The following is a 57,671-nucleotide window of genomic DNA, read 5'->3' on the forward strand; positions in this document are numbered from 1 at the left end:
TTTTCTTAATATTGTCTTTAAATCATCCAATGATGGATTCTTTTCTAATTCTTGTAAAGCCTTTTTATCATAAACTAAAGCTGATAACGTTTCATGAAGTAACCCTAAGGCTTCTTTTGAATCTTTTTGAATAGACAATAAGAAAATATATTTTACATATTGTCTTTTCCATTTCACTGGTTTCTTTAAAATACCCACTGCCACAAAAGTTGAATCAGTTATAGGTTTCATTGGATGTGGCATGGCTATCGCATTACCAAACTCTGTTACTGAATATTTTTCTCTTTTCATGACTTCATCTTCAAATTGATTAGGCACATCTTTTACCATTGCTATTCTTGAACACATTTCATGAATCAATTGTTTACTATCTTTTCCTTTTAAATCTAAGAAAAATAAATTATCTGAAAAATATTGATCAATAAATGATAATGTTTCACTTTGTTGTTGAAAAGCATCACTCAACATTAAAACATCTTGATCATCTAAGAAATATTGAACATGAATACTTGGTATCTCTGTTTGAAATGGAATCGGTACAGTTGTTAAAATAAAATCATAAACAGATTGATCAATATTAGGTAATTCATATAATTCAGTAATATAAATACTTTGAATATAATCCTTAAACTTTTGTCTTATCTTATATAACAAAATCTGTGAACTTCCCATACCACTGGCACAAATAATAATAATATTCTTTTTAGGACCTTGTTTTTGATATCTTTCTATTGCAAGTTGAAAATGTAACGCAATATACCCCATTTCATTTTCATTCATTTCCACATGATAAATTTGATGAATAATATTCGCTGTTAAAATACTCATTTCAAAAGCTAAAGAATTTTCTATTTTAATTTGTTCCAATAATGGATTTTGAATAACCATCTGATATTTTAATCTATTCATCATGGGTAAAATATGTAATGTCAATGATGTTTTTAAATCCATATCCATTGTAAAATCCATATGATATTTATCAGCAATCTCCCTAAATATTCTTTCTAATAAATCTTCATATTCCTGATTGACAATTAAGTGATTGGTATTATATTGAACAGCTTTCTTTCCTGATAAATGTAAAGCAATATAATAGACTTCTATCTGTGGAAAACAAATATGAAATTCATCTTCTAATTTTTTACATAAAATTGTCGCAATATTGTATTCTCGACTTTCTATGATATATTCATCATATTCATAGGGTGTATTGGATTGAACTTCTTTTAATCGAATCAAAGCAATCATGATATGAATCACAAGATTCTCAAATCCCATATCTGTTAGCTTAAATTGTTGTTCAACCATTGTTTTATATAAAAGATTAGAAATAATTTCTTGTTGTTTAGATGCCTTCGCTTTTTGAAGATAACTTTCATCGCCACCATGAATATGGAAAAAATATTGTGAAATGCATGAACGTTTATGAAATTCACTACCTTTTATTTTTAAACCATAAGCTGGTTTGGTTTCTAAATCTAAATGAAAGTATTTTAATTTTTCTCTTACTTCTTTTAAATCATGACTTAATGTCGAACGACTAACAAATATCATATCACATATATCTTCTATCTTTATATAATCATCCGATGTTAAAAACATCTTAATCAAATAATCAATTCTTTCTTCAGGATAAATAGGTATTAACATTTGATTCTGTGATTCACTTTTCATTAGTTCTTCAATATATTGAAAATATTCTTCTTCATTATGTATTATTAAAGAATATCCCACTGCATGTTTAGATACAATTTCTAAACCATGATTCGATAGTTCATGACGATATTCTTTAATATCATTTCTAAGTGTTCTCACTGTCACACCTAGTTCTTCACATAATTCTTTTCCTTTAATAGGTTGTTGACTTTGACTTAATATTTTAATAATCTTAATTAATCTTTTTTTATCCATATTCTCACCAACATTATTATACTATAAATATAATCTATCCCTTCATTCCAATTTTTTCCTCTTAAAAGAGGAAATGAATAAAAAACATCAACTACCCTAAGATAGTTGATGCATTTTTTATTCTACATATGAAATTGTCGTAAATCTTTCTTTTCCTTCTCCTTGACTTTCTGTCTTTAAATGTTTATTAAAATCAGAAATTGTTTGATGTACAACTTTTCTTTCATCAGCAGGTAAAGGATCAAGTTTTACTGCAATCTTTGTTCTTAAAACTTGTTTACCAAGTCTTTTTGCCATAGCTGAAACTTTTTTATATCTATTTTCTTTATAACCATTAATATCTAAACTAATTTCAAATCTTTTCTTAAATTCATTTTGAACAGCTTGTCTTGCGATAAAATTAAAAGCTCTTAAAATAACTCCATTTTTACCAATTAAAATAGAATTGTTATCAGAATTAATATTGCAATAAATACGTCCATTTTGAATATAAGAAACTGTTTCTACTTGAAATTCCATATTTGTTAATGTTTTTCTAACAAAGTTTTCCAAGTATTCTTGAACCATACTTTCACAATAACATTCAATCACAACTTTTTTAGAAAACAAACCTTTTTTTCTTCAATAATTTCATATGTCAATTCATCAGGAGTGATTCCTAAATCTTGGCAAGCATGTTGAATCACATCATCTAAAGTTTTTCCTTCATATATTTTCATATATTTGCCCAGTCCTTATTTATCTTTTTTCTTTTCAATATGGTAAAGCTGAATATAAACTGTTCTTGCAATTGTAATTAAACTTGTTGTAATCCAATATAATGACATTGCTGTTGGCATAGATACTGCAAACCAAACAATCATCACAGTCATCACAATATTCATTGTTTTCATTGATTGTTGTTGTTTTGAAACCTTATAACGAGGATTTCTCTTTAACATAATATTGTTAATTTCAATAGCAAAATATTGTGTAATACCAACTAATGCAACAATAACAATATATGCCCATTCACCATTTGTAATAGCTGACATCGGTGTCACACCTAATCGTAATCCAAATAATGTTGATTTATATAAAATTTCAACTCTTTGAACAGCCTGCCATACTGCAAGCATGATTGGTAATGTTAAAAATGTTGTAAAACTACTAAACATGCTAATATTATGCTTTTTATATAAAGCTTGGATTTCAGCACTTTGTCTCATTTGAGAAGCCTGATCTTTTCTACCAGCATATTTTCTTTGAATTTTTTCCATTTCTGGTTGAAGCAACTGCATTTTTTGAGTTGATTCAGTTGATTTGATCATGATAGGTAAAATTAATAAGTTAATGAAGATTGTCATTCCAACAACTCCCCAAGCAACGTTACCTAACATATTACTAATAAATAAAATACCTCTAGCGATAGGATAAGTTAATATAAAATCAAAAAATCCTAAATCACTTAAACTCCAAGGTGTTGACTCATTAATAGCACGTGATGCAATAAGTTCTCCATTTTTATCAAGATTACTTGTACATCCCACTAATAGTACGACAACGGCTACTAAAGCAAATACCTTTAAAAACTTCTTTGTACGTTGATCTAAATACATTGTTACTTTTCCATCCTTCTACTTATTTTATTATATAGAGATATTAAACTCTTTAAATTATCCTGATATGAACAATTTAAATAATTATATCTCACTATAATAATAAAATCCATTTTCTGATCTTTATCAAAAACTTGTTGAACCATCATTCTGACTTGTCTTTTTATCTTATTACGAACAACAGCATGACCTAACTTTTTACTAACAGAGATTCCCACTCTTAAATGTTCTTGACTCGGTGCACAATACACAACAAATTGTCTATTAGCAACTGATTTTTTCTTTTTAATAATAGACTGGAAATCTTCATTCTTTTTAATTCGATACTCTTTTTTCATATTTTTTTAGAAAAAAAACCACATTGAAGTGGAATTTTTTGTTAGGCAGATAAAACTTTTCTTCCTCTCTTACGGCGACGAGCAAGTACTTTTCTTCCGCCTACTGTTGCCATTCTAGCTCTAAAACCATGAGTTTTTGATCTTTTTCTCTTATTTGGTTGATATGTTCTTTTCATTCTTTACACCTCCAAATTAGTAAATTTTTTTATACACAATAACATATGCCTCATTATTATATGAGTTTTGTTTTTATAAGTCAATGAAAATATCTAAAATTATTTGATAAATCAAGCATTTTCTTTTACTGGATTGTTATATTTTTAAATCTATTTGCATATACTAGAAAGAGGAAATCATACACTGTTCACAGTTTATGCACATATTCTAGAAAGTTATGCACAATTGTGCATAACTATTCAAAAATCCACATATATCGACAATTTTCATGTGCATTCTTTGTTACTTTTAGTGTGAATAAGAAAAACTGTGGAAAATTGTGCACAGTTGTGCACATGGCATAACTTTTTATGCACAATTCACATCTATGAAAATTTGTGTAAAATTAAAAAAAGCCCGTTATATCAATATATTTTGATGTGCATAACTATGTGAATAAGTTGTGTACAATTTTTTTTATCTTCTATTTATGCACTTTTTCCTTTATAATGTGTCTTGGAGATGGTGAAAATGAATAATTTAGATATGAACTGGCAAAAAACTTTAAGCTTGTTTCAGGGAAAACTTGATGATTATGGTTTAGATAAGATTGGTTTTGATTCTTTTTTCACTACCTTGGAAATTAAAGACATTGTTGGCAGTGTAGTCACAATTACCGTTGATACCAAATGGAGCTATGATGTTGTTGAACCTTACTTAACACATTTACAAGAAATCTATAACACAGTAACCAATGGTCATTATCAGCTACACTTAATGACTGAAGAAGATTTTAAACAAAGTCACGTGAATCATGAGCATCTCTTACAATTTGATGATCATTTAAATCCTGATTTGACTTTTGATAATTTCGTTATTGGTAATAGTAACCGTATTGCGCAAAATGCATCATTAGCGGTTGCGATGAAACCTGGTGTTTCCTACAGTCCTTTATTTATACATAGTAATTCTGGACTTGGAAAAACACATTTATTAAATGCTATTGGGAATTATGCTAAAAAACGTGATCCATCTATTCATGTCTTATTTACAACAAGTGAAAATTTCGTTAATGAATATATTCAATCATTAGCGAATCATTCTATGGATGAATTTAACTATAAATATCGTCAAATGGATATCTTATTAATAGATGATATTCAATTTATGGCAACCAAAGAATCATCAAGTGAAATCTTTTTTAACATTTTCAATACCTTAATTAGTAATAAAAAACAAATTGTCATTACATCAGATAAACCACCTCGAGATTTAAAAGGAATGGAAAGTCGTCTTGTCAGTCGTTTTTCATCTGGTTTAACTGTTAGTATTGATACACCGGAATTTGAAACCGCCAAAGCTATATTAAGAAAGAAGATAGAAATTGAAAATGTTGATTATCCTATTACGGAAGAAGTCTTAGATTTTATTGCGACACACTTTAATACAGATGTTAGAGAACTTGAAGGAAGTTTAAAAAGATTATTATTTTATAAGTTAATATGTGGTAAAAAATTAGATGTTATTGATTTAAATTTTGCTTTAGAAGCTTTTAGTGATTCCTATAATCAACCTGTTCAAAAGAAAGAACTCACAGTATCAAATATAAAAAAATGTGTAGCTGATTACTATAATTTAACAGTTGCTCAAATCAATTCTAAATCAAGAACATCAAGTATTATTGTCGCTAGACATATTGCCATGTATTTAGTTAGAGAATTAATTGAAGATATTTCGTTTATTCAAATTGGTCATGAATTTGGTGGACGTGATCATTCTACAGTGATGAAAGCTTGTCATAAAGTCCAACAAAAATTAGATAAAGATATGAATTATCGTCAAGCTATTCAAGAGATCAAAAAGAAACTTGTGTAAAAGTTATGCACAGTTATCCACAACTTATGCACATATAAAAAATAAAAAAACAATGAATAAAACGTTACTTTTTTTGACTTATTCATATTGTGCACAGTATTATTATTATGATATTATTTAAATAATATAAAATATAAAGGAGATCATTTATGAATTTTAAAATTAAAAGATTAGAATTATTAAATGCTCTAACAAAAGTTTCTAGAGCAGTTTCTATAAAAAGTCCACTTCCTGTTTTAACTGGAATTAAGTTTAACTTAAAAGATGATGAATTAATTTTAACGGGTAGTGATAGTGATATTACCATTCAAACAAGTATTCATGACAATATTGAAATCATGGAAACAGGTAGTGTTGTTTTATCTTCACGTTATATATTAGAAATTATTAAAAAGATTGATTCTGAAGATGTACATATTTTTATTGTTGATGGAACACTTACGAGAATTGAAGGAGCTAACTCTCGTTTTGATTTAAATGGAACATCTTATATTGATTATCCTCGTATTGATTTAAATAAAACTGGTGTTAATTTACAGATGAAATCAACTGATTTAAAAGAAGCCATTGAACAAACATCTTTTGCGACAAGTGAAAAAGAAACAAGACCAGTTTTAACAGGTGTTAACTTTAAGGCAAAAAATCATGTTCTAGAATGTATTGCGACAGATAGTTATCGTCTTGCTAAACGTATCTTAAATATTGATTCTGATATTTCATTTAATATTATTATTCCTAAAAAGAGTTTAATTGAAATTAGTCGTATTATTGAAAAAGATGAATTGATTGATTTATATGTTTCTGATCGTAAAGTTTTATTTGTTTTTGATCTTGTTTTAATTCAAACAAGATTAATTGATGGAACTTTCCCAGATACTGGTCGTTTAATTCCTGATAGCTTTGATTATTCAATGAGTATTGATAGTACAAGCTTATTAAATTCTATTGATAGAGCTTCATTATTAACAAATGAACAAACAAATATTGTTAAATTGACAATGAATCAAGATTCAGTAATTTTATCATCATTTTCTCAAGAAATTGGTTCTGTAGAAGAAAATCTATCAAGAGCTTTCTTTAAAGGTGAACCTTTAAAAATTTCATTTAGTGCAAGATATTTAACTGATGCCATTAAAAGTATTAATGGACAAAAAGTTCGTGTTTTATTTACTGGAGAAATGAAACCATTCATTATTAAAGATTTTGAAAGAGAAGATATTATTCAATTAGTTTTACCAGTAAGAACATATTAAGCGAGTCTATGATTGACTTGCTTTTTTGTTATAATGGAAATTGGTGATGGTATGGAAAAAATATTACTTGTTGAAGATGATTTACAGATTATTAAACATTTAAAATCTTACTTAGAAGAAAATGGTTATTATTTTATCAGTGTTGATGGACAAAAGAAAGCCATGCAAGTGCTTGAAAATCAAACCATTGATTTAATCTTATTAGATATTTCTTTAAAAGAAGGTAATGGTTTTTCTTTATATAATGAAATTAAAGCTTACTATGATATTCCTATTATCTTTTTAACTGCACAAAGTGATGAATTTAGTATTATTACAGGATTTAATTTAGGAGCTGATGATTATATCTCAAAGCCTTTTCAACCTCGTATTTTATTATCACGTATTCAAAATATATTAAGAAGATATAAAAAACAAGAACAAATCTTTCAATATCAAAATCTTCAAGTTCAAATCACACAAGCAAAAGTCTATAAAAATCATCAAGAAATCTTTCTTTCAGCATTAGAATATAAATTATTATTAATCTTTATCCAACATGCTCATCATTTATTGACAAGAGATTTCTTATTAGAAGAACTCTTTCAATTAACTGGAGAAGATATGAATGATAATACATTGACAGTTTATATTAAAAGACTACGTACAAAGATAGAAGATGATCCTCAAAACCCTCAAATCATTCAAACCAAAAGAGGATTGGGTTATCAGTTAGGTGATTGAGATGATTATTGTTATAGTGATATTATGTTTGATTATAGGTTTCTTATGTTTTTATATTTATAATCAAAGTCAAAAATTAAAACACATTTCTCAACAGATTAATCATATTTTATTTCATCAAAATGACTTTTATATTCAAAAGTATAAAGAGGGTATTTTGTCTATTTTAGAGACTGATATATGTAAATTGGTTAATAAAATTTATGAACAAAATCATTTATTAGAAACAGAAAAGAAGATTTTAAAAGATTATCTTGAAGATATATCTCATCAAATGAAAACACCGTTAACTTCTTTAAATTTAATTCATGAAAGATTAATGAAGGCAGAAGGTTTAGAAAAAAGACAGTTATTGAAAGATGAAAAGAAATTATTGGATAAAATAGAATGGTTAGTTATGAGTTTATTAAAGATGGCTCAATTAGATGCACAAACAGTTACTTTTCATCAAGAATCCATTCAACAACAAGATTTTTTAAATCAATTATTAAAACCTTTTGAAATACAATTAGATATGAAAAATATTAATGTTAAAACTAATATTCATGAATCACAATATTTAACTTGTGATGTGTTATGGAGTCTAGAGGCTATATCGAATATTTTAAAAAATTGTATCGAACATGTTGATCAAGATGGGATTATTTCAATAGAAATGAATCAAAATCCTTTATATGATGAAATTATAATTCAAGATAATGGTCCAGGTATTGAGCAGGAAGATATTGTTCATTTATTTGAAAGATTTTATAAAGGGAAAAATTCTAAAAGTGATAGTGTTGGTATTGGATTGGCTTTAAGTTTAATGATTGTTGAAAAACAAAATGGAACTATTCAAGTTGAAAATACTTATCCTGGCACACGTTTCATAATTCATTTTTATAAAGAAAATGTATAAATATATTAATTATGACAAATCTGTCACTTTATTGTCATGGGTTTGTCATTTTTATTTGTTAAAATGAGGATAAGGAGGGATGGTATATGACTATTCTTGAAGTGAAAGACTTATCTAAGATTTATGGAAGTGGTAAAAATAAAGTTGTTGCTTTAGACAATGTTTCCTTTTCTGTTGAAAAGGGTGAGTTCATTGCCATTGTTGGTTCTTCTGGCTCAGGTAAAAGTACATTGCTTCATTTGATTGGTGGTGTTGACAAGCCAACAAGTGGTGAAGTCATTGTCAATGGTCAAAATGTCTATCAAAAGGATGAAAATGAACTAGCCATCTTCAGACGTAGAGAAGTTGGATTGATTTATCAGTTCTATAATCTGATTCCAATATTGACAGTAAAGGAAAACATCACATTACCGGTACTATTGGATAATCAAAAGGTGAATCAGGATAGATTGGATGAACTACTCAATATACTTGATCTAAAATCAAGAGAGAATCATCTGCCAAGAGAACTGTCAGGAGGACAACAACAGCGTGTATCGATAGGGAGAGCATTAATGAATGCACCATCATTGGTTCTGGCAGATGAACCAACAGGAAACCTAGATTCAAAGAACAGTAAGGAAATCATAGACTTATTGAAATTAACCCAGAAAAGATATAAACAGACACTTATCATGATAACACATGATGAGCGTATCGCAATGCAGGCAGACAGAATCATCGTGATAGAAGATGGAAAAATCAAAAAAGATGAGGTTCTAAGAAAATGAAAATCATGAATACATTGACTTTAAGGTATTTGAAAGCGAACAAGAAAAGAAGTCTGCTGACGTTACTATGCATCATGGTATCAGTGATCATGATGAGCTGTGTAGGTATAGCTTTTTCATCAGGGAAAGATTATTATAAAAATTATTTAGAACAAACAGAGGGAGATTATCATTATGATATATATGGAGTAAATGATAATGTTATTAATATCATTAAAAATGATCCAGATATAGATGAATATTATATGTCTTCAATGTTAAATTATGATTATGATGATTTTTCTATATCTGTATTAGCAGGTGATTCTGTTTATTTTCAAAAATTGGGAATACAAGATTATATTCTTGAAGGAAGATTACCTGATGATTCTCATGAAATTATATTAAGTCAATCTTTTTTAGAAGAAAATCATATAAATAAAAAAATAGGTGATAATATTCAATTTAATGATGAAAAAACATATGAAATTGTTGGAATTATGTCTTTTTATCAAATTAAAAATCATTTCAAGGATACTTGTCAAGGAATCACTTATGTTGATATGAATGAAAGTCCTACTGTATATATCAGAGATAAGAATGTTTCTACACATATCTTTGAACATACTGAACAATTAAAAGATAAGCTAAAAGAAAAAGGATATGCTATAGGTATTGAATATCATACAGGTTATCTTGCAATTCAAGATATTTTTGAAAAAATTCATCATCATCTTTTTTAGATATTTATAAAATGATTGGTATTTTAATGTTGGTGATTGTCATTACATCCATTATGATTATCTATCAAGCATTTCATTTATCTACAACGGATCGTATTCAATATTTAGGCATGTTGTCAAGTGTTGGTGCAACTCCAAAACAAAAGAAACGCTCAGTTTATTTTGAAGGATTGATATTGTCAATAATAGCTATTCCTTTAGGAATTATGATAAGTTATATAGGTTTAACGATTACTTTTCAATTTGTTAATGAAATAGATATTATTAAACAAACAGGTATTATTATTTATCCTCAAATATCTATTGTTTATTTAATGATTGTTATGATATTAAGTTTTATAACTGTTATGATAGCTCTCTATATTCCAGCTAGAAAAATATCAAAAATTTCAGTTATGGATGCATTAAGAAAAAGTGATGAAATTAAAGTTAAAAAATCAAAACTTAAAGTTAATATCTTGATGCGAAAATATGGTTCTATTTCAGGACAAATGGCATTAAAAAATTATAAAAGACAAGGTAAACGTTCTAAAGTTATTGTGCTGTCGCTTGTTATATCTATGTGTTTGTTTATTACAGTTTTTAGTTTTAGTCAAATGTTTGTAGGAAAAATAAAGGAAGAGAGTCATTTGAGAAATTATGATGTTATTGCTTATGCATCATTAAATGATATTCAAGATTTGAATAAAACATTAAAAACAAAAGGTGTAGATGATTATTATATCGTTGCATATAATTATGTTAGTGTAGATATGAATACAGATTATCTTCAGTATGAAAATCCAGATTCAAATATAGGTTTATATGCTTTAGATGATTTACATTTTCGACAACTTTGTCAAGATAATGATATTCAACCAAGTGATAATCAGGCATTGATTTATGATAGATCAATCACGATTGTTACTGATGATGCTCAAGAAATAAAATATGATAAACCATATCTAAAAATGGATAAAGATTTTATAAAGAAAATTGAATATGAAATATATGATGGAAATAATAATACTTATAAATCTTTAGAGTTATTTGATTCTATTGAACTTATTCATACAAAAGATAAATATTATCTAACAAATCAACATACGATTTCTGTTATTGTTTCATTAGATTATATTCAAAGAAATCAAATAGAAAATGGTGGTATTGATTATTATATTCAAACAGATCAACATAGTGAAATATGTGAAACATTAGAATCAATGGGAATAAATACATTAGATGTCACAGCGAATACACAAATGACTATACAAATTACTCAAATCGCTCAATTCTTTGTTTATGGTTTTGTCACCATTATAGTATTATTGACTTTATTAAATATTTTAAATATGATGAGTGCAAGTATTGAAAAAAGAAAAAAGAGTTTGCAATGATGATGAGTGTTGGTATTAGTCAAAAAGATATGTCAAAAATATTATTTTATGAATCATTCGTTTATGGTATGAAAGTCTTAATATATAGTATACCTTTATGTTTAGGTATAGAGTATGTCTTATATTCTGTTTCAGAATTATCGAATGAATTCCATCCATCATGGCTTGCTTATATGATTTCATTTATTGTAATATGTATAGTTATGATGTTGACATTCCATTTAGGATTCCGTCATTTTAGAAAACAAAATATTATAGAAACGTTAAAAGATGATATTTAAAGGATATGTGAAAGCATATCTTTTTTTATTGATGAAATATGAGTCAAGCGATTAGATAAGGAAAGATTGCTATTTTTTGACAAACAAACTTTTTAAACAAAAAATAGATAACATATCTTTTTTAGCTTAAATTTAGCATTTAAGACGTTTTTATATAAAAATGAGTTTTAAGTCTTTTTTTATAAATAGCGAATATAACCCATAAAAACTACCATTTTTGATGTTTTTGTGGTATAATGGTTCAGGTTATGAAAGTATGGGTGATAAAAGTATGAAAGCAATCAAGATTTATAGTGACTATATTACTTTAGGTCAATTACTCAAATTAGCTGATGCTGGGAGTAGTGGTGCTGAGGCAAAAATAGTCATTGGAGATGGATTAGTGCTTGTCAATGGTGAAGTGGAAACAAGACGTGGCAAAAAGCTCTATCATCAAGATATTGTTTCTTTTAATGGAGAAGATTACCAAATCAACAATGAAGATTAATCGTATTGAATTAAAGAATTTTAGAAATTATGCTCATTGTTCTATTGAATTTGATCCTTTTATTAATATTTTTATCGGTCAAAATGCACAAGGAAAAACCAACTTACTAGAAGCTATTTATATTTTATCAATGTCTAAGAGTTTTAAAACAAAGATTATTGATGAAATGATTTATTTTGATCAGGATTTTGCGAAAATTTATGGACAGATTACAAATAATCATAAGATATTAGATTTAGAAATGATTTTATCAAAGTTAGGAAAAAAGCTTTGATAAATCATAATGAAATTAAAAAGACAAGTGATTATGTTGGCTATTTAAATGTTGTTTTATTTGTGCCAGAAGATTTAATGTTGATAAAGGGAAGTCCTAAATTAAGAAGAAAACTTATTGATATGGAGCTATCTAAAATATCACCTATCTATATGTATGATTTTAATAAATATCAAAGATTATTAAAAGAAAGAAATAAATATTTGAAATTATTAAATGAAAAACATTTAAAAGCTGATGATTATTTAGAAGTTCTTTCAGAACAAATGGCAGCTTTACAAGTTCGATTATTAAAGAAAAGAATAGAATTTGTAGAGTTATTAAATACAATTGCAACAAAAATGTATGATTATATATCTTTACATCAAGAAACTTTAACTATTCAATATAAAACTTATTATAAAGATATGAGTTATGAAAGTATTTTGAAAGATTATCAAAAGAATTATCAAAAAGATATTGTTTTCAAACAAACAACACATGGAATACATAAAGATGATTTAACAATGTGTTTAAATGATCAAGATGCTCTGACTTATGCTTCTCAGGGACAACAAAGATCAATTGTTTTATCTATTAAGATTGCTTTATTAGAATTAATAAAAAAAGAAATAGGGGAATATCCTGTTTTATTGTTAGATGATGTTTTAAGTGAATTAGATGATATAAGGAAAACAAAGTTATTGAATTTGATTGATGGAAAAGTTCAAACTTTTTTAACTTCTACCAATATTGATGGTATTCACCATCAAGTTATTGATAAAGCAAAGAAAATCACTATTGAAAAAGGAAATGTGAAAGGAGAAAGCTATGGAAGAAAATAAAGTTCAACACAGTTATAATGAATCAGATATTCAGGTTTTGGAAGGATTAGAAGCTGTTAGAAAAAGACCAGGTATGTATATTGGTTCAACTTCTTCTAGAGGTTTACATCATTTAGTATGGGAAATTGTTGACAACTCTATTGATGAGGCATTGGCAGGTTTTTGCAGTGAAATTAAAGTAGTATTAGAAGCAGGAGATATTGTCAAAGTTATTGATAATGGACGTGGTATGCCAACAGGTATTCATGCTAAAACAGGGAAAAGTACTGTCGAAACTATTTTTACAGTTTTACATGCTGGTGGTAAATTTGGTGGTGGAGGCTATAAAGTTTCCGGTGGTTTACATGGTGTTGGTGCCAGCGTTGTGAATGCTTTAAGTGAATGGCTGGAAGTCCATGTTCATAGAGATGGTCATATTTATTATCAACGTTTTGAAAAAGGTGGACAGCCTGCAGAAGAATTAAAGATTATTGGTGATTGTGATGATACAGGAACAACAGTCACTTTTAAAGCTGATCCTTTAATCTTTGAAGAAACAACTGTTTATGATTTTGAAACATTGAATCAAAGAATTCGTGAATTAGCTTTCTTAAATAAAGGATTAAAACTTATTTTAGAAGATAAGCGTCAAACACCAACAAAGAAAAATGAATATCATTATGAAGGTGGTATTAAAGAATATGTTGCTTATTTAAATCGTAATAAAACAGCAATTCATGATGAAATCATTTATGTTGAAGATGAAATTGATGATATTAAAGTAGAAGTGGGTATGCAATATAATGATGGATATCAACCCAATATCTATTCTTTCTGTAATAACATTAATACTCATGAAGGTGGAACACATGAAGAAGGTTTCCGTTTATCACTGACAAGAGTGATTAATAATTATGCAAAAAATAATAACTTCTTGAAAAAAGATGAAGAATCTTTAAGTGGTGATGATTGTCGTGAAGGTTTAACAGCGATTATTTCTGTTAAACATCCTGATCCTCAATATGAAGGACAAACCAAAACAAAATTAGGAAATGCCGAAGTGAGAAAAATCGCAAGTAATATTATTTCTAATGCCTTAGATAAATTCTTATTAGAAAATCCTAATACGGCTCAAATTATTATTAATAAAGCAATTGTTGCTAGTCGTGCCAGAATGGCAGCCAAACGTGCTAGAGAAATGACAAGAAGAAAAACAGCTTTAGATAGTATCGCATTACCAGGAAAATTAGCGGATTGTTCATCTAAGGATCCAAGTGAATGTGAAGTCTTTATTGTCGAAGGGGATTCTGCCGGTGGTAGTGCCAAAATGGGTAGAGATCGAAGAACTCAAGCTATTCTTCCATTACGTGGTAAGATTTTAAATGTTGAAAAATCAAGATTGGATAGAATCTTAGGAAATGCTGAAATTCGTTCAATGATTACAGCTTTTGGAACAGGTATTGGAGAAGAATTTGATATTAGTAAATTAAGATATCATAAGATTGTTATTATGACCGATGCCGATGTTGATGGTGGGCATATTCGTATTTTGATGTTAACTTTCTTATATCGTTTCTTAAAACCATTGATTGAAGAAGGTTTTGTTTATGCAGCACAACCACCATTATATTTATTAAAACATGGGAAAGAAGAATTTTATTTATATTCTGATTATGAATTGGAAAAGAAAAAGAAGAACTTGGTGAAAATGCGAAAATATCTATTCAACGTTATAAAGGTTTAGGAGAAATGAATGCTGAACAGTTATGGGATACAACAATGAATCCTGAAAATCGTGTCTTATGGCAAATAGATTTAGATGATGCCATGCAAGCAGATGCGATGTTTGATATGTTGATGGGTGAAAAAGTTGAACCAAGACGTGAATTTATTCAAGAAAATGCACAAATGGCTGAATTAGACTTATAGTAAAGGAGAGAAAAAATGGAAGAACGTGGAATCAAGAAAAGATCATTAACAAAAGAAATGAAACAATCCTTTATCAATTATGCTATGTCAGTTATTGTTCAAAGAGCTTTACCTGATGTTCGTGATGGGTTAAAGCCTGTTCAAAGAAGAATTGTGCATGGAATGAATGAACTAGGATGTTATAGTGATAAACCATATAAGAAATCTGCCCGTATTGTTGGGGAAGTTATGGGGAAATACCATCCTCATGGAGATTCTTCAATTTATGAAGCATTAGTCCGTATGGCTCAAGATTTCAGTTATCGTTATATGCTTGTTGATGGACATGGTAACTTTGGATCTATTGATGGTGATGGAGCTGCCGCACAACGTTATACTGAAGCCAGAATGTCTAAGATTTCTATGGAAATGGTAAGAGATATTAATAAAGATACTGTTAATTTTATTCCTAACTATGATGGTGAAGAATCTGAACCAGAAGTTATGCCATCACGTTTTCCTAACTTATTAGTTAATGGAACAACAGGGATTGCAGTTGGGATGGCAACTAATATTCCACCTCATAATTTAGGTGAAGTCATCGATGCAATTTTAGCAGTTTCTCATAATCCTAATATTAGTATTATGGAATTAATGGAAAATTACATACAAGGTCCTGATTTTCCTACGGGTGCTTATATTTTAGGTAAATCAGCTATCAAAAAAGCCTATGAAACAGGTAATGGCCTGATTGTTATGAGGGCTAAAACAGATATTATTGATATTCATGGTGGAAAGAAAGCTATTGTCGTCACAGAAATTCCATACATGGTCAATAAAGCACGTTTAATTGAAAGAATGGCTGAACATGTAAAAGAAAAACGTATTGAAGGAATTACAGAAATACGTGATGAATCAAACCGTGAAGGAATTCGTATTATGATTGAACTTCGTAAAGATGTTCAACCTGAAGTGATTTTAAATCAGTTATTCAAATTAACAGCTTTACAAACAACATTTGGTGTCAATTCTATTGCTTTGGTTAATAATCAACCTCAAACATTGACACTAAAACAAATGATTACTTATTATCTTGAACATCAAGAAGAAGTCATCAGAAGAAGAACAGCCTATGATTTAAAGAAAGCTGAAGATCGTGCACATATTTTAGATGGTTTAAAAAGAGCATTGGATCAAATTGATGCCATTATTGAATTAATTCGTTCTTCAAGAACAACTGAAATTATTCAACAAAGATTAATGGATGAATTTAATATGTCTGATCGACAAGCAAAAGCTATTAGAGAAATGCAGTTACAAAGATTGGCTGGTTTGGAAAGAGAAAAGATTGAAAATGAATTGAATCAATTATTAGAATTGATTGCTGATTTAAAAGATATTCTTGCTAATAGAGAAAGAATATTAGAAATCATTGAAAAAGAATTATTAGAAATCAAAGCAAGATTTGCTGATAAACGTAGAACAGAAATTATTCAAGGAACATTTGATTTAGAAGATGAAGATTTAATTCCGGTTGATGATGTGATTATTTCACTCACAACAAATGGTTATGTCAAACGTATGCCTGTTGATACTTATAAGACTCAAAACAGAGGTGGTAGAGGTATTAAAGGTATGGGTACAAATGAAGATGATATTGTTGATTCATTAATTCATATGAGTACGCATGATGATTTATTATTCTTTACAAACTTTGGTAAAGTCTATCGTTTAAAAGGTTATAATATTCCTGAATTTGGTCGTACAGCAAAAGGATTACCAGTTGTCAATTTATTAAATCTTGATAAAGATGAAAGTGTAAAATCTATGATTTCTATTCATAAAGATGATATAGATGAAGATAAACAACTTTATTTATTCTTTGTCACATTAAATGGTTTAGTTAAGAAAACATCTATTGAAGAATTTAAGAATATTCGTCAATCAGGTAAGATTGCAATTAACTTAAAAGATGAAGATCAATTAGTTGCGGTCAAATTAACTCAACATAATGAAGAAATACTTGTTGCAGCTTCTAATGGTAAATTAATTCGTTTTAATGAAAATGATGTTCGACCAATGGGTAGAACAGCATCAGGAGTTAAAGGTATTAATGTTGATGGAAGTCATGTTGTAGGAATGACAACAAATGGTGAAGGAAAATATATTATGGCTATTAGTGAAAATGGTTATGGTAAGATGTCACCAATTGAAGATTATCGTGAATCACATCGTGGTGGTAAAGGTGTGAAAACAATTAATACAACAGAAAAAACAGGAGAATTAGTGGCTTTAAGAGCTGTTAATGGTGATGAAGATTTATTGATTATGACAAGTGAAGGTATTATGATTAGACTTCCAATGGAACAAGTGAAACTTGCTGGAAGAAATACACAGGGTGTCAGATTGATAAAAGTTGCTGAAGGTTCTATTGTTTCTAGTGTTGAAGTTGTAGAAAAATCTCAAGAAGAAGATGAAACGAATGAAGAAGAATAGGAAAAATCCTGTTCTTTTTTAATAAAAAATTCAAAGTACTAATAGACTTTGAATTTTTTTGACGCTTCTTTGAATTTATCTAAAAAGGCATCTTCACCAAAAGTATTGATTTTAAAAAATAAGGCTTGACTACCACCAGAACTCATGGCTGTTGCACGAATATGATTGTGATGTTCTACAACATTAACAGTTAAACTTAAACGATTTTTACCTGTATAACTATATCTTTCAAAAACTAAAGTTCCAATATTGATATCATGAATATGATAGTAATCTTCTTCCTCTAAAGAAGCAGAGAAACTTGAACGAATCAACTCATTTTTAAGATATTGACAAAACTGTTGCATCGTTCCTTGAAGTTCACATGTATATTTAGCCATAAAATTTCTCCTTTATTTTAGTATATAATATTTAATTGGTATTGTTGATGTAAATGGTAGTTTAAAGATGTAAAAATTGAGCAAATTTTTTTAATTGATAAATGATTATATAGAGGTATGATAGTATATGGAGGTTGAAAATATTTTTTATGGAACAGTATATTGGTAAAATTGTTAGATTAAATAGGAAACAAGAAAAATTAAAACAAGAGTATATATGTGTAAAAACAGGTATTGCAAGAAGTCAATTAAGTCGTTATGAAAGAAATAAAGAAAAAATTTCCACTGATAATATTAAGAATATATTCCAAGTTATGAATATAGAAGTATATCCTCATGATGAAAATACCTTTGAAAAAGATTTTTGAGTTTTTATGAAGATATTGCTTATGAAAATGATTTTCAAAATTCATATCGAAGAATTTTATCTTATTATCCTCAAATTAGAGCGACAACTTCTTACATAAAATATTTGTTAGCATGTATGATTTATAATATTCATACACAGCTAGTTAATGACATAAAAGAATACTTTTATATGACTGATTATTTTGAATATTTAGAACCCTATCAACAGCAACTTTATTATGATTATTTAGGCATTTTTTTATTTCAAAGGGAAAGATATATAGAATCACTTGAATATTATAATAAAGCAGATTTCTACACAGGTAATCATGTTTCATTATCCATGCTTTATTATCATAAGAGCATTATTTATACTATACTTGGAAAATATAGTGAAGCTAGACTGAGTATTAATGTCGCAATCGAACAGTTTATAGAAACTGTTAATATGAAAAGGATTCTTATGTCTAAATTTCATTATGCTAATATTCAATCGAATAGTGGTCATTTTGATGAAGCTATATTTATTTATAAGAAATGTATACCAGCATTTGATAATATGAATATGTCAAATTATGTAAAGAGTACATATAATAATTTATTGTGGGTATATATACAAGATGAAAAGTATAAAGAAGTGATCATGACTTATTTTCAAAAGATGGATCAAGATACGCATAATCATAAAATATATTTTTATCTATCTTATGCATATTATCAATTAAATGAAAAAGAAAAAGCAATACATTATATTGAATTAGCGAAATATTATATGAATCAAGCAAGTGAATATATGGAAAATATGATTAATTCTTTTTCTATATTTTTATCAAATGCAACATTTGATAAAAAAGAAGCATATTTATTAAAGGTCTATCATATCTGTGAGAAACGACATGAAAATTATTTAATCATCTTTATTATTAAATTTCTTATTCAGTTTTATAAAGAACATCATTGTATTCAACAAACGTATACTTTTCAAAATCAATTGATTAAATATTATGAAGAAATTAGCTAAAAATTGAGCAATTTAAAATAATTGAATTACAAAAATTTTTATGATATTTTCTTGTTAAAGAGAGGTGAGGATAAAGGAATATTAGTCAGCTTTAAAAGGATGTTCTTTTTGTATAATCATATCTTGAATACGGATGATGTTTTGATAATCGTTGATATTTTTATAGTGTTCTAAAAGTTCTTCTAATATAAATATTAACATTTCATTATCATTTTCATTTTCTTGTAAGCTATCATAAAAAGCAGTTAAGTTTTCAACAAAAGATTGATTATCTTGATATATTTTTGCTTGAATGGCTTTTAAGAAATATTGATGATAACTATTTTGTAGATATTTCATATTATGTTCTATTTCTTTTAAACAATCATCTATTTGATTAAGTTTATAAAGAGCGTAAGGAATATAAGTGTATATTTCTACAAAGTGACTATCTATTTTTATTGATAGTGATTTTTTTGTATACTCAATTGTTTTTTCATGATTTCTTAGTTTAATATATGTCCATGCTATATTATCATAAGCCATTTTTTCAATATCATATAATTGATGATTGTGTGCGTGTTTAATCACATATTCATAGCGAGATAGGGCTTGATTATAAGCGCCTGTTCTTGAATAACAATTGGCTTTAAATATTTCTAGTGTAAGTAATCTATGTGTAATATATGATTTTTTAAGACAATTAATAGCTTTTTCACAGTGCATAAATGAATCTATATAGTTATTTAAATATTGTTCATTTATAGATAATAGATAGTATATCATTCCAGTAATATTAGGATTATTAAAACTATTTTCAAGTGAAGAAATAAGAAATGATTTTGATGTTTTAAATTCTTTGCTCTTATAATAATAACTGCCCATTAATAGATAAAATATATTAAGTTCTTTTTTATCAAGTATATGTTTAAATTTATGAATGTGTTCGATTATAGGAAATGCTTGTTGTAAATCATTTTTGACATATAGAAGATAGTGAAGTTTGATGATATAAGAAGTTAAAAATGCATAGGAACAATAGCTATTTTCTTTTAATGTCATATTATAAATATCAGTAATCTTATTTTTTTGACTATATGCATAAGCATCCATTGCTTCTATTAATCTTTGAATCATTGTTTTTCTATATTCTAAAGATGTATTGAATTGAATATCTAAACAATGCATTATCTTATTTAATGCATATTCAGAAGGTTGTTTTTGACCATACTCGATACTTCCTAGATAACTTTTCGTGATTCCCACATCTTTTGCAAGAACACCTAAAGATATATTTTGTTTTTGTCTTTCATGTCGAATAAATGCACCTAATATCAAAGGATGAATATTTTGTTCCATTGTATTGTTTTCAGTAAATAACATATAATACACCTCTACATCAAAATATAAATATATGATATAAAATATTTGTATGTAAAGCAATATCAATAAAATTTGTTTTATCTTATCTTGGTCAGCTTACGAAATTATTTTTCTTTTTTTATTTTTATCATTATAATATATATATTATCAATAAAGGAGTTTGATTTATGAAAGAATTGAAGGAAATAAAACGTATAAGTCAAAAATATCATAAAAAACAATATATATACAGTGGTGTTTTATATATCATTTCACAGATTATCACATCTTTAATTAGTCTTTCAATCCCCACTTTATTACTCTATATTTCTATCTATCAATCTATAAATCAAGATACATTGATGAAGATATTCATTCTTTTTATAGTATTTGCTGTATTTAAAATATTAAAGACTTATAGTAGTAAAACATTGTTTTATGATTTATTGAATTTAAGACTTTCTTTTATTAAAGAAGAAGGTATTCATTGTATGAATATTCCTTATTCCTATTTAGAAAATCCTGAGATATTAGATACAATTCAACAATCACAAACAAGTATTGGAAGTCCTCAAATAGGTATTCAATCTTATATTCAAAATAGTATGAATTTGATTTATATTTCTTTCTTGTTGGTGTTGCTTTCACTTGTTTGTATTTATATCAGTTGGATTTTATTTTTTATTTTAACGATTATTAATCTTTTTTCCTATTATACGCTTATAAAAAGTAAGGATATAGAAGAAAAAAGAGTTCAGGATGAATCTATTTATAATCATAAAAAGAGTTATTTATATCGTGAAGTCATGTCTAATCAGGATTATGCTAAGGAAATAAGAATTTTTAAGATGCAGGATATGTTATTGGATGAATATGAAGATGTTTATCAATCTATGATTGATATAGAAAATCAGGCATTACATAAAAATATAAAATGGTTAAATATAAGAAGTATCAATTCTTTTTTATTGCAGTTCTTTTTTTATAGTTTATTAATGTTTTTAGTGATGGACAATAAAATGTCAATTATTGAATATAGTTTTTATATCAGTATACTTGGTTCTACCTTTACATATATGAAATCTTTTTAGAAACGATTGAACAAATCAAAAAAGATAAGAGTATTATGAAATATTATCATGAAGTGATGAGTTATGAAGAAGAAAAGGATTTATCTTCTGTAACGATGGATGAACCATTTGAATCTTTAGAATTTAGAAATGTTTGTTTTTCATATGATAAAGATCATCAGGTCTTAAATAATATATCTTTTCAAATGCAGATAGGTGAAAAATTAGCATTAGTAGGTATCAATGGTTCAGGGAAATCTACGATCATTAAACTTATATGTAGATTTTATAAACCAACAAGTGGAACAATATTACTCAACGGTGTAGATATTCAAAGTATAAATATTCATCAATATAGACATTATATTTCGGCTGTTTTTCAAGATATTCATATGTACCCTTTTACGATATTAGAAAATGTTTCTATGAATAGTCATGGAGATATTGATAAGTTTTATCAAAGTGTATCTGATATGGAAATGGATGATATGATTCAAAGTTTACCTTTTCAAGAACAGACACTTGTTGGTAAAGATTTATATGATCAGGGAATTGATTTGTCTGGTGGTCAAAAACAGAAATTATGTGTTTCAAGAGCTTTGTATCAAGATGCACCTCTTTTGATATTGGATGAACCAACAAGTGCAAGTGATCCTAGATTTGAATTAAAGTTTTTTCAATATTTTAAAAATCATTTTCATGATAAAGCGTGTTTATTAATATCGCATAGATTAGCTGCAACTACTTTTTGTGATCATATTCTTTTATTAGAAAATGGTCAAATTGTAGAAGAAGGATCTTATGATGAATTGATGGCTATGAATGGCAATTATGCGAAATTATATCAGGCACAGGCATCTATGTATTTGGAGGATTCATATGAAGAAGATGTTTAAATTAGGATGGCAAACATCCAAAAGTTATTTTTTATTACAAATCATATCTACGATATTTCATTTGGTGCTATTTATGATGTTAATGCTTTTTTCACGTTATATTGGTCAAGGTATTGTTTATAAAGATAAAGATATGTTTTATTTTAGTATTATAATTTTAGTAGGTATTTTAATTATTGAATTAGTGATGAATTTTATGAATAAACATATTCATATCAAAGAAATGAAAATTGATTGTCAATTTGAAGAAAAACTCTTTTCTTATATTATGAAATTACCTTATCATATGCTAGAAGATCCACTTGTTCAAGATGATATATATAAAGTTCATTGGGGAATGATGGTCTATGGTTCTTTTGGACAGTTTATGCAAAGAATCACAACACTCCTTAAAAATATAATTATATTTTTATCTATAATAACTCTATTACAATTTATTGATTATAGATTTATTATGATTATTTTTTTGTTTATTGTTGGATATGTTTATGCTCAAAAGAAGATTATTGATATTCAGTTTGAATATGAAAATAAAATGCTTCAAAAGAGAGAAAATATTCTACCTTTGGTGAATTGTTTTTAGGTTATGAACATGGTAAAGATGTAAGAATGTATAATTCTAGAAATTTATTTAGTGAAAAATTTGATCAGGAATCTATTTACCCCTTTTATAAAGAAAGATTTCATAAACAATTCAAATATATGATGCTTTCAGATTTCGTTGAAGTCTTAAGTATTGTTTCTATTTATGGATATATATTTTATAGTATATTTCAACAAACAATTCCTTTATCATCATTTGTGATGTATATCACCATGATGACAACTTTCTTATCAACTTTGCAGGAGTTTGGAACGGAAATCTTTCAATTAAGAAATTCTATGATTTATATCAAAACTTATTTTAAATTCTTAGATGAATATAAGGACCAACATCATCAAAAGAAAATTCAGACATGGCAAACGATTGAATTTAAAAATGTTTGTTATAAATATCCTCATAGTGATACATTTGCCCTTAAAAATATTAATTTAGTCATTCACAAAGGAGATAAGATTTCTATTGTAGGAGAAAATGGTTCAGGTAAGACAACTTTTATCAAAATTCTTTTAAGATTATTACCTGTTACATCAGGAGATATATGTATTGATGGCCAATCTATCTATGATATGAGTTTAGAAGATTATTACTCTTTATTTAGTGTGACATTTCAAGATTATAAATTATTATCACTTTCATTAGAAGATAATTTATGTATGGGCCAACCTCAAAATCATCATAAAATCGTAAAAGTCTTAAAAGATTTTTCATTGGATTTTTTAGTTCCTCGTTTGTCTTTAGATTATTCTAAGAGATTTCGTAAAGATGGTATTCTTTTATCAGGAGGTCAAAGTCAAAGACTTGCGGTTGTAAGAAGTATTCTTAAAAATGGTGATATTGTTGTTTTGGATGAACCCACTGCTTCATTAGATGTTTATTCAGAAAAACAATTATATGATACAGTAAGTGAAACTTGTGAAGATAAGACTTTATTATTTATAAGTCATAGACTTGCAAGTTGCAGTTTTGCAAATCATATACTATTTTTTGAAAAGGGACACTTGATTGAAAATGGTTTAAAAGATGAATTATTGAAGAATAATGGTGCATATAAAGAGTTTTATGACAAACAATTGTTTCTTCAAGTAGATAAGATTTTATAAACTTGACTCATTTGTATCTATAATTTGACAAATACTTCTATCTTTTCTAAAATAATGACAAAGCAGGTGAAAAAAATGAAAAAAATACAAATAAGTCAAACATTAAAAAATATCATTATTATTGTTGTGATTGCAGTGGTTTTCTTTTTTGTTGGAAAAGTATGGCCAAGTGGAGAAGAACCTACTGAAATTACAAGTGATTTATTATCACAACAGATACAAAGTATTAGTGAATTAGCAACTGTTGAGTACAATTACACGAATATGGGTAAATTTGAAAATCAGGCAACGTTTTATGGATGGAAAGTTCCTTTTACAACAAAAAGTTTTATTATTTCTTATGATGGAAAAATTAAAGCTGGTATTGATATGAGTTTAGTAGAAGTGAATATGCGTGGTAAAAATATTGATATAACTGTTCCTGAAGCAAAGATTCTATCTCATGAAATGGATGAGGAAAGTATTGAAGTTTTTGATGAAACAAAGAATATTTTTAATCAGATTAGTATTACTGATTATAATCAATTTGCAATAGATCAAAAAGACAATATGGAAATAAAAGCAAAGGAAAAAGGTTTGTTAGAAGAGGCTCAAAATAAGGCTGAAGAAACAATTAAAACATTTGTTGAATCTATGTGTTCATCTGATGATGAATATAAAATTAATATAAAAGTGGCAGAATCTTAAAAGTTCTGTCATTTTTTATTGCAATATAGCGATATTATTGTATAATATTAAAAGTTTGGATATAAAAATGGGAGGTATTTATGAAAACAGGTCAAAGTGGTAAAAAACTGGCAAAGAAAATGGTTATTGCCTTAATTTGTGGTTTGATTGCAGGATTAGGTTGTATTTTTTAAGAGAAAATTTATTAGCAAGTGGGCAAGATTCTCTATGGAATACAATTAATAATCTTTTATTTCAAGATATTAGTGCTGAAGGTGCTCATAATTCCATTGGATTGTTTTATATTATTGGACAATTATTTGTGAATGCTTTACAGTTAATTATTATTCCAATGGTTTTTGTTTCCATTATTTTAGCAATTTGTGTAATTACTGATACTAAGAAGTTAGGAAGAATTTCTTCTAAAACAATTGGAACTTTCCTTACAACAACATTATGTGCTTTAATATGGGCTGGTGTTATTGGTTCTATTGTTTATAAATTAGGTGCATTTAATGCGATTCATGCTGATAATCTTGTAATTCAAGAAGGAACAGTTGGATCAAATCCATTAAATATTATTGTTTCAGTTATTCCTAATAACTTAATTAGTGCTTTTACAAATAATGGTAATGTTCTTGCAGTTGTCTTTTTAGCAGTTGCTATTGGTTTGGCTATGAATCAATTAAAAGATAAATCAAAAACATTAAAGAAATTATTAATTGAATGTAGTGATATTATTTCTGTATGTTTATCATTTGTGATTACAAAATGTGCCCCATATGCTATATTTTGTTTACTAACAAGAACATTTGCAATTTATGGAATTGATTATTTATTACCAGCATTAGCTTATGTCTTAACAGTTATCTTTGCTTTACTTGTTTATTTATTTATAGCATATCCTATTTATATTATAGTTATGGGAAAAATAAATCCAAAACCTTTCTCAAGAAAAATACCAAAAGTTGCTTTATTTGGTTTTTCAACTTCTTCAAGTGCTGCTACACTTCCTTTAAATAAAGAAACAACAGTTCATGAATTAGGGGTTAGTGAAGAAATTGCTTCATTCGTTTTACCACTTGGAATGACAATTAATATGGATGGAACAGCCATCATGCAAGTTATTGCAGCTATCTTTATTGCAGCAAGTTCAGGTTATGATGTTACATTAACATCAATGGCTGTCATTGCTTTCCTTGCTTTAATTGCTTCAGTTGGAACACCAGCTGCACCAGGAGCAGGAGCTGTCATCTTATTTACAATTTTAACAGGTATGGGATATACAAATGATGGTGCTTTACTTGCTTATTCATTAATTTTAGCAATTAATAGACCTATTGAAATGCTTGTTACTTCATTGAATGTTGTTGGTGATTCAGCAACTTCAGTTATCGTTGCAAAAAAAGAAAATATGTTAGATGAAGATGTTTATCATAGTTAAGTAAGTTCATATGAGCTTACTTTTCTTTGCAAAAAATAACTACCTTCAGGCTCTCGGTAAAATGAAGGTAGCTATTTCTACATAATGTTTTGGAATAAGTTGAGGTAGTTATTTCCATCTTATAAAATCCAAAGCATATCACTTAGGATAATTTCGTTATACTTTATAAAAAGATGAAATTCAATAATATTTGCTTTAAGTGAATAATTTTTATTAATATATACTTAATGAATTCCATAGAAGATAGTATTTTGAATGATATAATACCTATGGAACAGCAATAGCGATAGGTGGTTATGCTTTGGTCGAAAGATCAGAGATCGGAAACTCTGTTGATATAGATAACTCGAAAGAGAAATTTATGGAGATGGAGGTGTTAAACATGAGCAATTTTGGAATGTTATCATTAGTGATGGCAATGTTATCAATCATTGTGAAGCTACTCCTTGAAATAATAAAGGAAAACAAAAAATAACTACCTCTTGTTTTGGACATACAGGGTAGTTATTTTTTACCTAAAAATCCAGAGCATAGCCGCTTATTGGATGTTCCTTTTTCAACTACATTATAGTTTATGTTGATTTTAATGTCAATATGTATATGTTTGACTTTCGGTTTTTTGCATTCTTTTTTGAAGGGTATGTCTTGTTGTTTATTGTCATAACCCTTGTTTTCTTATCTATATCATCTTTTTTGTTTTTGTTCTCTTTTTATTGTAGCTGAAAAAGTGTCATTTTCATGACCTTTTTTATTATTTACTATATGTTCATTTTATAGTTTCAGTTGCAGCTGCCTGTATTCCTGCTTCTCTCTTATATTTTGAAACTCCTTGATTCCCTTTTGTGCATATTTTAATATTTCCTGTATCCCTTTACTGATCTGATAGCACCAGTAATATCTCTTTCCTTTAAGCGATTTGCTTCTCTCTATCATCTTTATGACCAGTAATTTCTTGTCTACTTTCTCTGCTGTTAAACCGAAAACTCTACAAAATCAATTTAGATGAAAAACCGCAGATTAATATAATCAAAAGGATATAAGATTTGCCGTTAGAAACCGCAGTTCTTATATCCTTTATCTGTTTTTTGATTTATAATATTCTATGTGTTATTTATTTTGACTGATTTTTTTAATCTTAAGAAAGGAAAAAGAGAAAAGATAGGTTCAGTTTTGCAGGCTCAATCTCATCTTTTCTCCTGGGTTCATCTTTGATGAATCCACCCGCTACTATGGTACAATCATTTTCTGTTTTAATCAAGCATATTTTTCAAACTTGTCCTATTAATTTTAACCATTCTCTCTCTGCTAGTGAATTTCAGCTTCTCGAAACCTTTTTATTAAATCATCTGGAACTCTCTGCGTTTCATATCCATGATGATCATATATGTAAGTCACCTAATTTTAAATTCTTTATCTCTTATGATCGCTATTTTATTACTTTCCGTGATAATGCCGTTGTTGAGGAAACTGTTTCGATTCCCGTGCTTTACTGTGAAAACTGCAAACATTTTCATGCTGTCCTTCCTCATCTTTTCATTGTGCCTCATTGCCAATATTCTATTCCTTTTATATTATCTGTCCTTTTTGATAAATTTTATTCTTCATTGACTGTAAATGATGTTTCAAATAAATATGGAATATCTATTTCTACAATCTACAGATGGATCAAAAAATACATGTGCTATCTACGCTACTATATGCAGCTTAGAAACAGTTACCGCATGTCTTTTTTTGTTTCAATGATTTATCTTTATGAGGATGTCATGAATGATATCTACGATTTGAGTTCCCATGCTTTATTTCAATATGACCGCAAATTATTTGCTCCTTCGTGAAATGATGATCATTAGAATATAAAAATAAATAAGATGGAAATATCTTTATCATTTTCACTGTTCTATACTTTTTTGGGAGGTAAAAAGTTATGAACAAACAGAATACTGATCGTTACGAGTACAGAAAACTCGTTGCACAGGTCAAATTTTCACTTATTGCACCTGTCGTTTCGGCTACATTTACGGATATATCCGCTGAAGCCTATTTTAGGCGTGTTTCCAAGAATGAGGTCGATTGGCCCGATGGTACCAGAAGAAAGTTTTCTGCTGTAACTTTAAAGAATTGGCTTTATATTTATAGAAATTGTGGATTTGATGAACTGATGCCTAAAGATCGTCTGGATGCCGGAAGAGTCAGGAAGCTGGACAATCGCCATAAAGATTTTATTAGCGATATGATCAAGGAATTCCCTAAAGTGACAGGCGTCATGATCTATGAAAGAATGATTGAAAAGGGGCTCCTCAACGTAGGTGATGTATCGGTAGATACTGTTCAGAGGTACATTAAAAATTCAGGATTGCGTCATGGGTCAAAACCTGTCACAAAAGAAAGACGTACATGGGAATTTGCTCATTCATGTGATGGATATGAAGCGGATACCTGTCATACCTTTTATATTTTTGATGAAGCCGGTGAGTACAGAAAAACTTATCTGATTGCCATCATCGATAATCATTCAAGAATGATAGTTGGTGCTGAATTCTTTTTTAATGATAATGCCGTTAATTTTCAGAAGGTATGGCATGATGCAGTACTAAGATATGGGAGAAGTAAGATGATCATCCTTGACAATGGATCAAGCTACAAAAATAAAAGCACCAAGGAGATAGAAGCAAGGCTGGGCACAAAAATCATCTACAATCCACCTTATTCACCGGAAGGAAAGGCCGTTATTGAAAGGTTCTTTTCTACCATCAAGATGAGATGGATGAATGGGGATCATGGAAGCCATTATCATTCATTGACCGAGCTCAATATGAGATTAAAAAGTTGGATTAACGAATATAACCGTACCCCTCATTCTTCACTGAAGGATGACATTCACGACAATCACACTCCATTGGAAAGATACATGTACGATATGAAGGACGTGGAGGTATGTCAGCTATCCAATAAATCATCCGTTGAATACAGAGCCTGGCTTGACGATGTGTTCATGCATGAAACGACACGTAAGGTAAATGGAGATTCAACCGTATTGATTGAAAATGTTTTATTTGATGTTCCGTCCATTTATATCGGGATGAGGGTAATCATTCGATATGATCCAAGAACTTTTGAAAATACCTATCTGTATGATATATCCGAAAAAAGAAAGTTCCAATCAGTAGGACAGATAAGGTTGAAAACGGAAGGACAAGAAGAGAGGAGATTATTTATTAATGGAAATGACAACGTATTACGGAATGGACAGAAATCCATTTACTAAAGATACAATGATTAAAACATTATATGAATCTAATGATTTTAAACAGATGACGAACCGATTGGAATTTATCATCAAATCAAGAGGAATCGGTGTATTTTTAAGCAATCCTGGGATGGGAAAGACCACATGTCTGAGAAAAACATTGGAATCTCTCAACCCCAATCGATATGTAGTAATCTATATCTGTATGACAACGATTACAGCCATAGATTTTTACAGAATGCTTAATGATGCACTGGGGCTTGAAGAGATGACAAAAAAGTCGAAGATGTTTCAAGCTATCCAGGATGAACTGAGAAGATTGACAGTAGAAAACAAAATGGAAGTCATTATAGCGATAGATGAAGCACAATTTCTCAGAAAAGAAGTGCTTAGAGAATTCATCATGCTTATGAATTTTGATTATGATTCAAAAGATTACTGTACACTGATATTCGTAGGGCAGAATGAATTTATAAGAACACTGCGACTTAAAGTCCTGGAACCATTTAGACAACGTATCAATATGAATTATACGTTTACAGGATTCAATGAAGAAGAAGTAAAAAATTATGTGGAATCACGTTTGGAATCGGTCGGTTGCCGAACAGACCTGTTTACAAAAGAAAGCTATCATACACTTTATACACTGATGAATACCTCCGTCAGGATACTCAATCAGATCATCAGTAAGAGCCTGATATTAGGAATGCATTATAAAAAGGATATCATTGATAGCGAACTGATCATGGAAGCAGGCAAGGAATTAATGATAGGATAGGAAAGATGGATTATATATATAAAGATAGAGAAAATAAAAAACAGGTTGGGGAGATCGACTGCATAGAAATCAGACCATATTATACATTTAACATAAAAACAGAAAAAAGTATATATAGGTGTCAGATGCACGTAATAGCGGGGGAATGGGAATTGTTTATACATTACTACGATAAAATCATAAGAAAAAACCAGGATAGATTTATACCACTGGCATATCCAACAGATATCATGTGGAATACGGAATCTGTGTATGATAATATAGATGATGAATTAGAAAGCAGAAGGATTGCATACGCGATAAAAAGTATATTTGAACAATATAACTATGAGGATGTATCGATATGATATATCCTTTTTTCATTGATCACTTACTATCCATCAGCAGGTAGCAAATAATCTGCGGTTAAAAATAAAAGGACGTGATAAATCAGTATAAATTAATCTGCAGTTAACATTATCGCAGAATTTGTGGTTTAACAATTGATTTCATTGTCCTTACTCTTATATTTTCAAAACCATACTGATTCTTTTTGAATCTGAATTTCTCCTCGATTCGCCACCTTGACATATATGCCCTCACTATCTTATGCACATCTCTTTTATTCCTGATCTCTCTATTCGTTAAAAGCATCATCGGTTTTTCTTCACTTAATCCATACACAATGACTAGATTTAATATCCTTCCCTTTTGTGATGGCAGTTCCACTCTCGTATGTGATACATAGACTTCACTATCTTCCTTAGAAAAATACATGTTCATCTTAATCTTCCCTTTTCTTCTTTTGGCGATTTCTCCTACTTTCTTTGGCTTCCCTTTAAACAATAACGTTCTATTTTCTTTGAGTCTGATGATGAAATCATCTGCATTATGATTTTCATCTATGAAGTAATCATAAAATACATTGGCATCATATCCTCTGTCACATACAAATGTACATCTTTCAGGAATGAGAGATTTGACATATTTTATGCTCTTTATTGTTTCATCGTTCATTGACCTGAATCCTTCACTTTCAGTTGAATAGATATGGCTATACAAAGATATTGGATGATGTTGATCCTGTGTGAGGGCAGTTGCCTCACATACATGGTATCCAGGATAAATGTCATCCTTAAGTGAGGAAGCATCCCTGACCATACAAAGATCTTCAAATTTTCTTCCATATTTTTTGATGATTTCACTGTTATCAAGTAAAATGATCCTGTCTTCGCTAAGATGCTTGATAACCATATCATTATAATTGGATTTCATTTGGTTCATTGCTTCATCATCAAATTGAGCCAAATGATTGGATAATCTGTCAATTGTATAATTGAGCTTGATATTTTCATCAAGAGCTCTGGCAATATCGCTAAGTAGAACACTTTGACTTCTTGCAAGACCAAACATCATGTCCATGACAAACTTGGCAGCAGGTTTATCAAGACTGTCTGATAATTTATTAGAAAAATTGACAATTTCTCTTTTCGTTTCATATAGATCTGTGGTAAAATAACTCATGGAAAATCCCTCCTAAATTTTGTTTATTGATCTAAAATTATTATAACATTTAAGAGGCTGATTTTCCTTATAAATAAAGCAAAACAGGCAATTTGTGAATAACTTTTTACCTGTTTTTTATTTTTTTACCGAAACTCAAAGTATATGAGTGTGAATTTGTTTAAAGCAAATATTGTTTATCCTATAATAGAGAAAAAGATGGTGATAAAATGTCTTGTATCATTAGAAAATGGAAAAGAGAAGATGCCAAGGAATTGTGCTATTGTATTAATGATTTAAGAGTTTTAAATAATATGACAGATCGTATTCCTTATCCTTATCATATTGAAGATGCGTATGTTTATATTGATGATGTTCTTGCAAGTGATGAAACAAAACTATTTGCTTTTGCGATTGAATATAAAGGGCATATTACAGGGAGTATTGCAGTCATACGTCAAGATGATATTAATCGAAGAAGTAGAAAAATTGGTTATTATTTAGGACATGATTATTGGGGGCAAGGCATTATGTCAGAAGCTGTCAAACAAATCTTTCAATATGTCTTTAAACATAGTGATATAGAAAGAATTTTTGCAGCTCCATTTGATTACAATCCCGCTTCATGTCGTGTATTAGAAAAGTGTGGATTTGAAAAAGAAGGTATATTAAGAAAAAATGGCTTTAAAAATGGCGAATTTCATGACATGATAATGTATTCTTTGATTAAATAATTATTGAAATTATAAAGTGTTATGCTATAATCAATATATCAAATCGTTGCATTGGATAAGTAAATGTGAAATCATTGTAGAGAACTGATGGTTGGTGAAAATCAGGATGAGGAAACATTGAAATCTACCAATAAGAGGAGCTAATCACTCCCGGATGATCCGTTATCTCATGAAAGTTATCATTTTGATAAGAAATAGGGTGGCACCACGATTGATTCGTCCCTTGTAAATGGTGTTTTTATTTTAAGGAAAAGGAGAAAATGAAAGATGATTGATATAGCCAAATTAAGAGAAAATCCTGAAGCAGTTAAAGAAAATATGCGTAAAAAATTCCAACATGAAAAATTACATTTAGTTGACGAAGCTTATCAGTTGGATAAAGAATATCGTGAATCATTAACAAAAGCAAGTGAATTAAGAGCAATGCGTAATAAGTTATCTAAAGAAATTGGACAATTTATGCGTGAAGGAAAGAAAGATTTAGCTGAAGAAAATAAAAGAAAAGTAGGAGAAATGGCTCAGACTTTAAAAGAATTGGAAGAAAAAGAAGCTCAGTTAGGTCCTCAATTAAAAGAGGTAATGATGAAAATACCTAACTTTATTGATGATAGTGTACCTATTGGTAAAGATGATAGTGAAAACGTAGAAATTCAAAAATATGGGGAACCAATTGTTCCTGATTATGAAATTCCATATCATGCTGATATTATTACAAAATTAAATGGTTTAGATAAAGAGGCAAGTGGAAGAACAAGTGGAAATGGTTTTTATTATTTAATGGGAGATATTGCTAGACTTTCTTCAGCTATGTTATCTTATGCTAGAGATTTTATGATTGATAAAGGATTTATTTATTGTATTCCTCCATTTATGATTAGAAGTGATGTTGTGACAGGTGTGATGTCATTTGAAGAAATGGATGCGATGATGTATAAAATTGAAGGTGAAGATTTATATTTAATTGGAACAAGTGAACATAGTATGATTGGTAAATTTAAAGATCAAATTGTCAAGGAAGACGAATTACCAATTACTTTAACTTCTTATTCACCATGTTTTAGAAAAGAAGTTGGAGCACATGGTATCGAAGAACGTGGTATTTATCGTGTACATCAATTTGAAAAACAAGAAATGGTTGTATTATGTAAACCAGAAGATGCAATGGAATGGTATGACAAAATGTGGTCTTATACAGTTGAACTTTTTAGAAGTTTAGATATTCCTGTAAGAACATTAGAATGTTGTAGTGGTGATTTAGCTGATTTAAAAGTCAAATCATGTGATGTTGAAGCATGGTCACCAAGACAAAAGAAATACTTTGAAGTTGGTTCTTGTTCTACATTAGGAGATGCACAGGCAAGACGTTTAGGTATTCGTACAAAAGGTGAACAGGGAACATATTATGTTGCGACATTAAATAATACTGTTTTAGCAAGTACAAGAGCTTTAATTGCTTTTATTGAAAACAACTATAATGAAGATGGAACAATTTCTATTCCTGAAGTTTTAAGACCTTATATGGGTGGTAAAGACAAAATTGGATAATGAATTATAAAAAGAGTGAAAATAACGAAAACTTATTTTCACTCTTTTTTGTATGCCGGGCATGGCATATATCTAGGTGGTGAAAGTCCACTGTGGGGGCGATGTCGCAACTGCCAACCACTAGCCAATATCAAGGGTGTCTATCGTGAGATGGAATCTGAAAGAAGATGGAGGCAAAGTCCTGGTCCGAGGAACACGAATCACATCAGGCATATAATAGGGACGAGTGTGCAAAACAACACGAAGTCATAAGAGGTTGCGAATAGGACTATTATATGTAAATGTGGCGGATATATGGGAGGAAAGAGATATGACCTTATCCCGGGAGGTCTCACTAGCGATACAGCAGTAACAACGAATAGTGAGAAGTCAGCAGAAGTCGTAGTAGTAAGGAAGTGACTGTAATGGTCATGGAGCGAAGGACTGAATAAATCTATCAGTTATTGAATTTTGAATTGATTTCATTATACGAAACCGTGGAGATAGACGAGTACACTAGAAGACCCGAAAGAAGAATGTAGGGAAGGTGAGTATAATGGATAGCGAAAGAAATGGAGGTAACGAAAATATGAAAACTGATAACACATTGCTTGAGGAAATGCTTAGTGATACTAATCTAGAACTAGCATTTACACAAGTCAAACGAAACAAAGGTGCAAGTGGAGTAGATGGAATGGAAGTAGCTGAACTTAAAGACTATTTAGATAAACATCTAGAAGAAATTAAGGACAGTATACGAAACAAGACATATAAGCCACAACCTGTGAGAAGAGTAGAAATACCCAAACCCGATGGCGGAATACGAAATCTAGGAGTGCCAACAGTACTTGATAGATTTGTCCAACAAGCCATAGCCCAAGTGTTAATACCTATCTATGAACCAATATTCAGTGACAATAGTTTTGGATTTAGACCAAATAGATGTTGCGAAATGGCAATCATCAAAGCATTGGAATATATGAATGAAGGCTATCAGTGGATAGTAGATATAGACCTAGAAAAGTTCTTTGATACAGTTAATCATGATAAACTTATTTCACTTGTCATGAAAGATGTAAAGAGTGGAGAAATAGTATCTCTAATTAGGAAATTTCTAGTAAGCGGGATTATGATTGATAATGAATATAAAGAGTCAGTCGTAGGAACACCACAAGGTGGAAATCTAAGTCCGCTACTCAGTAACATAGTTCTCAATGAACTAGATAAGGAAATGGAAGCACGAGGACTAAGATTCACACGATATGCAGATGATTGTATTATATTAGTGGGTAGCAGTAAAGCCGCCGATAGAGTAATGGAAAACATTAGTAAATTCATAGAAAAGAAACTAGGACTTAAAGTAAATATGACTAAAAGTAAAGTTTCCAAACCTAATGATATTAAATATCTAGGATTTGGATTCTATTATGACTCTTTTTCATCTATGTGGAAAGCAAAACCACATGAGAAATCTATCGCAACACTGCAAACAAAACTAAGGAGACTAACAAATAGAAGTTGGTCAGTATCGTGGGAATATAGAATACTTAAGATAAGACAACTTGTAAATGGGTGGATTAACTATTACCGTATTGGAAATTTTATAAAAGTCTGTAGAAAACTAGATGCACAAATAAGATTTAGGATACGTATGTACTTATGGAAGAAATGGAAAACCATAGGAAATAGAGAAAAGCAACTAAGAAAGTTAGGGGCATTACCATGGCAAGCTAAAACTTGGGCAAACAGTCGAAAATCATATGCAAGATGTGCAAGTACATTTCTTCGAACAAGAATAACTAATGATTTATTATATAGAAAAGGACTACCATCAATGGTAGCCCAATATCAGTTAAAACATATTTCAGTATAGATTTAAACCGCCGTATGCCGAACGGCACGTACGGTGGTGTGAGAGGTCGAAAATAAATATAAAATTATTTATTTTCTCCTACTCGATTCGTATAAGTTATATTTTATAGAATGTTTCGTACACAGAAATTTCATATTTTTTCCACTTTATATTCACAGTGATTTGTTAGAATCTTGTCGAAAGAGGAGGGTGTGTATGAAAAATGTCCTTGAATTTTTAGAACAATCATCACAAAAGTATTTTACAAAAATTGCTTTTACAGATGAAAACAATGAGATAAGTTATGGACAATGTGTTGAAGATGCACAAAGAATAGGAACATATTTATTATCTTTACAAGTACGCAGACAACCCATTGCAGTAATGATGGATAAAAATGTTGAAAGTTTAATAGCTTTTTTAGGTGTTATTTATAGTGGCAACTTTTATGTTGTTATAGATGCTTTGATGCCAAGTGATCGTATCCAGGCTATTTTTGAAACTTTAAAGCCAGTAGCTTTTTTGTGTCAAAGACAATATGAAGAAAAAGCAAGAACTTTACATCAACAAGTCTTTATTTATGAAGATATGATTCAAACAGGGATTGATATAGAAAAATTAAAAACGATAAGAAAACAAATGATTGATACGGATCCTTTATATGCTTTATTTACATCTGGGTCAACAGGAGTTCCAAAAGGAGCCGTTGTTTCTCATCGTAATGTTATAAATTATGCATCGTGGTTTCAAGAAACATTTAATATTCAAGCAGATACACAGTTTGGAAGTCAAACACCATTTTATTTTAGTATGTCAGTATCTGATGTCTTTAGTACTATTATTGCTGGAGCGACTTTACATATCTTACCTAAAAAATTGTTTTCTTTTCCTATCAAATTAATTGAATATATGAATGAAAAACAAGTGAATACGATTTATTGGGTACCTTCGGCTTTAGGTATTATTGCGAATATGAAAGTTTTAGATTATGTTGAATTGCACCATCTTCAAAAGGTTTTATTTGCTGGTGAAGTGATGCCAACAAAACATTTAAATTATTGGAGAAAACATATACCAAATGCTTTGTATGCAAATTTATTTGGACCAACTGAAACAACAGATATTTGTACATATTACATTGTAGATCGAGAGTTTCAAGACGATGAAGTTTTACCAATAGGTAAAGCTTGTCAAAACTGTGATGTCTTCTTATTAGATGAAAATAATCAGGAAGTTACTGATCATAGAGAAGGTGAACTTTGTGTTAGAGGATCATTTTTAGCTTTAGGTTATTACAATAATCCAAGCAAAACACAAGAAGTCTTTGTTCAAAATCCATTAAATAAGTCTTATCCTGAAATGATTTATCGTACAGGAGATTTGGTGAAATATAATGAACGTAATGAACTAATCTATATTACACGTAAAGATTTCCAAATCAAACATATGGGTTATCGTATTGAATTAGGTGAGATTGAAGCAGCTGTCTATGCTTTATCAAATATTCAAAGTTGTGCAGTGATTTATGATGAAAAAGATGACAAGATTGTTTTGATTTATACTGGGAAAATAACTGATATAGCAATAATGGAAGGTATATCGCATAAAATACCACATTATATGTTTCCTAATAAAATCATTAAGTTAAAGGCTATGCCTTTAAATCAAAATGGAAAAATAGATAGAAAATGGTTAAAAAATCATTATTATGAGGAGGAAAAGTAAATGGATGAATTATTAAATATATTAAAAGATTTAAAACCTGGAGTTGATTTTGAAAATGAAAAGAATTTAATTGATGATAGAATATTAGATTCTTTAGATGTAATGAATTTAATAGTGGAATTAAATGATGAATTTGATATTGAAATTACACCATTAGATATATTACCTGAAAACTTTCAATCTGTAGAAACAATTTACCAACTCATTACACGTTTACAGGAAGATAATTAATGGCATATACATCATATATTTATTTACTACTCTTTTTAGGAAGCACATTTTTACTTTATACTGTGTTTCCTAAAAAGTATAAATGGTTAGTTTTATTATCAGCAAGTTATCTTTATTATATTCTTGCTAGTCGTGTATGGATGATTGTATTCATATTATTAACGACTGTTTCTATTTATATTGGTGCTTTGAGGTTGGATAGAATCAATGATTTATTTATAACAATGAAAAAATCTTTAGATCGACAACAAAGAAAAGAATTGAAAGAAAGAATAGTATGTCAAAAGAAAATTGTTGTTGTATTAATGCTTATCATTAATCTAGGATTACTGATATTTTTAAAATATTCAAACTTCTTAATAGATATCTTAAATATCAGTATTCTAGAACATTTTCAAATATCTATTCCACTTGTTAAATTATTTTTACCATTAGGTATTTCTTTTTATACATTACAGGCAATTAGCTATATTGTTGATGTATATCGAGGTAAATATCATAGTGATGAATGTTTTACAAGAGTGGCTTTATATTTAGCGTTTTTTCCAACAATTGTAGAAGGTCCTATTACAAGATATAACGAAGTGGCATATCAGTTGTATGAAGGACATGATTTTAATTATGAGAATCTTACTTTTGGAGCACAATTGATTTTATGGGGTATGTTTAAAAAGATTGTGATTGCTGATAGAGCCAATATGTTAGTGAATTATGTTTTTGATGATTATACAAAGTTTTCAGGTTTAAGTGTGATTATTGCGATTATCTTTTATACGATTCAATTATATACAGAGTTTTCTGGATGCATGGATATTGTCAGAGGAAGCGCTCAATTATTTAGTATTCAGTTACCAGATAATTTTAGGCAACCTTTTTTTGCAAAAAGTATTAATGAGTTTTGGCAAAGATGGCATATTACTTTAGGTTCATGGTTAAGAGATTATGTATTTTATAGTGTATCTTTATCAGCTCCATTTAAAAAGTGGAGTCAGTTAGTTAAAAAATATGGAAATGATTATATCAATAAACTATTACCAGCTTCAACAGCATTGTTTTTTGTTTGGCTATGTAATGGTTTGTGGCATGGGGCAAGCATGAAATACGTCATGTATGGAATGTATTATTATATTTTGATGATGTTAGGAATGTATTTGGAACCTGTTTTTATGAAAATAAAAAGTTTCTTCCATCTTTCCAATAATCAATTTATCTTTCATTTATTTCAAATCATGAGAACCATTTTGATTGTTCATATTGGTATGCTTATTTTTAGAGCTGATAGTTTATCAAGTGCCTGGCATATGTTGATTTCATGTTTCCAAGGTTCAATGGAGATTGGATATATGGGCTTAGCTATTAAAGATATATTGATTGTGATAATTGGGGTATTGATTGTTTTTGTTGTGAGTCTTGGTAAAGAAAAGAATATTCATATTAGAGAGCGTATTGCTAAAATGCATATTATACCACGTTGGACATTTTATTTAACTGCTTTTATGATTGTTGTGATATTTGGTGCTTATGGACGAGGATATGATATTGTAAGCTTCATTTATGCACAGTTTTAGGAGGAATGATGATGAATAAACAAAATATGAAGAATATTTTAAAAATAGTTGTTTTTTTAAGTCTTGTAATCACTTTATTACATCTTTCCTCACAAATTTTTGTACCTAAACAAAATAGTAAAGAAGCAGGTATCAAATATGAAAATGCGAGAGGATTCTATGGTGAGAAAAAGAATTCTTTAGATATTATTGCGATTGGTAATAGTGATTTATATAATGGTATGAATCCTTTACAATTATGGCATGAACAAGGGATTCCTTCTTATGTCTGTGCCGAACCAAGTCAAAAAATTGTAGAAGCTTATTCTTTATTGAAACAAGCTTATCAAAATCAAAAACCAAAATTAATTATTTTAGAAGTTGATGAATTATTTACAAAGAGTGATATAGATGATTTAGATACAAGTATATCTGAAATGCTTAAAGAAACATTTCCAATTTTTGATTATCATAGTCGATGGAAAACTATTCAAGAAGATGATTTTATAAAAGCAAAAGAATATAATCAAAAGATATTAACCAAAGGATATAAATATTATAATAATATTCTATCTTATAAAGGTGGTAAATCTTATCTAAAAAATAAAAAGAAAAGTTCTTTAACTTATACAACACAATATTACCTTGATCAATTTATAAAATATGCTAAAAACAATGGTTCACAGGTCTTATTGATGTGTTGTCCAACAGCTAATACTTGGACTTTTGATAAACATAAAAAGATACAAAAAATAGCTGATCAATATCAATTACAGTTCTTGGATTTTAATATGTTATTGGATGAAATTGATTTTGATTGGACAAATGATACTAGAGATGGTGGGAATCATTTAAATGATTTTGGAGCACAGAAAGTCACTCATTATTTAGGTGAGTATTTAAAAAATCAATATTCTTTGAAAGATTATCGTACACATCAAGATTATCAGCAATGGAATCAAGATTATTTAGATTATCATCAAAAGTTAAAATTTTATAAAGGTAATAACGGATTTATTGGGAAATAGAAATTTCTATTGATTTGTAGAAGAAATATGCTATAATATTTCTTGCCATTACAATAGGCGGCTTCGAACCATGTCAGGACCGGAAGGTAGCAGCATTAAGAATGTCCGTCTATGTGTAGTGGCTTTTTCTAAGGAGTGAGAATAATGAGTGATGAAGAATATATGCAAGTAGCTTACAATCAAGCTTGTTTGGCTAGAGATATTGATGAAGTGCCCATTGGAGCAATTATTGTTAAAGATGGTGAAATCATAGCATTAGGATATAATCAAAAAGAATCATGTCATGATGTAACAGCCCACGCTGAAATGATAGCTATTAGAAAAGCTTGTGAGAAACATGGGACGTGGCATTTAGATGATTGTGTCCTTTATTCAACTTTAGAGCCTTGTATTATGTGTAGTGGTGCCATTATTCAAAGTCGTATTGCAAAAGTTGTTTTTGGAGCAAAAGGTCAACGTTGGCATGGTTTGTCAAACTTTCTAGAAAGTCATGAGTTTAATCATCATCCGGTTGTGATAGCGGGTGTATTAGAACAGGAATGTTCTTCATTACTCTCTCAATATTTTAAAACAAAAAGACATTTTTAAAATTGATATGCGAATTTTGTCATGTATAGATAAAGTTGTGATATACTAAAAGTAGAGGTGAAGTCTATGGATCAAAGAATGTTAACAGAACAAATGAATTATGAAAACTTTTTAGCAAAAGTGATAAAATGGGTTTGTATTGGTGTCGCTATAACAGCAATCACATCATTTATTGTTATTTTATCAGGTATTATTCGTATTATTGCCTCATTTTATCTTCCTATCTTATTTATATCTGTTATTGTTGAATTATTATTTGTTTGGCGTATTGCTAAAAAATTAGAAGATAGTGGCAATGAAGTTTCTTATTCTTCAGCAAAAAAATATTTTATCTTATATTCAATGATGAATGGTGTTGTCTTTTCATTTGTTTTATCGAGTGTATCAATTTATGTAACTGCATTAGCATTTGCATTAACTTGTGCTTATTTTGGATTATTATATACCATTACTAAATATACAAGTTCTAATTTCTCATTTGTAGCGAAAGTATGTGTATCATTTTTACCAATCTTAATTATTGGATATATCATTTTAATGTTTATTCATGCACCTGTTCTCTATTATATTATTGTTCTTATTGATTTAGGTGTTTTTACTGGATTAACACTTTATGATCTTAAAAACATTTCAACGATGTATCAACAATCATTAGAAGAACAAAGGGAAGGTTTAGCATTAATTTGTGCTTTAGAGCTTTATCTTGATTTTGTGAATATCTTCCTTGATATTTTAATGTTAATCAGTGATAATAATTAGGTATCGAAAGGTACCTTTTTTTATGTTATAATGTGACAGTATAAGGAGTTGATATGTGTGGCATATAAAACATTATATCGTGTTTACCGTCCGCAAAGATTTGAAGATGTTGCCGGACAGGAACATATTATTACAACATTAAAACATGCTGTGTATGAAAATAAGATTGCTCATGCTTATTTGTTTTGTGGACCTAGAGGAACTGGGAAAACAACGATTGCCAAGTTATTAGCCAAAGCTGTAAACTGTACGGGTAGTCCTAAGCCATGTGATCAGTGTGAAAATTGTCAACAGATTACACTTGGGACACATCCTGATGTCATTGAAATTGATGCAGCAAGTAATAATGGTGTTGATGAAGTACGTAATTTAATTGAAAAAGTTAAGTATGCACCAACACAGGGGAAATATAAAGTTTATATTATTGATGAATTTCATATGATGTCACCAGGTGCTTCTAATGCTTTATTGAAAACATTAGAAGAGCCACCAACTCATGTCATCTTTATTTTTGCGACAACGGAACCTCATAAAATCTTACCAACGATTATTTCAAGATGCCAAAGATTTGATTTTACGAAATTAAGTGTTCATGATATTGTTTCAAGAATGGAAGATATTATTAAGGAAGAACATTATCAATGTGATCGTGAAGCATTAGAATTGATTGCAAAATTGGCTGATGGAGGTATGCGTGATGCTTTATCTATCTTAGAACAATGTTTAGCTTTTAATGATCAACATTTAACTGTTCAAGATGTCAATCAGATTTATGGTATTGTATCTTTAGAAAATAAGATTGATTTTATTAAAACTATTCTTTCTAAAGATATGAAAAAGGCTTTATCTACATTAGATGATATGAAGATGAATGGGATTGATATTAAAAGATTAACGCTAGATCTTGTTGATATTTTAAAAGATATTGTAATTTACCGTAATACACAAGATGAATCTATCTTATTTGTTTTATCTAAGTATTATCTTGATTTGATTGTTCCTTATATGGGATGCGAAGAAGCTTTGAACTTTATTGATATACTTATGGATGCGAGTGAAAAATATGCGAAAGTTATTAATCCATCTGTATATTTTGAACTTGCTATCTTAAAAATGTGTAATCAGGTTCAAGATGAGAGAGTTGTTCATGTTGAAACAGTCAAAGTCCCACAACAACCAGTTGTACAAGTGAATGAATGCCAACCAGAGATGGATGATGAATATGATGAGATTATTGATGATTCAGTTGGCGAAGATATGATAGAAGAGGTTATTGAAGAACAACCAGTTATTCAAGAGGTTGTTGAAGATATTCCAACCTTTGAATTTGAACAAAAACAAGAGATTGAACCACAGGTTGATAATGACATTCGTGTCGATGAAGCTGATATTATGAATATTCTTGTTCAAGCGAAAAGAACGATATTGGAAAGTATACAGGAAAGATGGCCAATTATTAAAAGATATCTAGCCAATTTAAATATGGCAAAAAGTGCAGGTATGCTTTGTGATGGAACAGCTGTTGCTGCTTGTGAAGGAGGTTTAATTATTTCCTTTGAATATCAGCCATCAGTAAACGCTGTCAACTATTACAAGAATTATAAACAATTGAGTCAATTTTTACAGGAAGTTTTAGGCAATGAGTATCGTTTTATTGCTATTCAGCAAGATGAATGGATTAAAATGCGAAGTCATTTCATTGAGTTAAAACGAAAAGGCCAATTACCTGAACCTCATGAACTAACTTTAAAACATATTGATAGTCATGATTTAGACCATGTAGACATGACAGAAGCCCAAGCTTTTGCTATTGAGCTATTTGGTGAAGATATAGTGGAATTTAAGGAGGATTAATTATGAATTTTGGAAATTTATTACAACAAGCACAACAAATGCAACGTAAGGTTAATAAAGCAAAGAAAGAATTTGATGGAAAAGAATTTGAATTTAAAAGTCAAGATGATCTTATTGTTGGAAAGATGAAAGGTAATCTTTCTATTAGTGAATTACATATTACTAGTTCTTTACTTCAAGAAGATCAAGAAAATATGGAAGCTTTATTAATGGCTACAATTAATCAGTCAATTGAAAAAGTTTCTAAAGAAAGGGAAGATACATTAAATAAAGTGACTAATGGTGTTGATGTATCTGCATTTCTATAATGGACTATCCACATAGTTTTGAAGAACTTGTTGATTGTTTTAAAATGTTACCAGGCATTGGAACAAAAGGGGCAGAACGACTTGTGTATCATGTTTTGTCAATGGACTTACAACAGGTTGAAAGATTTTCTGAAGCTTTATTGAACTTAAAAAATCGTATTCATTATTGTAAAAAATGTGGACATATATGTGAAGGCGACATATGTGAAATTTGTCAAGATTCTTCTCGAGATCAGACAACAATCTGTGTTGTTGAATCGCCAAAAGATGTTTTTGCGATGGAAAAGCTAAAAGAATATCATGGTTTATATCATGTCTTACATGGTACGATTTCTATTATGGATGGTAAGACAATTGATGATTTAAATATTCAGCCATTATTTGAACGTTTAAATGACAATATTAAAGAAGTTATTATTGCAACAAACCCAACGCGTGATGGTGAAACAACTGCTTTATTTTTAGCGAAACTTTTAACTAAAGAAAATATACCAGCATCAAGAATTGCTAATGGGTTGCCAATTGGAAGTAATCTTGATTATGCTGATGAATTAACATTATTAAAATCACTGGAAGGTAGAAAGAAATTATGATCATCTCATATATTGTAATGAGGTGATTTTTTCTTGAAAATAACACGTATTTTTACAAGGTTGCTTCTAGCAACAATATCTATTTTTATTTTTAATAGTTTTAGTGGGATTACACAAATAACACTATCATTAAATATTTTTAATATTGTGATGATTTCTGTGTTTGATATATTTGGTTTTATATTATGTGTTGTTTTAAATATTGTTCTTTAATTGCCAAGAAATAAAACTTTATCTTTGAGCTAATTTTTTATATAATAGTAAAAGAAATGAGGTGTTAAGATGTCAGGTGTTTTTATTACTTTTGAAGGTGGCGAAGGAAGTGGAAAAACAACTATTGCTGCTATGATTAAAGAAGCACTTACACAAGAAGGATATCAGGTTGTTTTAACAAGAGAACCTGGTGGTGTTGAAATTGCAGAAAAAATTCGTGATATTATTCATGATGTTAAACATACCAATATGGATCGAAAAACTGAAGCTTTATTATATGCTGCAAGTCGTCGTCAACATTTGGTTGAAAAAGTGATTCCAGCTTTAGAACAAGGAGCTATTGTTATTTGCGATCGTTTTGTCGATAGTTCAATGGTTTATCAAGGTATAGGTCGAGGCATAGGTGTTGATGAAGTCTATCAAATGAATTTATTTGCGACTGAAAATATTTTACCTAAACGTACAATTTTCTTTGATATATTACCAGAAGATGGATTAAAACGTGTTTATACGAATAAGGATCGAGAAGTTAATAGGTTAGATTTAGAAAATATAGAGTTTCATCAAAAAGTTTATCAGGGATATATAAGTTTATGTGATAAATTTCCTGAACGTATTGTGAAGATTGATGCATCTTTAGATATTGAACATGTTTTTGTTCAAGTCTTATCAAAGATTCATGAGATTCTATGATTTATAAAGATATCTTAAAGCAACAACAACCTATTTTATATCAAGTCCTTTTGCAAAGTTTTAAAAAACAAAAGATTCCTCATGCTTTTTTATTGGTAGGAAAAAATGCAAGACAACCGGCTCATTTTATTGCGAAAAGTTTGGTCTGTGAAAATAATGTCCTTGCTTGTGATACATGTAATGAATGTCGTCGTATTGATGAACATAAATATGGGGATTTTATATATTGTAATGGGCAAGAGGAAACAATTAAGAAACCACAAATCGAATATATTCAAGACCAGTTTTCTAAATCAGCTTTGGAAGGTAAAGCAAAAATCTATTTGATGGAAAATATTGAAAATTCTACAATTGAAGCTATGAATAGTTTATTAAAGATGTTGGAAGAACCAACAGCTGGGGTTTACGCTATATTTACTTGTCAAAACTTAAATAGAGTTTTACCAACAATTCAATCAAGATGTCAGGTTATTCAACTTTTACCTGCTTCTCAAAAAACATTAAGAGAAGAATTAAAAAAGAAGATATTGCTGAAGATGATATAAATATACTTTCAGAGTTATTTACAAGCTATGAAGAATGTCAAGACTATATTGAATCTGAAACATTTGATAAATTAAAAAATGAAGTTTATCATTTTATGGATGATTTATATTTTCATCGAGATAATCTCATTATTAATGTACAGACACATTTATTAAAAGAATTTAGTGATAAGCAAAGTATTCAGTTTTTTCTTAATATGCTTGTTTTGGCATTGAGAGATTTGTTTCACGTGAAACATTCTATGAATCTGACTTATCCGTCTTTTAAGAGTCTATATGAAAGAATAGATGAACAAGAAGAAAATATTATTCATAAAATTGATTTAATTTTAAATACTGAATATCTATTAAGCACTAATGCAAATGTGATGTTATTAATGGATAGTATGATGTATAGAATTTAGAAAGGAGAAAATATGGAAGAAAGATTAGCTCTTATACGTTTTAATAAAAGTGGTAAGTCTTATTATTTTTCTACCGATATAGATTTACATAAAGGTGACAAGGTTGTTGTAGAAACAATAAGAGGACTTGAATTGGGTGAACTTGTATCAGATTTAAAAGATATTTGCGAATTTAATCTTGATACAGAGTTGAAAAAAGTAAAAAGAAAAGCCAATCGTGCTGACTTGGAATTATATGCTTACAATGAGACAAAAGCTGAAAAGTCATTGGAAATTTGTAAAGATATTGTGAAAGAATATGATTTGGATATGCATTTGGTAAGTTGTGAATATACACTTGATGCTTCTAAAGTGATTTTTATGTATACATCAGAAACACGAGTGGATTTTAGAGAATTATTAAAAGAATTAGCAAGTGTATTTAAATGTCGTATTGAATTAAGACAGATTGGTCCACGTGATAAATCTAAGATTGTTGGTGGTCTAGGATCATGTGGATTACCATTATGTTGTTCATCTTTTTTAGGCGAATTTGATGGTGTATCAATTAATATGGCAAAGAATCAGATGTTGGCAATTAATATAGATAAAATTTCAGGTGCTTGTGGTCGTTTATTATGTTGTTTAAAATATGAAGATGATACATATACATTAGAAAAACAAAGATTTCCTAAGATTGGTTCTAAAGTGAAGTATGACAATAAGATTGTAAAAGTGACTGGCTTAAATGTCATTAGTGATTTAGTGAAAATTGAACATGATGGTAATATCTCATTTGTTTCCTTAGATGAAGTCCAAATATTACCACAAAGAGAGCATAAACATGAACCAAGAAGTCACTAATTATTTATTAGCATATGAAAATATGAAGATTATCCAAAGAAAAGATATGTTCAACTTTTCTTTGGATACTGTTTTATTAGCTCACTTTTGTACAATAAATAAAGATTTAGATGAAATTATTGATTTTGGAACGAATAATGCCGCAATACCTCTTTTATTAAGTCGAAGAACTGATAAAAAAATTAAAGGGATTGAGATACAAGAAGAAGCAGTTGAATTGGCTTTGAAAAATGTTGAACTTAATCATTTGGAGAGTCAAATTGAAATTATTCATAATGATATTAAAGAATATGTTAAAGATGCAAATAAAGTTAAACTTGTCGTTTGTAATCCTCCTTTTTTAGAGTGGATGAAAGAAGTCATTTGAATGATAATGAATATTTAATGATTGCTCGCCATGAAATTAAAATTAATTTAGAAGAAATTATTCAATCGGCTGCAAGAATACTTGATAATAAAGGAAGATTTGCGATGGTTCATAGACCAGATCGTATGATTGAAATTATTAATATGATGCAAAAATATGATATTGAACCGAAACGTATTCGTTTTGTTTATCCAAAAGTTGGAAAAGAATCTCATATCTTTTTAATTGAAGGTATGTATAAAGGGAACAAAGGATTAAAAATAGAAGCACCATTATATGCACATAATGATGATGGTAGCTACTCAAATGAAGTTAGAAAAATGTTTGGAGAAGATATTCATGAATAGACAGAAAAGTTTTGAAAACCAAAAGCCTACATTATATGTTGTGGCTACACCGATAGGAAATCTAAATGAGATGACTTATCGTGCTGTACAGACTCTTCAAGATGTTGATTATATTGCAGCTGAGGATACGCGTAATACAATTAAATTATTAAACCATTTTGAAATTTCAACAAAACTGATTTCACATCATGAACATAATTTAAGTATTGCGATACCAAAGATTATTAGTGATTTAAAAGATGGAATGGATATTGCATTAGTGAGTGATGCTGGTTATCCAGCTATTAGTGATCCAGGGTATGAATTAGTAAAAGAAGTTATCAAGGAAGGCTTTAACGTTGTACCAATATCTGGTGCAAATGCCTGTTTAGATGCTTTGGTTGTTTCTGGAATTGCCCCTCAACCATTTATGTTTTATGGTTTTTTAGATAGAAATGATAAAACCAAAAAGAAAGAACTGGAAAAGTTAAAAAAATATCAAGAAACGATTGTTTTCTACGAAGCACCACATCGTATCAAAAAGACATTAAAACTTATGCTAGAAATTATGGGAAATCGCTCGATTGCTTTATGTAGGGAACTTACCAAAAAGCATGAAGAAATTAATCGAGGAACAATTGAAGAAATGTTATCAGTGATAGATGATATGAAAGGTGAAATGGTTATTGTTGTTGAGGGAAGTCATGAAGAAATGACTGATGATGTTGTTGTCTTTGATCAAAGTATAAATGAACATGTAGAAGAATACATTGAAAAGGGTATGTCTACAAAAGATGCAATTAAAGAAGTTGCGAAAGTAAGAGGATTATCAAAAAATATTGTATATAATGAATATCATAAAAAATGAATATAGAAATATATTCTTTTTTTGTATTTTAATGTATAATAAAATGAGTAGGAGGGAAACTTATGATTTATACAATAACATTTAATCCATCTATTGATTATATGGTTGAAGTTGAACAGTTTCAGTTAGGAGAAGTCAATCGTGCCAAACATGAATATATTCTAGCTGGTGGTAAAGGTATTAATGTATCAGTCGTTCTAAAGAATTTAGGAATAGAAAGTCGTGCATTAGGATTTATTGCTGGATTTACAGGTCAGGAAATTCAAGAGCGAGTACAGCACAAAGGTATACAGACAGATTTTATTGATGTTCAAAATGGTTATTCACGAATTAATTTTAAATTGAAAAGTGTTCAGGAAAGTGAAGTTAATGGAAATGGTCCATTTATTAGTGAGGATCATATTCATGCATTATTAGAAAAATTAAAGGAATTAAAAACAGGGGATATTTTAGTTTTATCTGGTAGTATTCCAAAATGTGTATCGAATGATATTTATGCGAGAATTATGAAAGAATTACTGAATCAAGGGATAGAGATTGTTGTTGATGCAACAGGTAATTTATTAATGAATGTATTAGAATATAAACCGTTTCTTATCAAACCAAACAATCATGAATTATCTGAAATGTTTCACGTGAAACTTTTTGATCAAAAAGATATTGTTCATTATGCAAAAAAGCTTCAACAAATGGGTGCAAAGAATGTATTAATATCAATGGCAGGTGATGGTGCTTTGTTTATCTGTGAAAATGGAAAAGTATATTTTAGCGAAGCACCAAAAGGTGAAGTGAAAAATTCAGTTGGAGCAGGGGATTCAATGGTCGCTGGTTTTATTGCAGGATATGAAAAAACAAGAGACTTTGTTCAGGCGTTTAAGATGGGTATTGCTACAGGGAGTGCAAGCGCATTTTCACACAATTTAGCAGCCAAAGAAGAAGTTGATGCATTGTTAGAAAATATTCAAGAGGTTGAATATGAATATTAAAGATTTACTAAATGAAGAAAGTATTATTCTTGATTCTCACTCACATAGTAAAGATGAGGCTATCAAAGAAATGGTAGAAAAACATTATCAATGTGGGCATATACAAGATCAGGAAGTTTTCTATCAGGCAGTTTTAGAAAGAGAAAAATCTTTCACTACCGGAATAGGAAATTTTATTGCAATACCTCATGCACAATCTCCAACTGTTTTATATCCATCATTAGTTGCAATGATAAGCCAAGAAGGAATTGAATTTAATACACTAGATCAAAAACCTGTGCATCTTTTGTTTATGATCGCTGTACCTCAAGAAAATCAATCTCAACATTTAGATATTCTAGCTCAACTTTGCCAAATTCTTATGGAAAAGGATGTTGTAGAAAAATTGATTTATTCATCAAGTCAAAAAGAATTTCTTGATATATTATTTGCACAGTTTCAAGAGAATGAAACATCAGATGTTCAAGAAGAGCAATATGATATTGTAGCAGTGACAGCTTGTCCAACAGGAATTGCTCATACATATATGGCTGAAAAAGCATTAATTGAAAAAGCTAAAGAATTAAATGTTTCTATAAAGGTAGAAACCAATGGAGCAAGTGGTATTCAAAATCAATTGACAAATGAAGATATTGAAAAAGCCCGTTGTGTTATTGTTGCTGCTGATAAGAAAGTTGCAATGGAAAGATTCCATAATAAGCCACTTATTCAAGTTTCAGTTTCAAAAGCGATTTATGATACAGAAGAGTTGATTCAAAAGGCTTTACAATCTGATATAAAAAAATACCAAGCAGTAGAAAGCATATCAAAAAGCAATGAAAAAGGAATCAGAAGAATATATCAACATTTAATGAGCGGTATATCACAAATTATACCAATTCTCATGATTTCAGGAATATTTATGAGTTTATTACCTTATATTCAAAAGCATAATATTGAACATATCTATTTACCATTACTCTATTATATAGCAACAATAGCACAGAGTCTTGCTGTTCCAATTATGAGTGCATTTATTGGTGATAGTATTGCTGGAAAACCAGCGTTTATAATATCACTCATTTCAACAACAATTGCTGTTGGGGTGCAAGGAAATGTCATTGAAGGGATTTTGATAGGATTTATTGTTGGGTATCTTGTTTTAGGTTTAAATTATCTCTTTAGATTTATACCAAAAGATTTACAAAGTTTATCACCTAATCTTTTATTACCATTAATAGGAATATATATTATGGGAGTTATTATTTATACAACTGCACCATATTATGCCCAATATACAGGATTGTTTTTACAAGAATTTGATAGTATAAGATTGATAGTTGTTGGTGCAATTTTGGGAATGATGATGTCAGTTGATTTAGGTGGCCCTATTAATAAAACAGCTTATACAATAGGAATCATTGGTATCTTTATTGGAAGATATGATATGATGTCAGCAGTCATGATTGCAGGAATGTTACCACCTTTAATTATTTGGCTTATTATGTTAATCACGCATATCTTTACACCAGAACAAAGAAAACAAAAATGGTCATGCTTATTTCAAGGGTTATGTTTTGTTAGTGAAGTTGCAATACCTTATATGCAAGAATACAAACATACAGTTCATTATCCATGTATTATCGCATCAGGAATTGCAGGAGCATTAACAATGTATTTTGGATGTGGACAAATGTTTCCACATGGAGGTATATGGACAGTTTTTCTTATTAATGAACCATTATATTTTCTTTTGAGTTTGATCATAAGTTTAGTTGTTGGAGCTGTACTTGTTATTGTGATGAATAAAATAATTTCATAGCCTCAAGATTAAAAGACATAGGATGGAATGAAATTATTATAAGAATAATCTTATGATACTATTTCATTTCAAAATATGTCTTTTTCTTTTCTAAAAAGAAAATATTATAATATGATGAAAAAATATAAAATTGCATTAAGCAATATTTTAAGATGATAAAAATCTGTATGAAATATAAATTTCATACAGATTTCTTTTAATATAATCTTCTATAATTATAAACATATCTTTCCCAATATCCAGATAATGGAGCAGTTTTTACACATTGATCAGCATATTGTCCAACTGTACCTGAACCTTGACCTGATGCATGAACAAAACTTCCACCACCGATATAGATACCTATATGAGCAACACCACTACCATAACTAAATGTAATGACATCACCTGGTTGTAATTGAGAACGAGAAATAGATTTGCCACTACCTGCATATCCAGCAGCAGTTGTTCTACCTAAACTTACACCAGCTTGATTATGTGCCCAGTAAACTAAACCAGAACAATCAAAGTAATTAGGACCATTTGCTCCCCACCAGTAACGACAACCTCTTCTTGTGAGAGCTTTTTGAGCAATCGCATTTCCAACAGATGAATCACCAGGTACGTATGATCCACCACCGCCACCACCACTAGGTGCACGAGAGATTAATTCAGATAAAGCAGCATCTATTTTCTTTTGGGCTGCAGATACTTCTTTTGATTCTTGCTGACTTTCTTTAATTTTTTCTTGTTGAGCAGCTTTTAATTCTAAATATTTTTCTTGTAATGTTTCTTGAGATTTCTTTTGTGATTTTAAATTTTCTCTCGCTGTTTCTAAAGATTTCTGTTGTGTATCCAAATTTTCTTTTTGTTGCGTTAATTCATAAACTAAATCTTTTTCATAAGCAGTAATATCATTAACACTACTTAAACGAGAGAAGAAAGTTGAAAAATCATCAGAACCAAATAAGAAATCAATAACCCAATTAGAATTATATGTCGTTTGCATAACATACAAACGTTCTCTCATTTGTTCTTCTTTTTTCAATATCTTTTTTTATCTTTTCAATTGATTTTAACATATAATCAATTTCTTTATTTTTTCATCTATTTGAGAATTTAAAGTTTCGATTTTTTTAGAAACAGCATCAAGATTATCATTTGTTTCACTTAATTCATCTTTGGTATCTTTAATTTCTTCTTTCAAATCTTGATTCTTTTCTTTTAAATATTTATTAAATTCTTGACAAACTTTTTTATTGGAACTTGTTAGATTAGAAGAACAAATCTTAATATACTTATCTTCTTTTCCTTCAAAATCAGTCGCATGAACGTCTATTGGAAAGAGGCTCATTGCGAATACAGAACAAAACGCTAAAAGACCTAACAATAATTTCTTCATTCAATCACCCCTGTAAAAAACATTATAGCACAAATAAATAAGAAAAAATACCAATTCATAGAAATTAACAAAACAACAACAATGTATGTTTCAATATTTCAATGCATATAATAGAAAGTCTTCTAAACTATGGCAAATGTGGAGGCATTTTTAGACATAAAAACATATTGTATTTTGAGGAGGTGAGTGAATGGTTAAAGAAGGTATTGATGTTTCATATTATCAAGGTGAAATCAATTGGGAATTAGTGAAAGAGCATATTGATTTTGCAATATTACGTTGTGGCTATGGCCAAGACGTGCCAGGGCAAGATGATCCAACTTTTAAACGTAACGCGGATGAATGTACAAGATTAGGTATTCCTTTTGGTGTCTATCTATATTCTTATGCAACGGATGAACGTGCTGCTTTATCAGAAGCAAGGCATATTATGAGACTTGTCAAAGATTATAAAATGGAATATCCGGTTTATTTAGATTTAGAAGATCCAAGTATTGCCAGATTAACAAATGATCAAATAGAAAGAAATGCTAGAGTCTGGGCAGATGAACTTGCTAGAAATAATTATTTTCCTGGGTTCTATGCTTCTTATTATTGGTGGACAACAAAATTGACAGGTCCAACATTTAAAAGATATACAAGATGGGTTGCTCGTTATGCTGAAGAATTAGGGGCAGAAGGCTTTGATATGTGGCAATATACAGACAATGGTTTTGTCGAAGGTATTAATGCACCAGTAGATAGAAACTATGCCTTTAGAGATTTCCCAACTGAGATTAGGAAAGGTGGATACAATAATTTCAATACTGAAACAACACCTGAACCAGAAACACCACAACGAAATTATCAAATTGGTGATCATGTAACATTTGATTACGTATTTATCTCATCCCAAAGTAGTGTACCTTTGGTTCCTTATATGAATCATGGCACAATCACAAGAGTTGTTCAAGATGCCAGAAATCCATATTTGATAGGAAATGGCTTAGGTTGGGTTAATGATGCCAGTATTACTGGAACGTTAAGATATTTATCGCATCCAACATATCGTGGTGATTCATTAGTAGATGCACTAGACCAAATTGGCGTTGATTCCTCTTTTGCATCACGAAAAGAACTAGCAATTAAAAATGGTATTGAAAATTATACAGGAAGTGCCAGACAAAATTTAGAGTTATTAAGGCTCCTTCAAGAAGGTCGCTTAAAAAGTTAAAGGTATTGCATGAGGCAATGCCTTTTACCATTGTATTTATGTTTATACAATAGTATAATAAATGCGGTTTTAAGGGAGAGTGACTATAAAATGGTTTATGCCAAAACAAGAAATGAAAAAGAATGGAAAAAACATATCACTTCACTTTTGTGTGTGGTCGTAGCTTCCATTATTATGTCTATTAATATTAAATCATTTGTTAGAGCTGGTGATTTAATACCAGGAGGATTTACAGGTTTATCATTATTAACACAAAGATCATTAAATGTTTTTTTACATATTGATGTACCCTATTCTATTATCAATATTACATTAAATGCTTTACCAGCATTTATTGGATTTAAAATGATTGGTAAGAAGTTTACAAGTTATTCTGTCTTAATGATTGTTTTAAATTCTTTTCTAGTTGATTTAATACCAATAACACCTATTACTTATGACCCATTATTAGTTTCTGTTTTTGGTGGTATCTTAAATGGTGTTGCAATAGTCATTGCATTATCAGGAAGAGCATCTAGTGGAGGTACTGATTTTATTGCTGTGTATTTATCAAATAAATTAAGGAAACCATCATGGAATTTTGTATTTGGAATTAATACAGTGATTTTAACTGTTGGTGGATTCTTATTTGGATTTGAAGCAACTATGTATTCCATTATTTTTCAATTTGTTTCTACACAAGTGATAGAAAGATTACATCGTCGTGATCATAAAGTTACTTTATTGATTATTACAAAAGAAGGAGAAACAATTGGTCAAGAATTGTTAGAATATACTCATCATGGTGTGACTCAATTTGAAGGACAAGGATGTTATTTAAAAGAAAATAAAACAATGTTATATACTGTTGTTGGGGCTGATGAAGTCAAAGATGTTGTACACTTAATCAAGAAATTAGATCCAAAAGTTTTTATTAATGCGATTAATTCTGAAGGTGTGACAGGGAGATTTTATCAAGAACCTATTGAATAAAAAAGGCTTAAAGCCTTTTCTTGTATTGATATTCATTTAAGAAGTATTCAAAGATTTCAAGATGTAATTGTTCATCTTCAATAATACGATAAAGAATTTGTTGAATTGTATGATTGTGTATACAATTGATTTCTTTTTGATAAATATCTATTGTTTGTTGTTCTTGTATCATTGCATTTTCCAATAACGATTGTAAATGGCTGGGATAAACATTATAACCAGGTGACCAGTATTCAAGATAACCATTTTGACAATCCCATAGACGAGGATCAGCACCAAGCTGATAGGCTAATTGAGCAAAAATATCTAAATGTCGCATTTCAACAATACTGATTTGTTCCATAGCCTCAGATAATTCAAGCCATGAATCTTTTAAAATAATATGATTATAAAAATAAAGGCTAACAGCATTCATTTCAGAATATAAACCACCTAAATGAGATAACATCATTGAGGCATATCGAGGATTAGGTTGTAACTTTTCAATTAGTGGATAAGGCTTATCAATTCTATATTTCATAAAAATAACCTCCATACTTTACTGTATGAAGGTTGATTTTATTTATTCTAATATTTTTTCAAATCCAATACGCTTTGCTCCACTTAATAATGTAATTTGACCACAAGCAACAAATCCATGTTTTAATAAAAAGCGTTGCATAGATAAATTATCTTTATGGGTATCAATACGAATGCTTTGAATATGATTGTTTTGACATTCTTTGATAGCAAACATCAGTAATTGATGAGCCATATTTTGCCCTTTATAATTTTCATCCACAACAATACGATGAATAACTGCATAGGGTTGTTGGCTTGTTTTCCATGCACCATCAATGACATGATAAGTTGGATCGTCCTCCACAGCAAAGTACATTGTTCCAATCACTTTTGTATCTTCTATAATATAACTTTTTCCTTGATGAATATCCTGAATAATATCATTAGCTTGAGGATAACCATCTTGCCACTGATCAATACCGTTTTCTTTAAAATACTGTTGAGCTTGATGAATAAGTGTCATAATATGATTCACATCATCAAGACATGATTTTCTTATTTCCATTGTGTACTCCTTAAACTATAAATAATGACATCATGATATTGAAAATTTTTATAGGCATGTTCACATAAATAACCTTCTTTGACAAAATGATTAGACTCAAGAACATGACAAGATGCCTGATTTTCCACAAAGACTTCTCCGTATATTTTATGAATTTGATAATTTTCAAAAACATAGCTACAAAAAAGTTTAACAGCTTGTTGCATAATGCCACGGTTGGTATAAGCAGGATTCAACCAATAGCCAAGTTCACAGTTATGAACATAAATATCATTGTGTAAAGTTCCACCAATACATCCAACACAGATTCCATCTACGACAATACCAAAATCTAAACCATGATGTTCTAAAGAATGAGTTATAAATGACATGGCATGATCAAGCGTATAAGGATAGGGAAATGAATTTCTCAGATAAGTTCCTATACTTTGTTCATTAGCATGATATGCCAGCTGGCATGGATCAATATCATCTAAAGTTTTTAATTCAATAATCATAAATTCTCCTATGGAAGAGGCTTATCACTGGCAAGGTAGAGATCATACCATTGTTGGCGTGTCAAATGAACATCACAAGCCTGTACCATTTCTTTTAAGTGAACAGGAGAAGTTGTCCCCATAATTGGTTGCATGCAGGCTGGATGGCGAAGTAACCAAGCAATCGCAATAGCGCTCTTTGTCACATGATATTCATCAGCAAGTTCTTTCATGACTTGGTTTAGTTTTTCATATTGAGGATGATCAATAAAACATCCTTCTGCCCAAGATGCCTGCACAACACTCCAAGGCTGAATTGTTATATCATGTAAACGACAATAATCTAAAACACCACCATCTTTATCTTGAGCCCATGATTCTTTCATATTCATGTTCATTCCTGAATCAATCATAACGGAATGAACAATGGACAATTGTAATTGATTAATAATGAGAGGATGTTTTGTATATTTTTGTAAAAGTTCTATTTGTAAAGGTGTATGATTAGAAACACCAAAATATTTGACT

Annotated in this window: 62 protein-coding genes, 1 other RNA gene, 2 pseudogenes and 1 other annotated feature (2 of these 66 only partly in view); of the genes and pseudogenes, 49 read left to right on the top strand and 16 right to left on the bottom strand. The window is 29.3% G+C overall.

Annotated features, from left to right (window positions below):
• The 6 genes from NMU03_RS06490 to rpmH all read right to left on the bottom strand — a co-directional run.
• Positions 1-1,911, bottom strand: the 5' portion of a protein-coding gene (locus NMU03_RS06490; RefSeq protein ID WP_290141830.1) for a BglG family transcription antiterminator. Its footprint begins 48 nt before the window's first position; the window shows 1,911 of its 1,959 coding nt (coding positions 1-1,911); the start codon lies at positions 1,909-1,911; its stop codon lies beyond the left edge, outside the window.
• A 117-nt stretch (positions 1,912-2,028) separates the two neighbouring features.
• Positions 2,029-2,520, bottom strand: a complete 492-nt coding sequence (locus NMU03_RS06495) for a Jag family protein (RefSeq protein ID WP_290141831.1) — start codon at positions 2,518-2,520, stop codon at positions 2,029-2,031.
• Complete coding sequence (locus tag NMU03_RS06500) at positions 2,499-2,630, bottom strand: Jag N-terminal domain-containing protein (RefSeq protein ID WP_290141832.1); 132 nt, start codon at positions 2,628-2,630, stop codon at positions 2,499-2,501. The genes NMU03_RS06495 and NMU03_RS06500 overlap by 22 nt, the downstream gene beginning before the upstream one ends.
• 15 nt (positions 2,631-2,645) lie before the next feature.
• Entirely contained in the window at positions 2,646-3,509 is an 864-nt protein-coding gene (locus NMU03_RS06505; RefSeq protein ID WP_290141833.1) for a YidC/Oxa1 family membrane protein insertase, read from the bottom strand.
• A gap of 2 nt (positions 3,510-3,511) precedes the next feature.
• Positions 3,512-3,847, bottom strand: a complete 336-nt coding sequence (gene rnpA / locus NMU03_RS06510; RefSeq protein ID WP_290141834.1) for a ribonuclease P protein component — start codon at positions 3,845-3,847, stop codon at positions 3,512-3,514.
• A gap of 41 nt (positions 3,848-3,888) precedes the next feature.
• Positions 3,889-4,023 carry a 50S ribosomal protein L34 gene (gene rpmH / locus NMU03_RS06515; protein ID WP_003535525.1) on the bottom strand — a complete coding sequence of 45 codons (135 nt, stop codon included), beginning with the start codon at positions 4,021-4,023 and terminating at the stop codon, positions 3,889-3,891.
• A 511-nt stretch (positions 4,024-4,534) separates the two neighbouring features.
• On the opposite strand from rpmH, the gene dnaA reads away from it, so the two are divergent.
• The 13 genes and pseudogenes from dnaA (at position 4,535) to gyrA (ending at position 17,869) form a co-directional block, all read left to right on the top strand.
• Complete coding sequence (dnaA, locus tag NMU03_RS06520; RefSeq protein ID WP_290141836.1) at positions 4,535-5,878, top strand: chromosomal replication initiator protein DnaA; 1,344 nt, start codon at positions 4,535-4,537, stop codon at positions 5,876-5,878.
• Between the two features lie 149 nt (positions 5,879-6,027).
• Entirely contained in the window at positions 6,028-7,131 is a 1,104-nt protein-coding gene (dnaN, locus tag NMU03_RS06525; protein WP_290141837.1) for a DNA polymerase III subunit beta, read from the top strand.
• Between the two features lie 51 nt (positions 7,132-7,182).
• Positions 7,183-7,854 (top strand): response regulator transcription factor, encoded by a 672-nt coding sequence (locus NMU03_RS06530; protein WP_290141838.1) that lies wholly within the window; start codon positions 7,183-7,185, stop codon positions 7,852-7,854.
• A gap of 1 nt (position 7,855) precedes the next feature.
• Complete coding sequence (locus NMU03_RS06535; RefSeq protein ID WP_290141840.1) at positions 7,856-8,752, top strand: sensor histidine kinase; 897 nt, start codon at positions 7,856-7,858, stop codon at positions 8,750-8,752.
• An 86-nt stretch (positions 8,753-8,838) separates the two neighbouring features.
• Entirely contained in the window at positions 8,839-9,522 is a 684-nt protein-coding gene (locus NMU03_RS06540) for an ABC transporter ATP-binding protein (RefSeq protein ID WP_290141841.1), read from the top strand.
• Complete coding sequence (locus NMU03_RS06545; protein ID WP_290141842.1) at positions 9,519-10,244, top strand: ABC transporter permease; 726 nt, start codon at positions 9,519-9,521, stop codon at positions 10,242-10,244. Before NMU03_RS06540 ends, NMU03_RS06545 begins: the two co-directional genes overlap by 4 nt.
• Before the next feature lie 11 nt (positions 10,245-10,255).
• Positions 10,256-11,620, top strand: coding sequence for an ABC transporter permease (locus tag NMU03_RS06550; protein WP_290141843.1), 1,365 nt, complete (start codon positions 10,256-10,258; stop codon positions 11,618-11,620).
• A complete protein-coding gene (locus tag NMU03_RS06555; protein ID WP_290141844.1) occupies positions 11,617-11,901 on the top strand; it encodes an FtsX-like permease family protein in 285 nt (94 codons plus the stop codon). The genes NMU03_RS06550 and NMU03_RS06555 overlap by 4 nt, the downstream gene beginning before the upstream one ends.
• A 271-nt stretch (positions 11,902-12,172) precedes the next feature.
• The gene (locus NMU03_RS06560) at positions 12,173-12,388 is read left to right on the top strand and encodes an RNA-binding S4 domain-containing protein (protein ID WP_290141845.1); all 216 of its coding nucleotides are present in this window, start codon (positions 12,173-12,175) and stop codon (positions 12,386-12,388) included.
• On the top strand, positions 12,378-12,662 hold the full coding sequence (locus NMU03_RS06565; RefSeq protein WP_290141846.1) for an AAA family ATPase: 285 nt from the start codon (positions 12,378-12,380) through the stop codon (positions 12,660-12,662). Before NMU03_RS06560 ends, NMU03_RS06565 begins: the two co-directional genes overlap by 11 nt.
• Positions 12,659-13,486: a DNA replication/repair protein RecF gene (gene recF / locus NMU03_RS06570; protein ID WP_290141847.1), complete on the top strand. Its 828-nt coding sequence runs from the start codon at positions 12,659-12,661 to the stop codon at positions 13,484-13,486. The genes NMU03_RS06565 and recF overlap by 4 nt, the downstream gene beginning before the upstream one ends.
• Positions 13,473-15,394: pseudogene (gene gyrB / locus NMU03_RS06575) on the top strand (DNA topoisomerase (ATP-hydrolyzing) subunit B). Before recF ends, gyrB begins: the two are co-directional and overlap by 14 nt.
• Before the next feature lie 15 nt (positions 15,395-15,409).
• Positions 15,410-17,869, top strand: coding sequence for a DNA gyrase subunit A (gyrA, locus tag NMU03_RS06580; RefSeq protein WP_290141848.1), 2,460 nt, complete (start codon positions 15,410-15,412; stop codon positions 17,867-17,869).
• 38 nt (positions 17,870-17,907) lie between these two features.
• Here the strand turns inward: gyrA and NMU03_RS06585 are convergent, their stop codons facing one another.
• Positions 17,908-18,249, bottom strand: coding sequence for a DUF6054 family protein (locus NMU03_RS06585; protein ID WP_290141849.1), 342 nt, complete (start codon positions 18,247-18,249; stop codon positions 17,908-17,910).
• Between the two features lie 149 nt (positions 18,250-18,398).
• Here NMU03_RS06585 and NMU03_RS06590 point away from each other — a divergent pair, with 149 nt between their 5' ends.
• Together NMU03_RS06590 and NMU03_RS06595 are read left to right on the top strand one after the other, a co-directional pair.
• Positions 18,399-18,617 (top strand): helix-turn-helix domain-containing protein, encoded by a 219-nt coding sequence (locus NMU03_RS06590; protein ID WP_290141850.1) that lies wholly within the window; start codon positions 18,399-18,401, stop codon positions 18,615-18,617.
• Positions 18,614-19,618: a tetratricopeptide repeat protein gene (locus NMU03_RS06595; protein ID WP_290141851.1), complete on the top strand. Its 1,005-nt coding sequence runs from the start codon at positions 18,614-18,616 to the stop codon at positions 19,616-19,618. Before NMU03_RS06590 ends, NMU03_RS06595 begins: the two co-directional genes overlap by 4 nt.
• An 81-nt stretch (positions 19,619-19,699) precedes the next feature.
• On the opposite strand, the gene NMU03_RS06600 is transcribed toward NMU03_RS06595, so the two are convergent.
• A complete protein-coding gene (locus tag NMU03_RS06600) occupies positions 19,700-20,980 on the bottom strand; it encodes a helix-turn-helix domain-containing protein (protein ID WP_290141852.1) in 1,281 nt (426 codons plus the stop codon).
• 167 nt (positions 20,981-21,147) lie between these two features.
• On the opposite strand from NMU03_RS06600, the gene NMU03_RS06605 reads away from it, so the two are divergent.
• The 6 genes from NMU03_RS06605 (at position 21,148) to NMU03_RS06630 (ending at position 26,739) form a co-directional block, all read left to right on the top strand.
• The gene (locus tag NMU03_RS06605) at positions 21,148-22,050 is read left to right on the top strand and encodes an ABC transporter ATP-binding protein (RefSeq protein ID WP_290141853.1); all 903 of its coding nucleotides are present in this window, start codon (positions 21,148-21,150) and stop codon (positions 22,048-22,050) included.
• A 35-nt stretch (positions 22,051-22,085) separates the two neighbouring features.
• Complete coding sequence (locus tag NMU03_RS06610; RefSeq protein ID WP_290141854.1) at positions 22,086-22,925, top strand: ABC transporter ATP-binding protein; 840 nt, start codon at positions 22,086-22,088, stop codon at positions 22,923-22,925.
• Positions 22,909-23,508: a hypothetical protein gene (locus NMU03_RS06615; protein WP_290141855.1), complete on the top strand. Its 600-nt coding sequence runs from the start codon at positions 22,909-22,911 to the stop codon at positions 23,506-23,508. Before NMU03_RS06610 ends, NMU03_RS06615 begins: the two co-directional genes overlap by 17 nt.
• The gene (locus NMU03_RS06620; RefSeq protein ID WP_290141856.1) at positions 23,499-24,629 is read left to right on the top strand and encodes an ATP-binding cassette domain-containing protein; all 1,131 of its coding nucleotides are present in this window, start codon (positions 23,499-23,501) and stop codon (positions 24,627-24,629) included. Before NMU03_RS06615 ends, NMU03_RS06620 begins: the two co-directional genes overlap by 10 nt.
• Before the next feature lie 75 nt (positions 24,630-24,704).
• Entirely contained in the window at positions 24,705-25,316 is a 612-nt protein-coding gene (locus tag NMU03_RS06625; RefSeq protein ID WP_290141857.1) for a DUF4230 domain-containing protein, read from the top strand.
• Between the two features lie 160 nt (positions 25,317-25,476).
• Complete coding sequence (locus tag NMU03_RS06630; RefSeq protein WP_290141858.1) at positions 25,477-26,739, top strand: dicarboxylate/amino acid:cation symporter; 1,263 nt, start codon at positions 25,477-25,479, stop codon at positions 26,737-26,739.
• 771 nt (positions 26,740-27,510) lie between these two features.
• On the opposite strand, the gene NMU03_RS06635 is transcribed toward NMU03_RS06630, so the two are convergent.
• Positions 27,511-27,672 (bottom strand): hypothetical protein, encoded by a 162-nt coding sequence (locus tag NMU03_RS06635; protein ID WP_290141860.1) that lies wholly within the window; start codon positions 27,670-27,672, stop codon positions 27,511-27,513.
• Between the two features lie 278 nt (positions 27,673-27,950).
• On the opposite strand from NMU03_RS06635, the gene NMU03_RS06640 reads away from it, so the two are divergent.
• The 4 genes from NMU03_RS06640 to NMU03_RS06655 all read left to right on the top strand — a co-directional run bounded on the left by NMU03_RS06640 (position 27,951) and on the right by NMU03_RS06655 (position 31,111).
• On the top strand, positions 27,951-28,574 hold the full coding sequence (locus NMU03_RS06640; protein ID WP_272595462.1) for a DUF6431 domain-containing protein: 624 nt from the start codon (positions 27,951-27,953) through the stop codon (positions 28,572-28,574).
• Positions 28,575-28,663: 89 nt separating this feature from the next.
• The gene (locus NMU03_RS06645) at positions 28,664-30,004 is read left to right on the top strand and encodes a TnsB C-terminal domain-containing protein (protein ID WP_290137768.1); all 1,341 of its coding nucleotides are present in this window, start codon (positions 28,664-28,666) and stop codon (positions 30,002-30,004) included.
• Positions 29,958-30,764 carry an ExeA family protein gene (locus tag NMU03_RS06650; RefSeq protein ID WP_272595460.1) on the top strand — a complete coding sequence of 269 codons (807 nt, stop codon included), beginning with the start codon at positions 29,958-29,960 and terminating at the stop codon, positions 30,762-30,764. The genes NMU03_RS06645 and NMU03_RS06650 overlap by 47 nt, the downstream gene beginning before the upstream one ends.
• A gap of 5 nt (positions 30,765-30,769) precedes the next feature.
• A complete protein-coding gene (locus tag NMU03_RS06655; protein ID WP_272595459.1) occupies positions 30,770-31,111 on the top strand; it encodes a DUF6618 family protein in 342 nt (113 codons plus the stop codon).
• Positions 31,112-31,220: 109 nt separating this feature from the next.
• On the opposite strand, the gene NMU03_RS06660 is transcribed toward NMU03_RS06655, so the two are convergent.
• Positions 31,221-32,267 carry a transposase gene (locus NMU03_RS06660; RefSeq protein WP_290141862.1) on the bottom strand — a complete coding sequence of 349 codons (1,047 nt, stop codon included), beginning with the start codon at positions 32,265-32,267 and terminating at the stop codon, positions 31,221-31,223.
• Between the two features lie 209 nt (positions 32,268-32,476).
• On the opposite strand from NMU03_RS06660, the gene NMU03_RS06665 reads away from it, so the two are divergent.
• The 22 genes and pseudogenes from NMU03_RS06665 to NMU03_RS06775 all read left to right on the top strand — a co-directional run bounded on the left by NMU03_RS06665 (position 32,477) and on the right by NMU03_RS06775 (position 52,035).
• Positions 32,477-32,980, top strand: a complete 504-nt coding sequence (locus NMU03_RS06665) for a GNAT family N-acetyltransferase (protein ID WP_290141863.1) — start codon at positions 32,477-32,479, stop codon at positions 32,978-32,980.
• Between the two features lie 37 nt (positions 32,981-33,017).
• Positions 33,018-33,207, top strand: a binding site (T-box leader).
• A 40-nt stretch (positions 33,208-33,247) separates the two neighbouring features.
• Complete coding sequence (serS, locus tag NMU03_RS06670; protein ID WP_290141864.1) at positions 33,248-34,525, top strand: serine--tRNA ligase; 1,278 nt, start codon at positions 33,248-33,250, stop codon at positions 34,523-34,525.
• A 535-nt stretch (positions 34,526-35,060) separates the two neighbouring features.
• On the top strand, positions 35,061-36,377 hold the full coding sequence (gene ltrA / locus NMU03_RS06675) for a group II intron reverse transcriptase/maturase (RefSeq protein WP_290141569.1): 1,317 nt from the start codon (positions 35,061-35,063) through the stop codon (positions 36,375-36,377).
• A gap of 195 nt (positions 36,378-36,572) precedes the next feature.
• Entirely contained in the window at positions 36,573-38,081 is a 1,509-nt protein-coding gene (locus NMU03_RS06680; protein ID WP_290141865.1) for an amino acid adenylation domain-containing protein, read from the top strand.
• Entirely contained in the window at positions 38,082-38,312 is a 231-nt protein-coding gene (locus NMU03_RS06685) for an acyl carrier protein (protein WP_290141866.1), read from the top strand.
• Positions 38,312-39,880, top strand: coding sequence for an MBOAT family O-acyltransferase (locus tag NMU03_RS06690; RefSeq protein WP_290141867.1), 1,569 nt, complete (start codon positions 38,312-38,314; stop codon positions 39,878-39,880). The genes NMU03_RS06685 and NMU03_RS06690 overlap by 1 nt, the downstream gene beginning before the upstream one ends.
• Before the next feature lie 11 nt (positions 39,881-39,891).
• Complete coding sequence (locus tag NMU03_RS06695; protein ID WP_290141868.1) at positions 39,892-40,887, top strand: SGNH/GDSL hydrolase family protein; 996 nt, start codon at positions 39,892-39,894, stop codon at positions 40,885-40,887.
• A 42-nt stretch (positions 40,888-40,929) separates the two neighbouring features.
• An RNA gene (ffs, locus tag NMU03_RS06700) (signal recognition particle sRNA small type) lies at positions 40,930-41,015 on the top strand.
• A gap of 16 nt (positions 41,016-41,031) precedes the next feature.
• Positions 41,032-41,475, top strand: a complete 444-nt coding sequence (locus tag NMU03_RS06705; RefSeq protein WP_290141869.1) for a nucleoside deaminase — start codon at positions 41,032-41,034, stop codon at positions 41,473-41,475.
• 66 nt (positions 41,476-41,541) lie between these two features.
• Entirely contained in the window at positions 41,542-42,234 is a 693-nt protein-coding gene (locus tag NMU03_RS06710; protein WP_290141870.1) for a Bax inhibitor-1 family protein, read from the top strand.
• Between the two features lie 57 nt (positions 42,235-42,291).
• Positions 42,292-44,088: a DNA polymerase III subunit gamma/tau gene (gene dnaX / locus NMU03_RS06715; protein WP_290141871.1), complete on the top strand. Its 1,797-nt coding sequence runs from the start codon at positions 42,292-42,294 to the stop codon at positions 44,086-44,088.
• Positions 44,089-44,090: 2 nt separating this feature from the next.
• Positions 44,091-44,396, top strand: coding sequence for a YbaB/EbfC family nucleoid-associated protein (locus NMU03_RS06720; RefSeq protein WP_290141872.1), 306 nt, complete (start codon positions 44,091-44,093; stop codon positions 44,394-44,396).
• Positions 44,396-44,989: a recombination mediator RecR gene (gene recR / locus NMU03_RS06725; RefSeq protein ID WP_290141873.1), complete on the top strand. Its 594-nt coding sequence runs from the start codon at positions 44,396-44,398 to the stop codon at positions 44,987-44,989. Before NMU03_RS06720 ends, recR begins: the two co-directional genes overlap by 1 nt.
• Before the next feature lie 33 nt (positions 44,990-45,022).
• Positions 45,023-45,202: a pro-sigmaK processing inhibitor BofA family protein gene (locus tag NMU03_RS06730; protein ID WP_290141874.1), complete on the top strand. Its 180-nt coding sequence runs from the start codon at positions 45,023-45,025 to the stop codon at positions 45,200-45,202.
• Between the two features lie 69 nt (positions 45,203-45,271).
• Positions 45,272-45,895: a dTMP kinase gene (gene tmk, locus NMU03_RS06735; RefSeq protein ID WP_290141875.1), complete on the top strand. Its 624-nt coding sequence runs from the start codon at positions 45,272-45,274 to the stop codon at positions 45,893-45,895.
• Positions 45,892-46,440 carry a DNA polymerase III delta subunit-related protein gene (locus NMU03_RS06740; RefSeq protein ID WP_290141876.1) on the top strand — a complete coding sequence of 183 codons (549 nt, stop codon included), beginning with the start codon at positions 45,892-45,894 and terminating at the stop codon, positions 46,438-46,440. Before tmk ends, NMU03_RS06740 begins: the two co-directional genes overlap by 4 nt.
• 95 nt (positions 46,441-46,535) lie before the next feature.
• The gene (locus NMU03_RS06745) at positions 46,536-46,844 is read left to right on the top strand and encodes a hypothetical protein (RefSeq protein ID WP_290141877.1); all 309 of its coding nucleotides are present in this window, start codon (positions 46,536-46,538) and stop codon (positions 46,842-46,844) included.
• A gap of 12 nt (positions 46,845-46,856) precedes the next feature.
• Positions 46,857-47,687 (top strand): PSP1 domain-containing protein, encoded by an 831-nt coding sequence (locus NMU03_RS06750; protein WP_290141878.1) that lies wholly within the window; start codon positions 46,857-46,859, stop codon positions 47,685-47,687.
• Positions 47,668-48,401: pseudogene (locus tag NMU03_RS17630) on the top strand (tRNA1(Val) (adenine(37)-N6)-methyltransferase). The gene NMU03_RS06750 and the pseudogene NMU03_RS17630 overlap by 20 nt, the downstream one beginning before the upstream one ends.
• Positions 48,394-49,248, top strand: coding sequence for a 16S rRNA (cytidine(1402)-2'-O)-methyltransferase (gene rsmI, locus NMU03_RS06765; RefSeq protein ID WP_290141881.1), 855 nt, complete (start codon positions 48,394-48,396; stop codon positions 49,246-49,248). The pseudogene NMU03_RS17630 and the gene rsmI overlap by 8 nt, the downstream one beginning before the upstream one ends.
• A 62-nt stretch (positions 49,249-49,310) precedes the next feature.
• Positions 49,311-50,234 carry a 1-phosphofructokinase gene (gene pfkB / locus NMU03_RS06770; protein ID WP_290141882.1) on the top strand — a complete coding sequence of 308 codons (924 nt, stop codon included), beginning with the start codon at positions 49,311-49,313 and terminating at the stop codon, positions 50,232-50,234.
• Positions 50,224-52,035: a PTS fructose transporter subunit IIABC gene (locus NMU03_RS06775; protein WP_290141883.1), complete on the top strand. Its 1,812-nt coding sequence runs from the start codon at positions 50,224-50,226 to the stop codon at positions 52,033-52,035. Before pfkB ends, NMU03_RS06775 begins: the two co-directional genes overlap by 11 nt.
• Positions 52,036-52,231: 196 nt before the next feature.
• On the opposite strand, the gene NMU03_RS06780 is transcribed toward NMU03_RS06775, so the two are convergent.
• On the bottom strand, positions 52,232-53,062 hold the full coding sequence (locus tag NMU03_RS06780; protein WP_435372935.1) for a C40 family peptidase: 831 nt from the start codon (positions 53,060-53,062) through the stop codon (positions 52,232-52,234).
• Positions 53,063-53,089: 27 nt separating this feature from the next.
• Positions 53,090-53,416 (bottom strand): coiled-coil domain-containing protein, encoded by a 327-nt coding sequence (locus NMU03_RS06785; protein WP_290141885.1) that lies wholly within the window; start codon positions 53,414-53,416, stop codon positions 53,090-53,092.
• 190 nt (positions 53,417-53,606) lie between these two features.
• On the opposite strand from NMU03_RS06785, the gene NMU03_RS06790 reads away from it, so the two are divergent.
• Together NMU03_RS06790 and NMU03_RS06795 are read left to right on the top strand one after the other, a co-directional pair.
• On the top strand, positions 53,607-54,629 hold the full coding sequence (locus tag NMU03_RS06790; protein ID WP_290141886.1) for a GH25 family lysozyme: 1,023 nt from the start codon (positions 53,607-53,609) through the stop codon (positions 54,627-54,629).
• Between the two features lie 90 nt (positions 54,630-54,719).
• Entirely contained in the window at positions 54,720-55,601 is an 882-nt protein-coding gene (locus NMU03_RS06795) for a YitT family protein (RefSeq protein ID WP_290141887.1), read from the top strand.
• 7 nt (positions 55,602-55,608) lie between these two features.
• Here NMU03_RS06795 and NMU03_RS06800 read toward each other — a convergent pair whose 3' ends face one another.
• The 4 genes in view from NMU03_RS06800 to NMU03_RS06815 are tightly spaced (at most 42 nt apart) and all read right to left on the bottom strand, a layout consistent with a single transcriptional unit that may run on beyond the window.
• Positions 55,609-56,121, bottom strand: a complete 513-nt coding sequence (locus tag NMU03_RS06800) for a ferritin-like domain-containing protein (RefSeq protein ID WP_290141888.1) — start codon at positions 56,119-56,121, stop codon at positions 55,609-55,611.
• A gap of 42 nt (positions 56,122-56,163) precedes the next feature.
• Positions 56,164-56,667: a GNAT family N-acetyltransferase gene (locus NMU03_RS06805; RefSeq protein ID WP_290141889.1), complete on the bottom strand. Its 504-nt coding sequence runs from the start codon at positions 56,665-56,667 to the stop codon at positions 56,164-56,166.
• Complete coding sequence (locus NMU03_RS06810; protein WP_290141890.1) at positions 56,658-57,164, bottom strand: GNAT family N-acetyltransferase; 507 nt, start codon at positions 57,162-57,164, stop codon at positions 56,658-56,660. The genes NMU03_RS06805 and NMU03_RS06810 overlap by 10 nt, the downstream gene beginning before the upstream one ends.
• 8 nt (positions 57,165-57,172) lie before the next feature.
• Positions 57,173-57,671 carry the 3' portion of an aldo/keto reductase gene (locus NMU03_RS06815; protein WP_435372948.1) on the bottom strand. The gene runs 272 nt beyond the window's last position, so only the last 499 of its 771 coding nucleotides appear in the window; the start codon falls outside the window, past its right edge; the stop codon is at positions 57,173-57,175.

The organism is Allocoprobacillus halotolerans, from assembly GCF_024399475.1.
GTDB classification, from domain to species: Bacteria; Bacillota_I; Bacilli_A; order Erysipelotrichales; family Coprobacillaceae; genus Allocoprobacillus; species Allocoprobacillus halotolerans.

Coding starts and splice junctions, on each gene's coding strand:
- pfkB (WP_290141882.1), top strand. CDS start 49,311: ATGATTTATACAATAACATTTAATCCATCTATTGATTATATGGTTGAA.
- NMU03_RS06705 (WP_290141869.1), top strand. CDS start 41,032: ATGAGTGATGAAGAATATATGCAAGTAGCTTACAATCAAGCTTGTTTG.
- NMU03_RS06610 (WP_290141854.1), top strand. CDS start 22,086: ATGAAATATTATCATGAAGTGATGAGTTATGAAGAAGAAAAGGATTTA.
- rnpA (WP_290141834.1), bottom strand. CDS start 3,847: ATGAAAAAAGAGTATCGAATTAAAAAGAATGAAGATTTCCAGTCTATT.
- NMU03_RS06785 (WP_290141885.1), bottom strand. CDS start 53,416: ATGAAGAAATTATTGTTAGGTCTTTTAGCGTTTTGTTCTGTATTCGCA.
- NMU03_RS06640 (WP_272595462.1), top strand. CDS start 27,951: ATGAATCCACCCGCTACTATGGTACAATCATTTTCTGTTTTAATCAAG.
- NMU03_RS06545 (WP_290141842.1), top strand. CDS start 9,519: ATGAAAATCATGAATACATTGACTTTAAGGTATTTGAAAGCGAACAAG.
- NMU03_RS06660 (WP_290141862.1), bottom strand. CDS start 32,267: ATGAGTTATTTTACCACAGATCTATATGAAACGAAAAGAGAAATTGTC.
- NMU03_RS06695 (WP_290141868.1), top strand. CDS start 39,892: ATGAATAAACAAAATATGAAGAATATTTTAAAAATAGTTGTTTTTTTA.
- NMU03_RS06790 (WP_290141886.1), top strand. CDS start 53,607: ATGGTTAAAGAAGGTATTGATGTTTCATATTATCAAGGTGAAATCAAT.
- NMU03_RS06720 (WP_290141872.1), top strand. CDS start 44,091: ATGAATTTTGGAAATTTATTACAACAAGCACAACAAATGCAACGTAAG.
- tmk (WP_290141875.1), top strand. CDS start 45,272: ATGTCAGGTGTTTTTATTACTTTTGAAGGTGGCGAAGGAAGTGGAAAA.
- NMU03_RS06710 (WP_290141870.1), top strand. CDS start 41,542: ATGGATCAAAGAATGTTAACAGAACAAATGAATTATGAAAACTTTTTA.
- gyrA (WP_290141848.1), top strand. CDS start 15,410: ATGGAAGAACGTGGAATCAAGAAAAGATCATTAACAAAAGAAATGAAA.
- recR (WP_290141873.1), top strand. CDS start 44,396: ATGGACTATCCACATAGTTTTGAAGAACTTGTTGATTGTTTTAAAATG.
- NMU03_RS06740 (WP_290141876.1), top strand. CDS start 45,892: ATGATTTATAAAGATATCTTAAAGCAACAACAACCTATTTTATATCAA.
- rsmI (WP_290141881.1), top strand. CDS start 48,394: ATGAATAGACAGAAAAGTTTTGAAAACCAAAAGCCTACATTATATGTT.
- NMU03_RS06560 (WP_290141845.1), top strand. CDS start 12,173: ATGAAAGCAATCAAGATTTATAGTGACTATATTACTTTAGGTCAATTA.
- serS (WP_290141864.1), top strand. CDS start 33,248: ATGATTGATATAGCCAAATTAAGAGAAAATCCTGAAGCAGTTAAAGAA.
- NMU03_RS06555 (WP_290141844.1), top strand. CDS start 11,617: ATGATGATGAGTGTTGGTATTAGTCAAAAAGATATGTCAAAAATATTA.
- NMU03_RS06655 (WP_272595459.1), top strand. CDS start 30,770: ATGGATTATATATATAAAGATAGAGAAAATAAAAAACAGGTTGGGGAG.
- NMU03_RS06530 (WP_290141838.1), top strand. CDS start 7,183: ATGGAAAAAATATTACTTGTTGAAGATGATTTACAGATTATTAAACAT.
- NMU03_RS06605 (WP_290141853.1), top strand. CDS start 21,148: ATGAAAGAATTGAAGGAAATAAAACGTATAAGTCAAAAATATCATAAA.
- NMU03_RS06650 (WP_272595460.1), top strand. CDS start 29,958: ATGGAAATGACAACGTATTACGGAATGGACAGAAATCCATTTACTAAA.
- NMU03_RS06535 (WP_290141840.1), top strand. CDS start 7,856: ATGATTATTGTTATAGTGATATTATGTTTGATTATAGGTTTCTTATGT.
- ltrA (WP_290141569.1), top strand. CDS start 35,061: ATGGATAGCGAAAGAAATGGAGGTAACGAAAATATGAAAACTGATAAC.
- NMU03_RS06500 (WP_290141832.1), bottom strand. CDS start 2,630: ATGAAAATATATGAAGGAAAAACTTTAGATGATGTGATTCAACATGCT.
- NMU03_RS06600 (WP_290141852.1), bottom strand. CDS start 20,980: ATGTTATTTACTGAAAACAATACAATGGAACAAAATATTCATCCTTTG.
- NMU03_RS06615 (WP_290141855.1), top strand. CDS start 22,909: ATGAAGAAGATGTTTAAATTAGGATGGCAAACATCCAAAAGTTATTTT.
- dnaA (WP_290141836.1), top strand. CDS start 4,535: ATGAATAATTTAGATATGAACTGGCAAAAAACTTTAAGCTTGTTTCAG.
- NMU03_RS06800 (WP_290141888.1), bottom strand. CDS start 56,121: ATGAAATATAGAATTGATAAGCCTTATCCACTAATTGAAAAGTTACAA.
- dnaN (WP_290141837.1), top strand. CDS start 6,028: ATGAATTTTAAAATTAAAAGATTAGAATTATTAAATGCTCTAACAAAA.
- NMU03_RS06505 (WP_290141833.1), bottom strand. CDS start 3,509: ATGTATTTAGATCAACGTACAAAGAAGTTTTTAAAGGTATTTGCTTTA.
- NMU03_RS06625 (WP_290141857.1), top strand. CDS start 24,705: ATGAAAAAAATACAAATAAGTCAAACATTAAAAAATATCATTATTATT.
- NMU03_RS06590 (WP_290141850.1), top strand. CDS start 18,399: ATGGAACAGTATATTGGTAAAATTGTTAGATTAAATAGGAAACAAGAA.
- NMU03_RS06585 (WP_290141849.1), bottom strand. CDS start 18,249: ATGGCTAAATATACATGTGAACTTCAAGGAACGATGCAACAGTTTTGT.
- NMU03_RS06645 (WP_290137768.1), top strand. CDS start 28,664: ATGAACAAACAGAATACTGATCGTTACGAGTACAGAAAACTCGTTGCA.
- NMU03_RS06690 (WP_290141867.1), top strand. CDS start 38,312: ATGGCATATACATCATATATTTATTTACTACTCTTTTTAGGAAGCACA.
- NMU03_RS06810 (WP_290141890.1), bottom strand. CDS start 57,164: ATGATTATTGAATTAAAAACTTTAGATGATATTGATCCATGCCAGCTG.
- NMU03_RS06805 (WP_290141889.1), bottom strand. CDS start 56,667: ATGGAAATAAGAAAATCATGTCTTGATGATGTGAATCATATTATGACA.
- NMU03_RS06775 (WP_290141883.1), top strand. CDS start 50,224: ATGAATATTAAAGATTTACTAAATGAAGAAAGTATTATTCTTGATTCT.
- NMU03_RS06685 (WP_290141866.1), top strand. CDS start 38,082: ATGGATGAATTATTAAATATATTAAAAGATTTAAAACCTGGAGTTGAT.
- NMU03_RS06795 (WP_290141887.1), top strand. CDS start 54,720: ATGGTTTATGCCAAAACAAGAAATGAAAAAGAATGGAAAAAACATATC.
- rpmH (WP_003535525.1), bottom strand. CDS start 4,023: ATGAAAAGAACATATCAACCAAATAAGAGAAAAAGATCAAAAACTCAT.
- NMU03_RS06750 (WP_290141878.1), top strand. CDS start 46,857: ATGGAAGAAAGATTAGCTCTTATACGTTTTAATAAAAGTGGTAAGTCT.
- NMU03_RS06665 (WP_290141863.1), top strand. CDS start 32,477: ATGTCTTGTATCATTAGAAAATGGAAAAGAGAAGATGCCAAGGAATTG.
- NMU03_RS06680 (WP_290141865.1), top strand. CDS start 36,573: ATGAAAAATGTCCTTGAATTTTTAGAACAATCATCACAAAAGTATTTT.
- NMU03_RS06540 (WP_290141841.1), top strand. CDS start 8,839: ATGACTATTCTTGAAGTGAAAGACTTATCTAAGATTTATGGAAGTGGT.
- NMU03_RS06635 (WP_290141860.1), bottom strand. CDS start 27,672: ATGATAGAGAGAAGCAAATCGCTTAAAGGAAAGAGATATTACTGGTGC.
- NMU03_RS06565 (WP_290141846.1), top strand. CDS start 12,378: ATGAAGATTAATCGTATTGAATTAAAGAATTTTAGAAATTATGCTCAT.
- NMU03_RS06745 (WP_290141877.1), top strand. CDS start 46,536: ATGGATGATTTATATTTTCATCGAGATAATCTCATTATTAATGTACAG.
- NMU03_RS06550 (WP_290141843.1), top strand. CDS start 10,256: ATGATTGGTATTTTAATGTTGGTGATTGTCATTACATCCATTATGATT.